The following is a 48,631-nucleotide window of genomic DNA, read 5'->3' on the forward strand; positions in this document are numbered from 1 at the left end:
CCCCGCGGCGGCTTATGCCGCCCCCGGGCGGCCCCCTCCCCGCCCGGTTGGGGGCCCCACCCCCCCCCGTATCCCCCGGGGTCCCCACAACATGGGGGGGCGCCCCGCCGGGGGGCCGCGCCGCCTCCATGTCTTCGCCACCGGCCGCACGGCGCCGCCCGTCCGTCGCCACACGCAGCGGCCACATTCCAACACGGGCACAGGGGACGAACGGTGATCCCCAACGGTGCAGGCCAAAGACGCTTTGTGTTCCCGAAAGAGGCCGGATCGTGGTGGCGGTGGCATGCGGGCCAACGCTGCCAGATGCGCGAGCGTCCGTACGGCCCGCTGATCCCGCACCGGGCCACCGGCCGGACGGCGGGCGCGGCCATGAGGAGAGGCAGAAACCCGCTGTGGCTGGGGCGGTCGGCTCCACGACTTTAGCCAGCCACTTTGGCGCGAGCCTCGAAGATCATGGCCCCAACGTCGTGCTTTACCGGGCAGGTCAACAGACTGCCCGACGCGCCGGAAGCTTACGGGGCCATGATCACTCGCGCCAAAGCAGCTCCCGGCCAAAGTCGCTACACCGACCGTGACGAAATGTCCTGCTTTGATGGGGTGCAAGGGATGGCACTTCATGGCACATCCTGAACAACATATCCGGTTTGTGGCCAAACACTACGGGGCGTCACCGGCCCGTACGTCACACTCAACTCACTGACAGCACATGGCCGTGTCAGACAAGTCGCGCGGCCGCGCGTAGGGGTTCATTCGAAGGGGTGGGGAATGGTGGCGTTTCGGGGCCCGCAATCCCCAGGCGGGGCGCACCCGCTGCAAGATGGGACCCGCGGCCCTCACGAACTGACATCGCGTGAAACCGTCTGCTGGTCCAACTCACGCTCTTCTAAGTGGAGTTGGGTCCCTCATGTGTCAGTTCCGTGCCACAGAATCGACTTGGCAGGCAAATCAAGGGCGCACCCGAACACTTTGGCGAGAGACGGGTGCGCCCCCTGGAGAGAAACAGGAGAAACACAGCGTGTCCGTCCTGATCCCTGACGCCTCGCTCCCAAACGGCAGCGATGGCGCTACTGACACTGTCCCACAAGCCACTGACGGCGCTCGATGGTTGGCGATCGCGGCCATCGCTAGTTGCGTGATCGACGGCGAACCACTCTCTGCAACGCTCGACTCGGCAAGTCAGTTGATCACTGTGATCATCGTGCTTCTCCTGGTTAAGGCCCGGCTGCCTCAGTACTGGTCCAGCGAGCTGCAGTACGGCAACCGACCCCGTCGGCTTCGTCCGCCTAGGGCCGGGGCGCAACCGAGCATGACCGCCGACGATCGATCCGCATAGAGCCGCAGATCAAAGGTTGCCCGTGCCCCAGCCGTGCCCGATCTGTCGGGGAAGCACGGGGAACAGCAGTCAGTCACGGGGACCAGACATGCTGAGAGCCTCTGACCAATGTCGCTGGTCAGAGGCTCTCAGCCACGGCGGTGGGTGTGGGATTTGAACCCACGGTGACGAGCGCCACGACGGTTTTCCTACTTCATTCAGGCAGCAATCCGATTCTCAGCCCGCTTGCCCTTGTTCCACTCGGAGAGGATGAGCTGGTAGCACGTGCTCACCCTCGACCCCGTTCCGCTGTGCTGCGTGCCGCCCGCGGACGCAAGCGCAGTGATGTTGGCGCGCCACCGGAACGCAGGGTCTTTCTTGCCGATCTTCTCGGCAAGAGCATCGTCGTCCACGTGGTCACCATGCCGCCCCAGGAACATGCCGATGCCACCGAGCAGCATTCCGTCCCAGGTGTCCTTCGTACGCCCCCAAGCAGTCTCAGCAACCTTGAGCGTGCGCTCCAGGATCTCGGGCCCGTACTGATCGGTGATGCGGAGCACACCCGCAACCGCCCCCACAGTGTTCGTCCCGGAGGAGCCCATGGACAGGTTGCGCGCCACCAGTGCCGACTCGGTGTCAACGAAGAGGGGCAGACCGGCAGTCAGACCAATCCTGTACTCGTCAAGAGGCCTCGGCTTGCTCGACTCACGGTTCTTGATCAGGAACAGCACGGCCTCTTCCATCTGATCGAGGTCATGGTGCACTTCGGCCACCAGAGTGGGAATGCCAGAGAGCTTGGCGGCGTGCCAACGGTGCATGCCGTCGACGATGTAACGATCTCCGTTCGCGCGCTGCGAGACCACGATGGTGCCGAGCGCCTCGGGAACCATGTTCTTCGCGATACCCATAGCGCGCGGTTCGTTCAGCGTGCGCTGGGCCTTGTCGTCGATCTTGAGCTCTTCGATAGGGATGCTGACCCCGTGGACGACCTGGTGCTGCGGGAGCTGGTACGGGTACTTCTTGGGCATACCGCTGCCCTCTCTACGCCGCTCTTAGGAGGTTGGCTATCTGCCAGTGAGGGGATGCGACGTACCGTCAAGATTACTCGGCCAGACGGGTGATGTACCACGATTTGCCCTTTGACTACTGCTCAGGTAGGAGCGGAACTCCCCGCCTAGGACTACCGGCGCGACAAAGAGCCATGCGTGCCCTTTGCGTCCCCGGTCCAGCAGTATCGGACGGGCAACGACGGGGAGCTGCAGAACATGGCAAGGTGACCAACGTGATGACGCGGGACGAACTGTTGAACGCCCTTGCAGGGCTGCGTCTGGCACGGATCGGAACGGTCCGCGCTCCGCACAAGCCTTTGCTGGTGCTGTGGCTGCTGGGACGATTCGCCACGGTAGGAAGCACCGCGGTGGCCTATGACGAAGCCGAAGGGCCCGTCAGCCGCCTGATCAACGACTTCGCTCCGCCGATGAGCAATCCGTCGCAGGCTAAGCAGCGCGCCGCGATGCCCTTCGTCCATCTGGAACGCACCCTGTGGGACCTACACGACACAGCAGGCCGGCCGATACGTGTAAGCGATCCAGACCGAGGCGCGTGGCTGCAAACCCAGGGCGCCCACGGCAGCATGCGCCCCGAGTGGAGAGACTGCTCGCCGACCCCGGCACCGTGGCGGCGGTTGCCAGACTCCTGCTCCAGCAGCACTTCACCCCCGCGCTGGAAGCACCCATCTGCGACGCCGCCGGCCTCGACGTGACCGCCTGGGATGCACAGGCGGTGTCCATTCCGGGGCCCAGACAGCGGCGGGCACGGCGAAGCGGTTTTGTCGAGGACGTCCTGCACGCCTACGCCTATGCCTGTGCCTTTTGCGGGTTCGATGGCGCTATCGGCCGCAACCCGGTAGGCCTTGAGGCCGCCCACGTGCGCTGGCACAGCCAGGACGGCCCGGACGAGGTCAACAACGCCCTGGCACTGTGCTCTCTGCACCACACACTCTTCGACCTCGGCGTACTGGGCCTCGGGCCGGACCTACAGATCCAGGTTTCCCACCGGTACGTAGCTCGAAGCACGACCGGGCAAGCCGTCGACGCCCTCAACGGGCAACGTGTTGCGACACCTCGACCTGGCCACTCGGCCGTCGATACGCAGTACGTCCAGTGGCACCAACGGCAGGTCTTCAAGCACCCCGCAGCGCACGCTGCATGACGCACACCAAAAAAGCAACCCTAAATCATCGATTCATCGTCTAGAGCGCGGGAGAGTGTGGACGAGTCGGTGACAGCCACTCGCGCCCTGGTTTTCGCTGATTTCAATTTACGCTGCCATAGCAACTTTGATCGGTACGGATGCCACAGGGCCAGGTAGACCATGACAGTTGCTTCGTTCAGCGCATTGAGGTGCACGGTCCTCACCCCTCCTCCGCATTCAGGATCGGGATACTGCTCCCAGCTACGGCGGCTTTCCCTGTAGATAGCACCTCTTGTTTTCACGTACCAGCTAGCAATCTCCTGAGGAACACCCGCGATCAATGCTGCTGCTTCGAAGGCGTGCTGAGCCGAGCGGAGCTGCCCCCATTCTTCTTGCCTACCTTCAGACCACACGGCTTCTTCCAAGGCCGCCATGGCGCTTCGGGCAGCTGCACGGGCTTGGCGACGTTCGGGGCCAGCGCCCACGTACTGGGCGACGACGCCGCCTATGCTGCCGGCACCGAGAAGTTGCAGTACTCCCACAAGGTCAGCCATCCGACAAACGTAACAGTGAGCCACATCTTGAGTAATCACTTTGGCTAAATCCTCGGCGATCTACTCTTCGAGGAAGGTTTGGACACCCGGATCACCTAGAGTCGACACCCCGCAGCAGACAGCAGATCGGCCATGTCTGCACCGTTAAGACGTTCAGATGGCCCCAGACTCAACTTCTTTCTCCGCAAGGCCGGCAGTGACTGCCTCTGGGGATCCCGCCCAACCGTCCTCCGTAGGCCACACTGACGCAATCCCTTGGTGAGTGAGCAGTCGCACGTACAAATCACCGATCGCTTCGCTAAAAAGTGCCATACGACGGGGCTGCTCATCGGCCTCGTATAGAAGAAACGCGTACGTGGCAAGCTGACCGATCGCTTCTCGCACAGCATGGCTTACATTGCCACGGCGAACTACCTTCGCTTCAATTAGCCACTCCTCGCCGCCTTTTCTGGCCACAATGTCGCGCGGGTACCTGTTCGTTCCAGCGTCAAAGCCAGCCCGTTTGAAGAAGTCACCGTAGCGTCGGACCAACGTCTCATGCTTCCGGCTCTTTTTGATCATACGGCCGGTTATTCTTTGCACGTACTCACTGTCACTCTTCGGCGCAAAGTGCAACAGCGGATCCATCCGCTCACCAGTCGACTCCTGCTTGATGGTTGTAATCACATCTCGGGTGGTACTCCGCAGCTCCTCTCGCAGAACCAATGCGTCTTGATAGAGCGCGATTATCCGCCGAAGGTCCGCCTTCAATACTTCCTCTCCCGGCAAAGACGCAATCTCGTAGACGCGCGCGAGGATGTTGCCTGCCTCATAGGCGCGCGGCAGACCGGGCCTACCGCCGAGATCAATCGCGTCCACCAGCCCGACAGCCTTTTCGCTGGAGAACGCGTTGCGAATCGCCGCGGCTTCGCTTCGGAGGAGCTCTTGCGCCTTACGTGTACCAAATGCCTTTTGCAGCTCTGTGACACCCTGGTTCAGGCTGAGTGAGACCGTTTTCATGTCCTCGGCGAAGAGGTAGACGACGTACATGCCACGTGTTGCTGTGTCCGTCTCATCTGGGTCGAAGAAGGACACCCACGGGACGAACGCGCCCGCGCCGTTCCCTGCGCTGCCCTTGATGAGGTAAGCCGCTGGGATGTGTGGCTCGAAGACAGGCAATGCCCCCCTCAGCAGCTTCGCTGCCGGCGACCCGGTACCGTCTGCCCGGTTGTACGTGGACCCGACCTCATGCAAGTAGCCTCGTAGCGCCATGGGTTGATGCTACGGCGGCCCACCGGCAGTCAGTCAGGCGCAGTCGGGCTCGCCCACGTGGGACCTCGACGGGAAGTCGTAGTTGTCTTCCCTCTGCGGCACAGGTCGCGCAGAGCGCCTTCGGTCCGAGGCGCACCCTCTTCGCAGCGAAAAGGGGGCACGAGCGCAGGTAGGTAGCCGTTGGTGGGTGCGGCGCCTTCACAGACTGTCCGTGCGCTCAAAGCCCCCGAGCAAGCCGGGAATACTGATCTGATTCAGGTGGAAGTTGGGGCGAACTCGGTCCCGATGCACGGAACCGACCCCCTGTGCTGCTAAACATGCAACCGTGCACTCAGCTCTCTCCCCTTCGCAGCTTCAACTTCTGCAACACCTCATGCTCGCCGAGGTTCCACACCCCGATACGGATCCCGCGGCGGTGGCGGTCCGAGACCTCGAAGAAGCGAGCATCACGGACGACGTGCAAACTCTCAGCTGGATGGGACTGCTGGAGGTCAGGGGTGAACATCTGGCTATCACGCCGCACGGGAGGGCAGTGCACTTCGAAGCCGAGTGTGCCGTGCTCTCGGCGCGTCTGGCCGAGGTGAGTGTCTTCGCCGACGACCTCCAGCGACGCACACCCTCACTCGGTGCAGAACTGCACGCGCTCCGCCAGCTCGCCGACGGGGCATGGAGCCTGACGGAAGCGGTGGCGTACGTGGAGCGCTGGGCGCACTGATCAGGCCCTACGCCTCCTCGTCGGCCTCGATGGGGAGTTCGATTCGGCGGTGGGGTTTGCGGGCCTTGTCGGGGACCGGCAGGATGCCGACCATCTCAAGGTCGACTGCAGTAATCGTGGGAGCGGCGAGGACGCGGCCCAGCAGGTCCTGCTGTGCGGGGGCGAGGTCAACAAGTCGACGCAGCACGGAGAGTAGTTCGATCAGGTCCCGCGACCAGTCGGCCGGCCAGGACTCGACATGCAGTTCGTCCAAGGGGCTGGTCTTGCGGCTATTGGGGTTGGCTTTTCGGTAGCCGAACCACTTCTTGATGATCTGCATGCCGCCGACGTCGTAGTTCCATACATCGGCGGGGACGGGGCTAACGTGCCCGCCGCCCAGGTGCAGGGTGCCTGTCATCTCGGCGTACCGGATCTCGGCGGGTACTTCCGCCCCTATGTGCTGGTCGTAACGGATACGGCGCTCATCGCCTGACGGGAAGAGGATGTCTCCGGCCGGTCGGCCGTCTTCCGGATCGGCATAGCGCTCCCCGTACGTTGAGGCCCACAAGAGCTGCCTGCCCAGCTGTACCGCCTCGTGCCACAGGGCGGGATCGCGGGTGAGCGGCAGCCGCACGCCCGGGGTTAGGAGTTCCTCGGTGAACCGCTTGGTGAATCCGGCGTGGCCGGCGACAGCCGCCGCGTACGCGGCCAGATCGTGCACCGTGATGTGGTCAAGGCCGAGTTCGGCGGCGAGGTACGCGAGGAGACGAGGGTGCACGTTGGGGGTGCCGTCCGGGTGGAGGATCGGCATGATCTTGCCACCGCGGCCGTTGAAATGATGGGTGTCGGGGAGCAAGGAGGTGGCGACGACCGCCGGCCCGGTCTCAATCTCGTGCGAGGACTGCTGGTTCAGGAAGAGTTGATCCGGCTGCATGGCTTCCCACAACTCAGGTCGGGGGCGGTCGACGACACGGCTGTCGGAGATCAACCACTGCCGGTCGAAGCTGCGCATGGCAATGGGTACCAGGTCAGGCGTCAGGTCTGTTTCGTCCGCGAGTGGCCGGAGGTGCTCAGGCTGTCCGTACAACGGAGCCCTGCTAGCGTGCAGCGAACGGTCTCCTGTCTCCTTGAGCAGTTCCGCCTTCTTGACCGGGTCGTCCTCATGGATCAGCCGCGCCCATCGCTTCTCAAGCACCTGCTTGCTAGGGCCGTTCACCCAGGAGCGGTTGGCCTTGATGCCCGGGTTTCCCCAACGGAAAAGATCGTCGAGAGCGGGGTAGTCCTCCCACCCCGTCTCGGTGGTCGGGCGGAAGGGGCGGGTGGCATCCGAGTGCGTGTCCTGCCAGCCGTCCTCGTCCAGTCGGATCTCTTTGAGCTGACGGTACTTGGCGCCTCGCTTGCCGTGCACGGCGCGGTAGTGGATACGGGCGGGCCGCTCAGGGTCGGTGTCTTTGCTGCGGACGAAGATGCAGATGGCCAGTGGCTGGGCGACACCCGGGAAGATCCGGCTGGCCACATCCGGACGATGCCCTTCCGGAGACAGGTCAATAATCCAGCCCTCGTCACAGGTGCGCCGCAGATAGTCCCGCATGCCACGCCCGCCGGGCCCGGTGGTGAAGCCAGAGGGCGTGATGAAGCAGACGACTCCCTGCTGGTCCTGCGGATGCGCGTCGAAGACCTTCCACGTCGCCCAGCGCCAGAAGTAGACGTAGAGGTTCTTCAGCACGTGCTCATAGCGGCCGTTGCCAGGCCACTTGAAAGCCTCGATGGGAGCCACGCCCTGTGCGGGTGTGCCCTTCTCGACCCAGCCGCCGCGGCCCTTGGCCTTGTCGTCGTAGGGCGGGTTGCCAATCGCGACGGTGACCGGCGTGCTGGCCTTCACCCGGTTCGCCCGCTTACGGGACTCTGAGATCACCCCGTACGTGGAGGCGAGGGTTTCCTCGGCCAGATACGGGTCGTCCAACGTATCGGTGACGAACAGCTTCATTCCATCCGGCGGTGCAACCGCTTGATGGCGCTTGAGCAGATCCGAGGTCCGCAGCTCGGCGACAGCGAAGGGTCCCATCTGCAGCTCGAAACCGATCAAGCGATTCGCTAGATCGCCTATCGCATCTGGCGTTGCTCCGGGGCCGATGTTCTCCGCCGCCCAGGCGGCGACATGCTCGATGACCGCGTGAAGGTACGTGCCCGTCCCCATTGCCGGATCGACGATGCGCACGCTCTCGTCCGCATATCCGTCCGAGCGGCCCAAGCGGGTACGCAGCACGTCCTCGGTGAGGCGCACCATCTCCTCGACCACCTCACGCGGGGTGTAATACGAGCCGCTCTTCTGCCGCAGCTTCTCGTCGTACACCTCCAGGAACGACTCGTACAGGTGCAGATATGCATCCCGCCGGCCCTTACGAATCGCCGCCCAGTCAACTGCGTCGATCACCTGAATGAGCAGATCGAGGCTGACCTCGAAGCTCACCGTGATGTTGTCAGTGAGGAGCTGAAGGGCCTTGCCCATCAAGGCATGTCCGGCATCCAGCCGCCGACCGACCTCATGCAGCCCCACCCCCTTCAAGGAGATGTCCTCGGTGCGCGCCAGCAACAGCGCAAAAGTCACTGCCTGGGCGTAGCCGTCGGCGAAGGTGGCATCATCGGCCGTCGGAAAGAGCAGCTTTCGCCAGTCGTTCTTCAGTCCTGTGAACCGCAGCTCCTCAGGCCGCGCCCCTTCCGCCGCATACCGCCCCTCGAACTCCAGTTGCTCCAGGACCGCCGCGCGCAGCAGGCGGCACAGCGGCGCAGTGCGCCGGACCAGAGCGGAGGCTTGGCGGATTGGCTCGGGAACCCAGTGCAAGAAGGTCCGCAGGAGACTGTTGAACGCTGCAGGCTCGCGGGCGGTTAACGACCGTCCTGCACTGGCCAAATCGCCCTCGAAAACGACCGGAGTGCCAACCTGCTCCCCGGTGCGGAAGAGCCGCCATTCCGTGCCGTTGGTGTAGAGCACGTTCGGCAGGTCGCGCAGTCGCTCCCACTGCTTCTTGTTACGCCCCGTGAACTTCTCCGGATCGACAGGATGACCGGGACGCTTGACTTCGATGTAGCCGACGATGTCGCCGTGTACCTCGACCGCATAGTCGGGGCGCACACCCACATCACGCAGAGGTGTTTCGGAGTGCCACAGAACGCCGTCCATGGCATCGTGACTGCCCACGGTCTCTAGGAGCTTCTGCATCGGCGGACGGATGGACGCCTCGGGGTCGCCTGGTCCGTTCACCATGTCCTTGCACGACGCGCCGAAGGTCGATATGGCCTCCGAGAGCCAGCCGAACTGCTCCTGCGTCACTGCCACCCCCACGCACTACCGATCACGACTTGAGAGTATGTCAGGTCCGCAAGAAGATCCAGACGAAGTCCCAGCGTAGCTTGCATAGTTGAGGGGCGAGCTTGGAGTATGGCTCGGTCGACGCTCCGCGCAGGCGTAGAGGATCAGACGAGGTCGCGCCAGAACGGAACCTCAGCTCTCGTCGACGCGGCCCCGTGCCTCGTCGAGCTCATGGTGCATGTAGTCCACTAGATTCAGCCCGTAGTAGATGATGCCGATCTGCCATACCGAGAGCACTGGACACCCGAAGCTTCTGCAGCCAGTGCAAGGGCTCAGCCCGCGGTCCACAGACTGCCCGACGCGCCGGAAGCTTACGGGGCCGTGATCACTCGCGCCAAAGCAGCCACGGCCGCCTCGTCGTTGCCCACCAGGAGCCGTTCAAGCAGTTCCCGCTCCATGCCGTCACCCCCCACCTGGATCCTGCTGTGCAGCAGCCGGATACAGCAACCACAGCAACCGACCCTGCCCCGTAGCGTCCCTTTGAAATCCCCCCGGCCGGGCCGGCCTCACGGAGAGATCCTCGAACGACCACACTCGACCCGTTAGGGGCCGTGGACCACTCGTGGACCGATACGCGGTACTCAGCCGATTGCAGGGCGCTGAGCAGGAAAGATACTGCGAGGTGCAAGGCCCTCCGGAGCCGTGTGCGCAGGTTCGAATCCTGCCGGGGGCACTCGCCAGTCAGCCAGCAAAAATCAAGCTCTGACCAGCGCGAATGCCGACTTGAAAGAGCGGGAGTCAGTCTCACTGACTCCCGCTCTTTCTCGTTGTCTCTTACTGTCCGCGCACCATCTGCGATACACGCGACACACCTTCGACACGCTCACCCGTAGGGCACCCCTGACGACATCGGGCGGCTATGCGGAAGGATGTGGACAAGGTGGAGCACGGCGGCGGCAGCCCTCGGTGACCGGGCGGTGGGTCAGCGCCTCGGCGGCGGCTTGATCAGATAGATCCGGCGGGCCAGATCCAGCGCGGTCAGCAGCACGTTGGCGCCGTTCCAGGTGTACCGGCGCTGCTGCTGCCACACGGAGCCGAAGGTGCCGCTCGGGTCGGCAGCGTGCGCGTTCACGACGATCGTGGACCGATCGCTCCAGTCATGGAGCTCTTGTTCGTGGGCGCCTACCGTCCAGGTCTGCCCGCCCCGGATGTGCTGGGCGATCAGCCCGGGAATCACCTGGAACCGCGACCCTTCGGCCAGGGCCACGGCCAGCCTCTCGACACCGTCCTGCAGTCCGTGGTTGCTCGTGCCGGGGTCGTGGTCGAACAGTAGGCGTACGGCATCCCTCAGGAGGCCCCGGCCGACTTGGATGCTGGGGAGGTCGCGATAGGTCACGGGGAAGGGGAAGCGCGACCTTCGGACTTGCGGGTACACGTTTCCCGGGATCATGTCGCGCCCGCCCTCGGTGAACGTGTAGACGGTCTCGCGGTTCCCATTACGCACGTAGAAGCCCAGCAGATACATGTCGGACCGGCGGAAGAGCCCTCGGACCATGCCGCCGTCGACGACGTCACGCTCGGCGAACCGTCCGATGTTGATCGACTGGAAGACGTTGGGGTCGGGGTTCCGGATCAGATGGCCGGCCCCCGGCTGCCGGGCGGCCTCGTCCCCCAGCATCGCGCTGCGGATGTTCTGAACCGTGTGCGTGTAGAGGTTGGCGAACTCCTCGTCGCTTCCCACCGCCCTCAGCTGAGGCTGGCGCTGTGTCTGCGGCCGGGCCTCCAGCCCGTTCTGGGCGACCGCGCTTCCCGCGCCGAGGGTGCCCGCCAGCACGGAAACCACGACCGTCGCACTGATCAGCCGCCGCCGTAGCGGTCGGTCTTCGGCTCCTCGCGTCATCTCTTCTCGGCCGTCCACGTCAGACCCAGAATTCGAACTCGGCCTGCAGATGGCCCTTGGTGACCCGGCCTCCGTCGCTCCAGTAGCGAGCCTTGAACTCCGCGCCGTGCTGCAGGCTTACGTCGATCAGCGTCGAGCCGTACGCGGCGCAGTGGGCATTGCCGCAGGCCCAGTCCCACGCGACGCGCTTGCCGTCGCGATTCACGATCTCGATCCAGTCCCAGCCGTCGTACGCATCGCGCCCCGAGGGCGCCATCCACGTGACGTTGATCCCCTGGATGTGGGACTGGTACCACGAGCCCCGGAACTGCGCGGGCGTCACCTCGTTGATCAAATAGTCGGTGTTGAGCTTCTCCTGCGCCCTCTCGGCGGCCCTGGGGACCTTGTTCTGGTGCGTCGGCGGCTGCCAGTGCTCACGCGCCGAGTCGGCCGCCGGAGCCGCCTGCACAGCGGCCTGCGTCGACTTGCCCGAAGCCTGCGAGGCCGCGGTGGATGTCCCCAGCGCCACCACGGACACACCCGCGAGCACCCCGGCTACGACCGCGCCCCGCCGCCGAGGCATGTTCACCCCGGCGGATAAGGAAGAAATCCTGCCCTTGCCTCGTGTACGGAACAACATGCGTACCCCAACCTGCCGTTGATCGGTGATCGATGAACCAGAAACATTAGGGAGCGGCGTTCAACGTTCCTTTGACGACCGCTAAACGCGAACCTTCACGGATGTACGCAAGGCATGACGATGACGTCGCCGATCTTCTCCTCAACGTCCCCCAGGTATTAAGCACGTCTTCACACCTGCAGTTCTCGTGATCCCCAGGTCTGGTCATCAGCCCTACGGATGTCCCGTAGCAGTCAAATGAGACGTAACCACGGCTAGATGGTGGGAGGTTGCCCAAGCGCGCCACTCCGTGCCGCCCCCCCGCCTTCGAGCGCTTCCGTTGGGCGCATTCGTGGAGACGTGCGTCACCCCACGAGGTGGCGGCTCCCGTAGCAGGCCAGTAAGGCGAGTTGACGAGATCCTGGCTGAGCGTGAAGAAGTCATCGTTGCCTGTCTGGAGCCGCGGATACACGAAGACCTGCCACTCTGCCGCTGTGGTGTAGCGCATGTTGGGGTCTGGCGTTCCACGGCTCTTGGGCAGGATGCGGGGATAGGTCACGCCGAAGTCGCCGAAATCAGGTTGTTCCCCTCGCCACTTCTCGACGACCTCCCGCCAGAACCTCGCATCTCCCCGTGCTACAGGTGTGGCGGTGCCTCGCGGGAAGCCTGTCAGGTTGACGGGGAATGCGCCGGCCGCCACACAGAGGTGCCTCCACGGCCACCGAGAGAGCTTGATCAAGGCTTCGGCGGTCCCTTCGGCCAGGGTTTCCCTCGTGCGACCCGAGCGCACCGGACCAGCGTCGATCAGCAAATCGATCTCTTCTGGACCTAGCTGGACTGCTCGGAGTAGATCGCTTGTCTGCTCTCTGTCTGGGGGCCGGCCGCTGAGGTCGAGGGCCGTAGAGATTCGCAGGCACGCTCCCTGCCGGTGTGCCGCAGCTGCGCCCGCCACCTCGGCCAGCACGTCATCGGTATCGGTCCGCCTAAAGACCGGGCACATCGCGACGCCACGAAGCAATAGCGACTCTCCGACTCGCGCGACGGGGCCCCCGACGTCTCCCTCAAGCACTCGGACGGACGGCAGTGCGCCGCAGTCCACGGTGAGAACCATGCCGCTCGGCACATTTTCCATGGCGTGCCCGAAGAAGGTCTCCAGCAAGTCTCGCAGCTCGAAGTCTGGCACGATCTCCATCACTGGGCGGATCTGAGCCTGGACTTCCGGCGAGGCGTGTCCCAATGCGAGAAACTCGCCCGCCTTGCCCTTCAGGATTGGAACGTAGGCCACCAGCCACCCCCAAGTGCTCCCCACACTCAGCCAGCTGTCGAGCTAATCGCTCATGACAGAATGACCGGGCCAAGTGCAGGCAGGTAGAGCGCTGTTCGAGCCACACGGCTCAAAGTTGAGGGGCGAACGAAGGGGAGCGTCGCCCACTTAAATCAGCGCTGCACGGGAGTGTCCGACACACCTCCGACACAGTCCCACTCTCTGCTGCCGTCGGATCCACTTCGCGCGTCCCGCCTGTCCGGCTGCCCCGTTATGACGCTCACCTGCACAAACAGCCCGGACAGCTCAAAGTACCGGTGTCCAGGCTGTCCGGTCACAGACGGCTGTAGCACCCAAGAGGGGTGTTACAGCCCGTCGGCGAAGCCGACCTCTCAATGGGCGCAGGAGCCGGAGGCGACTCCGACTTCGCACTATCTGCGATACACGGGGGCACCGTAAGCCTCCCGGGATCAAGGAACCTGCTGGTCAGGGCACAATCGCAAGCCGAACTCTGATTGTGCTCCGGAGCCGTGTGTGGCTCGGAGCGGGCGTATGCCGGAGCCGTGGACGAGCTGTGGGCGGGATCTTGAGGCATCGACGCAGGTGAAGCCCGGAGGCGGATGAGGCCTCTGGCTCGGGGACGGCCAGGTACTACTACAACCAGCTACAACCAGCGCGGCAGTCGGTGAGTCTCATCTCGGGACGGGGTGGGGAGGCGTAGATGGATGAGCGCGAATCCGTGCCGAGCGGTGGCCGGGACAAGTACGGCTCTTCCGTCGGGTGGAGGGCACTTGCGGGGGTCGTGGCCATCGTGGTGTGGATGGCGTTCGGGCCGCTGGGACCCTTGTGGCTCTACGTTCTCGGCTGGGCGGTGGTGCTGGCTGCAACGGACGGTCTCTCCAGGCTGGTACGCCGCCAGGGCTGGGCCGTTCCTTCGCCGGGGCACCTCGTGGCTGGGCTGCTGCGGCTCGGACCGGAATCGTGGCTGGTGGCTCCCCGCTGGGCCAAAGTCCGATTGGCCGCCGCGGGTTTCCTGGTGTTCGCCACCATTGCCGGCGTCATGGGGTGGGAAGCCGGTGAGGAGTACCAGGTGCTGGCGAACCTCCGGGACCAGGGCCGCAGGACCGACGCGACCATCGTCGAGGTCACCAGCCGGTCGGAGGAAGGCTGGGCGACCTCCGTGAGCGTGCGCTTCAGCACACCAGCCGGCCCCGTGCGCGCGGATGTCGATGTCACTCCTGGCTCAGCAAACAATGCGAAGCCTGGAGCGCGCATACCCGTCGCATACAACCCGGCGCGCCCCACCGAGGTTCGCCACGTTGCGTACCTCGACGGACGCGACGCCGATGGAATTCTGCAGGGGGCGATCGTGATCGGGCTGCTCGCGGCGGGCTTTCTGGTGGGGACTGCCAGGGAGGTGCTCCGTACCAAGCGGCAAACGGAGTTGGGCGAGACGCCGGGCACCCACCACCCCAGGACCTGAATGGCCCGACGCCCCTCGTGATCACGCCTCATCGCTTCAGTCCGGTCCTGCCGACCCGGCTGGCCAACACTCAGTGATGCGACCCGGGAACGATGAGATTTCCTGGACAGAACGCCGGGGGGCCTCGAACACGGGCAGCCTGTTGATGCTTCTCGGTTCACGGGGGCTCGTCTCGCATCGTTGGCCCGGTGATCGGCTTGCTACGCCGATTCCAGGCGTCACATAGCCGAGTTCACGCGATACCAGTGAGGGGAGCACTGGGTTGCCAGGAGACGGGCAGGACGACGTCGACGCCGTCGCGGCGGGCCAGGGGCAGCAGTCGGCTCATCGTGGTGCCGAGGTCGTCGAGCAGGTAGGGCATCGGGCGCAGTGGGCGGTCCAGGCCGAGGAAGAAGTCGTCCCAGTGCACCAGGATGACCCGTCTGGCCCCGGTCGCGACCACGACCTCGTCCCAGTAGGTGTGGAGGAACTCGGCGGGCTGTTTGCCCAGCATGCCGACGCCCAGGTAGATGACGTCGGCGTGGTGACCGCGCAGCGCGCCGGGCCGGTAGTTGGCGCTGGCCTGCAGTAGCACACGGCCGTGGGGGTGGGTGATGAGCACGGAGTGGGCGGTGCCGGTCTTCCAGGCGCCGGCGCGGGCCGGCGGGACCAATGGCCGGTCGACGGTGCCTGGGTAGTGGTCGCCGGGGCTGTGCACGGAGTCCAGGAAGGTCAGCGTGAAGCTGCCGTAGGTGGCGGTGTCGCCGTCGCCGACCACCCGCAAGGACGACTCGGGGACCCCAAGGCCGCGCCCGATGTTGGCGGTGGACTCCGACCCGACCAGATCGGCTCCGGTCTCCAGCGCCCACACCGGTGCGTCGAGCGCGTGGTCGTAGTGGGAATGCGCGCACACCACGGCGGCGAGACTGTCCACCCGCAGCCGCTCGATGGCGGCACGGACCAGCGCACGGTCCGGGGCGATCTTGCCCATTCCCACGCGCAGCATCCCCGGGCGGGTGATGAACCCGTCGCTGAGCACAGAAGTCTGTCCGTCCGAGAGCAGCACTGAACTGGTGCCCAAGAAGTGAGCGATCAGCCCCTCGCGGTGCGTTGCAGTGCGCTGTTGGTAAGGCAGGTAGGGCCGCAGACTCGGGCGACCGATCGGCACCTTCATACGAGCATCCTCGGGCCCCAGAGGCAGGAGTGCCAGCTCAGGATCTCGTGTGCCCGGTCACTACGGTCCATTCGTCCTCTCAACTCGGCAAACCCGCTGAACTGCTTCGACCTCCGAAGCCGTGTGCGCAGGTTCGAAATCCCACTCCCCCGCGCTCGAGCGAACCCGTTTCCGAAGCTCGAAAGCGCGGCTCGTGCGTATGACAACGAACAGTGCCCTGGCGTACAACATGCTGGCGCCCCCTGCTGTCGCCGGGTCAGCGGCACAGCGCGCCCTCACCTCCTGGGAGAACGTGTGCTCCTGAGCGATGCGGATGGCCTCTTCGCTGCCTTGGCCGCCCTGAAACTGCCGCGCGGCGAGTACGTGGTGTGCGGGTCTGCCGCCCTGTACGTCCGGGGTCTACGTGCGCGCATGGGAGACCTGGACGTTCTTGCACGAGGCGAGGCTTGGGAGCGGGCCCTCGCGCTGGGCGCTCCGGAGTCGACGGTCTCGGGATACGGCCTGAGGGTTGTCCATCCGACGGCTTCCATCGAAATCATGGACCGCTGGACCCAAGGCTGGTCGACCGACCGGCTGATCGACGACGCCGATGTCATCGACGGCGTTCCCTTCATGCGGCTGGGAGACGTTCTGCGGTGGAAGATCGCGGCTGCCAGGCCGAAGGATCACGCCGATATCGCAGCGATCCGACATCTCAACCGCATCTGGACGGGTGAGGCAGCGCCGCTCTCACCTTCTTTCTCGGCTGTGCAGGGGCTTCGGCAGCCCGTCGCCGAGGAGGAGACGCCGGCGGAAGGGGCGGACGTGCGCAGTCTCCCAGGTGTCCGGCTGTCCGATTGAAGCCGCCGTCAGTCGTGAGTGGTGAGCCGTGACCCGTGAGCGGCAGTCCGCGCTGTCGGATCGTCACCACGGTGCCGGGACGGGCCGCATGGGGCCCGTGATGCAATGGGGCCCGACGGAGCAGATCTCGGTGTGGGGTGGGGCGTGTTGAATAACAGTGGGCCCGATACGGGGAGTTTCGAGCCGCTGGAGGAAGGCGATCCGCGGACCGTGGGCGGCTACCGGCTGGTGGCTCGGCTCGGGGCCGGCGGCATGGGGCGGGTCTATCTCTCGCACACCCCGGGCGGACGGGCCGTCGCGGTCAAGGTGATCCGGCCCGAACTGGCCGAGAACACCGAGTTCCGCAAGCGGTTCCAGGCCGAGGTGGCCGCGTCGAGCCGGGTCCACGGGCTCTACACCGCTCCGGTCGTGGACAGCGACACCGAGGGGGCCGTGCCGTGGTGCGCGACCGCGTACGTGCCGGGGCCCTCCCTCTCCGAGGCCGTTCGCGATCACGGGCCGCTGCCCGTCGACACCGTGCTGCGGCTGATCGCCGGTGTCGCGGAGGCACTTCAGGCCGTGCACCGCGAAGGCATCGTGCACCGGGACCTCAAGCCGTCGAACGTGCTGCTCGCCTCCGACGGCCCGCGCGTCATCGACTTCGGTGTGGCGCGCGCGGCTGACGCCACGTCACTTACCCAGAGCGGTACGGCCCTGGGCACGGTCGCCTACATGGCACCGGAGCAGGTGCTCGGCGCGGAGGCCGCCCCCGCTGCCGACGTGTTCGCGCTCGGGCAGACCGCCGTGTTCGCGGCGACGGGCGGTGCCGCGTTCGGGGACGGGGATCCGCACGCGGTGCTGTACCGGGTGGTGCACGCGGAGCCCGATCTCAGCCGTGTGCCGGCCGAGATTCAGGATCTGGTGGCCCGGTGTCTGCGCAAGCCCGCCGCCGAGCGGCCCACCGTCGAGGAGGTCATCCGCTCCGTCCAGGAGATCCAGGCGTACCGCGGTGACGAGGCGCGGTTCGCCTCCGGGGCGTGGCTGCCGGGCGAGTTGGCCGCGGGAATCGAGGCTCGGGCCGCGGACGCCGATCAGGCCCGGGGGCGGGTGGTGGATACGGGGAGTACGACGGCTCAGGCCGCTCCCCCCGCGGGCGCTTTCGGGGCATTCGGGGAAGTCGGCGGTCCCGGTGCTTCCCATGCGCCGGGTACTCCTGGCGCTTTTCCTTTCGCCGGTCCCGGCGCGTTCGGGCCGCCGGCCGCCTACGCCCCCACCCCGCCGTCCCACGCCGCGCTGCCCGGGCCCTTCGTCATGGCACCGGGGGCCGCGCCGGGTGCGTACGCTCCGGTCGGCGGTCCGCAGCCGCAGGTCCCGGCCGACGCGCAGACCGCTCCGGTGGCCGCGGGGGGCAAGGGTCGCAAGGGGCGAGTCTGGCTGTTGTCCGCGGCCGCCGTCGTACTCGTCGCCTGCGGGGCGGCCGTCACCCTGCTGTTCGTTCCGGGGGACGGTGACAAGGGCGGCGCGCAGGCTCGGGAAGTGGCCGCGTCGCACTCGGCCGCGACCGCCGAACCGTCGCCGTCGTCGTCCGGCTCGCCGTCCGCCAAGGCCTCGAAGAAGGCCAAGGCCACCAAGTCCGCTGTGCCGCCCAGCCCTTCGGGGCCCCCGACGCCCACGCGGACCGTGTCCTCCGCGCCGCCGAGCACCGCGCCGAGCAAGCCCGCGGCTCCGAAGGTGCCCCTCCCGGTGACGTACGCCGGGATCCGGATGACCAAGAGCCACGATCTGTACCTGGCGGACAGGCCGGTGCGGGCCAAGGCGGACACCGGTACCTCCGACGAGGACCTGACCTACGCCGTCTACTCCTCGGGCGCGCTCCTTGCCCCCGGCACCACCTCCGGCAGTTCTCTGGCGCTGCTGCCCGTGGGCCGGCAGGGGAGCCTGGACGCGTGCAAGGCGGCTACCGGCTACAAGAGCTACATCTGGATCAAGGACCTCACCGTCGGCCAGCAGATGTGCGTGATCAGCGGGACGGGGCACGTGGGGCTGGTGACGTTCCGGGGCTCGTCCGGGACGACGTACGCCGATCTGGACGTGAAGGTGTGGCGTAACGCGGCGTAGGGCGTGCCGTCGGTCGCATGCGTGCGGTTCACGAGCGTGATCTCGTTCCCCTGCCGGTAGTCATGCGCGCCGGGTCTGGGAGGCGTAGCGGTGGGGCGAGTGGTGCGACGTCGTGCCGGAGGTCCGTGCTGAGGTGCTGCGGTGGGTGCTCGTCGCCGCGCCTCCCCCTGCGCGGGGGAGGCTTGCTCGACTCCGGTTGCCGACGGCCGATTGCCGACGGCCGGTTGCCGGCAGCACGGCCGGGACGCCGATGCCTGGACCGTGCCGCGGCGCAGCTGATCCCCTCCGGTCGAGGACTAGCGCGCGCCGGGGCCCTGCAATGACTCCTCGTCGTCGTTCGCGGCGTACGGGTGGACGAAGTCCTCGTCGTCGTACGGGGTGAACCAGTCGCCCGCGCCGGTGGGGGCGATGTCCAGGTCGTCCTCGGTGAGGTCCCCTTCGATGCTGTCGGCGAAGGCCTCCAGGGCCGCGCTGACCTCCTCGGTCAGGAGGTCGTAGAGATCGGCCGTCACCTCGGCCTGGGTGAGGAGGAATCTCAGCAGGAGCTCTTCCGCGATGCAGGTCGGACGGGTGGGGTGCGGCTGGGTGAGGCGGGCGGTCAGGGTCACCGCCGTGACGGTGAGGCGGCGGGCGAACAGGACGGTGTACTCGTCGGCGAACTGCGGGGGCAGGTCGTCCAGGAGCATGAAGGTGGCGTCGCTCTCGGCCACGGTCGGACCGTCGTCCTCCAGGCTCGCGAGGTCGGTGAAGAGTTCGTCCACCAGGAGGTCGATGGCGAACACGACGGCGCCGGCCGCGACCTCCGCCGCCGCCCGGCCGACGGTGCGCTCCTCGGGGTCGTCGGAGTAGCCGAAGCAGTCGAGGGGGAAGGCCGCCAGCAGGGGTGCCAGGGCGCGGAGTCTGGAGCGCATGGCCTCGACCTCGGCCGGGTCGAGACGGCCCTGGAGCGGGGCGGGCTCGGCGGCCCGGTGGCGTCGGGCGCGTTCCGCCGGGTCGGAGGGCGGGGCGTCGGGGCCGTCGGCCGCGTCGAGGCTCTCCTGGAGGAGTTCGGAGTTCAGCTCGACCGCGCACCGGGTGATCTGCCAGTCGGCGAGCGGTTCGGTGCGTTCCAGGAGTTCTGCCACGACCTCACGGGCAGCGTCCTCCGCGAACTCCAGCGCCGGTGCGTCGACGAAGAGCTTCAGCAGGACGCCTCCGGGATGGGCGGCGATGACGTCGTCCATCAGCTCGATCTCCATGCCGTCGGGCCCCTCGACCGCCTCCAGCGAGTCGAACCCCTTCCTCAGCAGGAAGATGACGCCCTCGCGCTGGAGCGCGTCGAGTTCCGGATCGCCCTTGGGAGGGGCCATGGCCACGGTCACCATGTATGTCACCCCCTCATCGTGCCCGAGTCGTCCCACCTCGGGGGAGGGAATCAGGGGTCATCTTCAGCCGTCGGCCGTGCCTCTCTCTCGGCTGGTGACCTTCGTGGCGTCCGGGCGCCCCGGTTCCGCGGGGGTGGTGCCCGCCGTGCGCATACGGACGTACGCGTAGACGCAGCCCGCCAGGGCCAGGTCGGACAGCAGCATGAAGCCGATGGAGTAGGAGTTCTTGGCGCTGTAGACCGCGCCCATCACCAGGGGCGGGACGAAGCCGCCGAGGCCGCCCATCGCACCGACGATGCCGGTCACGCTGCCGACCTGGGGTTGCGGGGTGACCCGGGAGACCAGGGCGAAGACCGAGCCGCTGGCGGTGCCGAGGCCCGCGGCCGTGAGCAGGAGGCAGATCGTTGCCGTGGGCACGAGGGCCGGGTCGAAGGCCTGGACGACCGCCAGCACCGCGACCGTGCCGAGGGCCCAGGCCGTGACCACCGCGGGGTGGACGCGGTCCGCGAGCCAGCCGCCGATGGGGCGGAAGGCCACCGTGACCAGAGCGAATCCGGCGGCCCGGGTGCCCGCGTCGGTGGGGCTGAGGGCGTACCAGGTCCGCAGGTAGGTGGGGAGGTAGACGCCGAAGGCGACGATGCCGCCGAAGCCGATCGCGTAGAGCGCGGAGAGTTCCCAGGTGACGCGGAGCCGGCCGGCCTGGGCCAGGCGGGTGGTGAGGGGGGTGGCGGGGATCGTGCGCCCGGGGCGGTCGTTGACGAGGAAGGCCGCCAGGACGGCGTACACGGCGAGCGCGATCGCGATCAGCAGGAAGGGGAGGTGCTCGCCGCGGTGGTACAGGCGCGGGGTGAAGAAGCCGGACAGGGCCACGCCGCCCATGCCCATGCCGAAGATGCCCAGCGCCGCGCCGCGGTGGGCAGGCGGGAACCAGGAGTTGACCAGCGGGACCCCGATCGCGAACGTCGTACCGCCGAGGCCGAGGAAGAAGCCCACCACGATCAGCGCCGGGTACGACGTGCTCGCCGGGATCAGCAGCAGTACCGGGACGATCGTCAGGGCGCTGATCAGCGGGAACATCAGACGGGCGCCGTAGCGGTCGGTGAGCGCGCCGACCGGGACCCGGCCGAGGGAGCCGACCAGGACCGGGACCGCGACCAGCAGGGACTGGGCGGTGGCGGTCAGGTGCAGGCGGTCGTGGAAGTCGGCCGCGAGGGGAGCGATCAGGTTCCAGGCCCAGAAGGTGAGGGTGAAGCCGAGGGTGGCCATCACCAGGTTGCGCCAGGCGGCCGCGGACGGTCGGTCACCGGTCGTCATCGTCACGCTCCCAGCGGGTCGGTTCATCCCCCTGACCAGCAGCGTCTTTCATGGTCGGCGATCGGTCCGCGGGCCGCATCCGGACGGCGCGGTCAGGCCGAGCGCTTGCGGGACGCCGTCTTCCTGGCCGGGGTCTTCTTCGCGGTCGTCTTGGCCGTGGACGTCGTCTTCGTCGTCTTCGCCGTCTTGACCGTGGACTTGGACGTCGTCTTCGCCGCGCTCGTCTTCGCCGCGCTCGTCTTCCCGGCGCTCGTCTTCCCGGCGCTCGTCTTCGCGGCGCTCGTCTTCGCGGAAGTCGTCTTCGCCGTCGACTTCCTGGCCGGCGTCGTCTTCTGCGCGGCCGTCTTCTTCGCCGCCGTGGCCGTCGACTTCTTGCCGCCCGTCTCCTTCGGGGTGGCCCGGCCGCGGGCGAGGGGCCTGACCTCGGCCTCCTCCGCCGGGGCCGGTTCCTCGCCCCGGGACTCCCGGGCCGCGCGCACACTCTTCTCCAGGGCCGCCATCAGGTCGAGCACCTTGCCGCCGGCGGCGGGCTCGGGGATCTCGGGCGGGGTCTCACCGGCCGCCTTCGCCGCGATGACTTCCTCCAGCGCCTCGCGGTACTCGTCGTGCAGGTCCTCCAGCTCGACCTCGCCGAGGGTGTCCATCAGGGCGTCCGCGAGGTCCAGTTCCTTGTCGCGGACGGTGACGTCCACGTCCGGGGCCACGCCTTCGGGGGCGCGGACCTCGTCCGGCCAGAGCAGACCGTGCATGGCGATGGCGTCGCCGACCACGCGCAGCATGCCCAGGCGCTCGCGGCCGCGCAGCGCGTACTTGGCGATGGCGACCTTGTTGCTGCGTTTGAGGGCCTCGCGCAGGAGGGTGTACGGCTTGGCGGCGGGGGCTCCGCTCGCGGCGAGGTAGTAGGCGGCGTCCATCTGGAGCGGGTCGATCCGGTCGCCCGGCACGAAGGCGACGATCTCGATCGTGCGGGCGGTCGGGATCGGGAGGTGGGAGAGGTCCTCGTCGCTGATCGGGATGATCGTGCCGTCCGCGTCCTCGTACCCCTTGCCGATCTCGGCCTGGCCGACCTCGCGGTCCTCCAGTTCGCACACCTTGCGGTAGCGGATGCGGCCGTTGTCCTCGGTGTGGATCTGGCGGAAGGAGATCGAGTGGCTCTCGGTGGCGTTCACCAGCTTGATCGGGATGCTGACGAGACCGAAGGAGATGGCGCCGTTCCATATGGATCGCACGTGCAGCACCCTTCCTTCAGGTTTCTGGTATTACGTGGCTGTATGTCTGGAATGGTCATCCTATGACGCCTATCACCGACGTGGAGGGGCGACGGGTCGCGCTCAGCAACCTGGAGAAGGTGCTGTATCCGGAGACCGGCTTCACCAAGGGGGAGCTGGTGCACTACTACGCGACCAGCGCCGAGGTGCTGCTGCCGCATCTGCGTGACCGCGCGGTGTCCTTCCTGCGCTATCCGGACGGGCCGGACGGGCAGGTGTTCTTCACCAAGAACGTGCCGCCGGGTACGCCCGAGTGGGTCACGACCGCCGAGGTCCCGCGGTCGGAGGGGCCGGCCCGGATGGTGGTCGTACAGGACCTGCCGAGTCTGGTGTGGGCGGCGAACCTGGTGACCGAGTTCCACACGCACCAGTGGCTGGTCCAGTCGCCGGACGAGGCCGACCGGCTGGTGTTCGACCTGGATCCCGGGGCACCCGCGACGATCGTGCACTGCTGCGAGGTCGCGCTGTGGCTGCGGGAGCGGCTGGCCGCGGACGGGATCGAGGCGTACGCCAAGACGGCGGGGTCGAAGGGGTTGCATGTGCTGGCGGGTGTGCGCGGGGGCTCTTCCGAGCGGGCGAGCGAGTACGCGAAGGCGCTGGCGGTGGAGGCGGAGCGGGCCATGCCGCGGCTGGTGGTGCACCGGATGACGCGGAGTCTGCGGCCGGGGAAGGTGTTCGTCGACTGGAGTCAGAACGCGGGGCGCAAGACCACGGCGGCGCCGTACACGCTGCGGGCTCGGCGGGTTCCGTTGGTGTCGGCGCCGGTGACGTGGGAGGAGGTCGCGCAGTGTCGGGCGGCGGGGCAGATGGAGTTTGTGGCCGGGGACATGGCGCCGCGATTGCAGGACCATGGGGATCTGCTGGCGCCGCTGCTGGATTCCGGGCGGTCGGTGGTGCTGCCCTGAGGTGCCGGTCGGTGGTGCTGCCCTGAGGAGGGTTCTCGCCCCCGCCGCCCCTGCCCGTCCCGTCGAGGGGACTCCGTCCTCTGTGACCCCTGCTGGGGCTGCCGCCCCCAGGCCCCCGCTCCGGCCCTGGACGGACCTGGTCCTCAAACGCCGGACCGGCTGATCAGTGCGGGCTGACTCACAACTTCCCCCACGTCCCCCGGTCCCGTGCCATCGCGTGCAGTGCCTCCACGTCCGCCGGCTTCAGCACTCCGCCCAGGCTGGCCAGGGTCGGCAGGTCGGTGTGCCGGAGGATGCGGACGCCTCGGGGCGGGGTCGTGACGCGCAGGTCGGTGGGGTCGACCAGGGCCAGGACGGGGTGGACCTCGGCGGTGAGGGCGTAGGAGGCGCGGTCGGTGGTGGCGCGGAGGCGGCGGAGCAGGGGCTCGGGGTCGTGGCGGCCCAGGGTGACCATCGGGTCGGTCACCTGGACCCGCTGTTTACGGGCGTACAGGGCATGGACGACGTAGAGGCCGCCGGGGCCCATGAGGAGGTGGTGGATGCGGTCGCCGCCCGGGAGCGATATGGAGTGCAGGGTGTGCCAGCCCGCCCCTTCCAGCCGGTCCAGGGCGTCGCCGACGGTCTGCTCGGCGGTCAGGGCGCGCCGGCGCGGGTCCGGGCGGAGCCGGTGGGCGGGGCCGGGGTCCCGGTCGAGGGCGACGAGCAGGGCCTCGCCGGGGCGGTTGGGCGCGAGGTCGTCGTCCGGGTGCAGGGTCAGCCGGGCCAGTTCCGCGGGTGTGGGCACCGGGGGCGGGCCCACGGTCACCGGGCCGGTCAGGAAGGGCTTCAGAGCCTCCAGGACATCCGCCTCGCGGCCCTCGGCGATCAGGTTCACCCGGCCGGTCTCACGGTCGTACCAGGCGATGTTCCCTCCGCCCGGGCCGCAGACGTACAGCCGTTCATGGCCGTGCCGCCAGGTCGGCACCACGCGCAGTCCGCTCATGCGCCATCACCCCTCGACCATGGGAACAGGCGGGGTGCTCCCACGCAAGAAGCCGGTTACCTTGGAGAGCGGCCCTGCAAGGGGGAGTTGGGGAGGCGCCGTTGCGGACCCGCGGAGAGCAGCCCGTCGTACCGGCTCCGGAGAGCCCCTGGAACGAGATAGAGCCCGGCCTGTGGATGGGCGGGCACGAGTTCCTGGGCCGTTCCGGTCGGCTGGAGTCCGCCGTCGTGCGAGATCAGTTCGACGTGGTGCAGTCGCTCCTGAGGTTGCCGGGGTACGGCCCCGGGCCCGGGACCGAACATCATGTGTGGCCGATACCGGACGGACCGCTGGACGGCACGCAGCTCGCCGGAGTGATACGGCTCGCGCGGGCGGCGCACGAGGCGCTGGACACCGGACGCTCGGTGCTGGTCCGCTGCTACCACGGCTACAACCGCTCGGGCCTGGTCGTCGCGCACACCCTGGTCCGGCGGGGTCGCAGCACCGAGGAGGCGATCGAGCTGATCCGCGCCCGGCGCTCCCCGTGGGCGCTGCACAACGACCTGTTCGTGGAGTACCTGCGCGCGGGACTGGCCACCGCCCGGCTGCTGGAGGAACTGGCCGAGTAGCCTCTCCTCCAGCACCGCCCCGAGTGCACAAAAAGGACTTCCCTACGAATAAGGTGTACGGGGCCCACTCTCGTCCCGGAATCCTCAGGAGCCCCGTGTCAGCCCGTCGCATCGCGCGCACCGCTCTCACCGCGGCCGTCGTCGCCCTGCTGTCGGCGACGGCGGCGGCCTGTGGCGACCGGGGCGATCTGCAGGGCGCCGGGGCCACCCCGACCGCGGTGAGCCCGGCGAAGCTCTGGCCGGACCTCCGGCCGGCGTCCAGCCCGGCCTACCCCTACGACGAGGGGAGCACCGAGAACGTCAAGGGCGTCCAGGCGCCGGGCGACGACATCCGCAAGGTCGATCCGGTGGACGTCGTACGGGCCGAGATGGCCGCGCATCCGGACGACTACGGGTCGAAGGGGGCGTACCACGCGACCGTCGAGCGGATGAAGGAGTGCGACGCGGGCGGGGACCGGGCGCGGTGCCCGCTGCTCAAGGCGTACTACCGGGATCTCACCGGGGACGGCCGGGCCGACCTGACGCTGGGCTTCCGGCTGTACCCGACCAACCAGACGGCGGTGCGGGTCTACACGGTGGAGAAGCACAAGCTGGTGCAGGTGCTGGCCGACAACGACGCGATCATCGGCGTCGAGCTGGCCGGCCGGGCGGTGATCGTCCGCTCCCCGGCCGGGATCTCCGGGTACGAGTACCGCACCACCTGGGCCTGGGACCCGGACCAGCGGGCCATGGTGTTCTCCCGGGACGAGTTCCTGCGCACCGGCAAGGGCCGGCACAGCCACGCGCCCTCCCCGTCCGTCGGCACCACCCCGCCGGTGAGCGCGGGATGAGGCCCACGCTGCCCCGGTGGGCCGGGACGCTCGCCATGAAGTCGGCCGCGTTCATCGCGGTGATGTGCTGCGCTCTGGCCGCGCTGCTCGGCGTCCTGGTGCATGTGTCGGTGACCAACCAGACCGTCGGCCAGGCCCGCGACCTCGCGCTGTCCCGGCTGCAGGACGCCACCCAGGCGTACGAGGCAGGGGACACACTGCTGCCGGGTGCCGGGGTGAACCCCGAGGGGCTGCCCGCACGGCTGCGCACGCTCGCCGTGGCCGGGGAGCGCGGCACGATGGTCTCCTCGCACCAGGGACGGCCGACCATGTGGGCGGCGGGACCGGCGGGCGGCCACCGGGCGCTCGCGGTGGAGGTCGACTACTCGCAGCAGGCCCGTACGATCGCCGGGCTCGACCGGTCCATCCTGTGGTCGTCGGCGCTGGCGATCGGGGTGACGTTGCTGGTCGGCGCGTTCGCGGTGACCCGGGTGACGCGGCGGCTGCACGGCACCGCGCAGGTGGCCCGGCAGATCAGCGCGGGCGCTCTGGACGCCCGCGTGAACGACCCCCGGACCAAGGACCCGACGCGGCCCCAGGACGAGGTGGCCGCGGTGGCGGCCGCGCTGGACTCCATGGCCTCCTCGCTGCAGGGCAAGCTGCTGAGCGAGCAGCGGTTCACCGCGGACGTGGCCCATGAGCTGCGCACCCCGCTGACCGGGCTGCACGCGGCGGCCGAGCTGCTGCCGCCGGGCCGGCCGACCGAGTTGGTCCGGGACCGGGTGGCGGCGCTGCGCACGCTCACCGAGGACCTGCTGGAGATCTCCCGGCTGGACACCGGGCGGGAGAAGCTGGAGGTGGACACCGAGGAGCTGGGCGCGCTGGTCGGGCGGGTGGTGCGGGCCTCGGGGACGGACACCGAGGTGCGGATCGCGCAGGACGCCCGGGTGGAGACCGACCGGCGGCGCCTGGAGCGCGTGCTGGGGAATCTGGTGACCAACGCGCACAAGCACGGGGCGTCTCCGGTGGTGCTGACCGTGGACGGGCCCGTGGTGACCGTACGGGATCACGGGGGCGGGTATCCGGAGTACCTGGTGGCTCATGGGCCGCAGCGGTTCCGTACCGAGGGCGGGGCCAAGGGGCATGGGCTCGGGCTGACCATCGCGGTGGGGCAGGCGGAGGTCCTGGGGGCACGGTTGTTCTTCGGCAACGCGGTGGGCGGAGGCGCCGTGGCCACGCTGCACCTCCAGTAGCGCCCGACGACGGCTCGGGCGTTTCACCTCCCCGGTCCGCGCCACGCTGGTGCCGACAACCCGGGCAAACCACGCACAACACGCCCCGTTTGGGTAGGTTCCGGACATGACCCAGGCCGGAACAGCCGTGGCGGCGCCGAAGACACCCGCCCCCGCCGTACGCCTTCCCCGCCGCCGTGGCATCGAACTGGCCCTGATCGTGCTGGCCGTCCTGCTGTCCGTGTACGGCTACTGCGCCGTGGGCCTGGCGAGGACCGGTACCGTCCCGCCGGGTGCCGCCGGGTACGGCGCCGGACTCGGTGTGCTCGCCCTGCTCGCGCATCTCGCGGTCCGGATCCGGGCGCCGTACGCCGACCCCCTCCCGCTGCCCATCGGGGTGCTGCTCAACGGCCTCGGCCTGGTGCTGATCTACCGGCTGGACCTGGAGACACCGGGCGACCGGGCCGCCCCCGCCCAACTGGTGTGGTCCACGCTCGGGGTGGGCCTGTTCATCGTCGTCGTGCTGATGCTGCGCGACCACCGGGTGCTTCAGCGCTACTCGTACGTCTGCGTGGTCGCGGCCCTGGTGCTCCTCCTGCTGCCGATCCTCTTCCCGGCGGTCAACGGCGCCCGCATCTGGATCCGGATCGCCGGATTCTCCATCCAGCCGGGCGAGTTCGCGAAGGTGCTGCTCGCGGTGTTCTTCGCCGCCTACCTGGCCGCCAACCGCAACGCGCTCGCCTACACGGGCCGCCGGTTGTGGCGGCTGCAGTTCCCGACCGGGCGGGTGCTCGGGCCGATCGTGACGATCTGGCTGCTGAGCGTCGGGGTGCTGGTGCTGGAGCGCGACCTCGGGACCTCGCTGCTGTTCTTCGGGCTGTTCGTGGTCCTGCTGTACATCGCCACCGGTCGCACCGGCTGGATCGCGGTCGGTCTGGTGCTCGCCGTGCTCGGCGCCTTCGCCGTCGGCCACTTCGAGCCGCACGTGAACGGCCGGATCGAGGACTGGCTGCACCCCTTCGCCACCATCGAGGCCGGGCAGGGCCCCAACCAGCTGGCGCAGTCCCTGTTCGCCTTCGCGGCGGGCGGGGTCTTCGGCACCGGGCTCGGGTTCGGCCACTCCACCCTCATCGGCTTCGCCACCAAGTCGGACTTCATCCTGGCGACGGCGGGCGAGGAACTGGGCCTCGCGGGCCTCGCGGCGATCTTCCTGCTCTACGCCCTGCTCGTGGAGCGCGGCTACCGGGCGGGCCTCGCCCTGCGCGAGCCGTTCGGGCGGCTCCTCGCGGTGGGCCTCGCCTCGATCCTCGCGCTCCAGGTGTTCGTGATCGCGGGCGGGGTCACCGGTCTGATCCCGCTGACCGGCATGGCGATGCCGTTCCTCGCCCAGGGCGGCTCCTCGGTCGTCACCAACTGGGCGATCGTGGCCCTGCTGATCCGGGTGAGCGACTCGGCCCGCAGCCAGTACGACGGGCAGGAGGCCCCGTGACCGAGTACGGCAGCGGCCGGCCGATGGCCCGGTACATCCGGCACGCCTGGGCGTTCTGCGCCCTGCTGCTGGCGGCCCTGCTCGTCAACGCCGCCCGGGTGCAGGTGGTCCAGGCGGGGTCCTACGACGCCAATCCGGCCAACCGCCGCCCCACGATCGCCCGTTACCAGCAGCCGCGCGGCGACATCCTGGTAGGCGGCGAGCCGGTCACCGGCTCCAACGACACCGGCGAGCAGCTGCGCTACGAACGCGCCTACCGGGACGGGCCGTTGTACGCGCCGGTCACCGGCTTCGCCTCGCAGATGTACGGCAGCACGTTCCTGGAGGACACGGAGGACGGGGTGCTCTCCGGCACGGATCCGATGCTGTCGCCGTTCCCGCTGTGGAACGACGTGACGCGGAGGCCCAGTCCGGGCGGGGACGTCGTCACGACCATCGACCGGAAAGCGCAGCAGGCGGCGTACCAGGGGCTGCACGGTCGGCGGGGCGCGGTGGCCGCGATCGAGCCGGCCACCGGCCGCGTGCTGGCGCTGGTGTCGACCCCGTCGTACGACCCCGCCGAGCTGTCCGGCAACAGCGAGGCGACGGCCTCGGCGTGGGCGCGGCTCAACCACGATCCGGAGAAGCCGATGCTCAACCGGGCGGTGCGGCAGACCTATCCGCCGGGGTCGACGTTCAAGGTGGTCACCGCGGCGGCGGCGCTGGACGCGGGTGTGGTCACGGATCTGGACGCGTCCACCGACTCCCCCGACCCCTACCGGCTGCCCGGGACCAGGACCCGGCTGACCAACGAGGGCGACGGCTGTGCGGACGCCTCCCTGCGGGAGGCCTTCAAGTGGTCGTGCAACACGGTGTTCGCCAAGCTGGCCGTGGACGTAGGGGTGGCGGACATGTCGACCACGGCCCAGGCGTTCGGCTTCAACGACACCCGGCTGCGGGTCCCCTTCGAGGCCGCCCCCAGCACCTTCGACACCCATGTGGACAAGGCGCAGCTCGCGCTGTCCTCGATCGGGCAGTACAACACCCGGGCGACCCCGCTGCAGATGGCCATGGTCGCGGCGGCCGTCGCCAACGGCGGCCGGCTGCGGACGCCGTACCTGGTGGAGCGGACCACCCGCCACGGCGGCGAGACACTCACCGGCGGCGGGATGCAGCCCGACCGGCAGGTGATGCGCCCGTCCACCGCCGTGCAGCTGCGACAGCTGATGACCGACGTGGTCACCGACGGCACCGGGACCAACGCGGCCATTCACGGGGCCGTGGTCGGCGGCAAGACCGGTACCGCCCAGCACGGCGTCGGCAACTCCGGTGTGCCGTACGCCTGGTTCGTCTCCTGGGCGCAGGCCGACGACGACCTGGAGCCGAGGGTCGCGGTCGCGGTGGTGGTCGAGGACGCCTCGGCGGACCGGGGCGAGATCAGCGGCGGCGGGGACGCGGCACCGATCGCCCGGGAGGTGATGCGGGCGGTTCTCGGTCTGTGAGACGGGGGGTACCGCGGCCCGCGGTGGCCGACCTACCGTTCGGTCATGACGCATGCGCCGGTGGCCCACGAACTCGCCCAGGTCAACATCGCCCGCCTCAAGTTCCCTTTGGACTCCCCCGAGTTGAAGTACTTCGTCGACGCGCTCGACCCGGTGAACGCCGTGGCGGACGCCGCGGACGGATTCGTCTGGCGGCTGGAGAGCGACTCCGGCAACGCGACCGACATCCCCGTCCTCGGCGACGAGTGGCTGATCATCAACATGTCGGTGTGGCGGGACAGCAACGCGCTGACCGCGTTCATGTACCAGGGGCAGCACCGGGAGTTGCTGGCCCGGCGCCGGGAATGGTTCGAGCGTGTCTCCGAGGCGATGGCCACGCTGTGGTGGGTTCCCGCCGGCCACCGCCCGACCGTCGCCGAGGCGGAGGAACGACTGCTGCACCTGAGGGAGCACGGCCCGACGCCGTACTCCTTCACGCTGCGGACGTCGTTCCCCGCGCCGGAGGCGGAGGCAGAGGCGGAGGCGGTCAGCCGATCGGCTTGATCATCTCGTCGCGGACCTTGAGGGTGTTCCGGGCGGCGGCGGCGAGATCCACGTCGGCGGAGTCCTTGCGCTGCAGGTCGACCTCGCCGATCACGGCCGCCGTGTTGCCGTCCGCCCAGGAGCAGACCGGGTAGGTGATCGTCATCAGCGACTGCTTCTGGGTCAGTACCTCACAGCTGATGGTGACGGCGGAGCCGGACGGGGTGACGTCCTTCTCGGGTTCGACCACCGTCACGCCGTCGGCCTCGGTGGCCCCCTTGAGCATGTTGCTGCGGACGTCGTCCTCGTTCTTGAACCGGCCGTACATGCTCGACACCAGCAGCATGCCCTTGGAGTCGTCGCCGCCCGGGCTGTAGCGGCCGACCAGGGCGTGGACGTCCTTGGCGTCCCAGGCGCCGTCGGCCTCGTCCTCGACCTTCTGCCCCTCGCTGTCGGAGAGGTCGTCGGCGAGGACGTACTTCCCGTCCACCAGCGTGTGGGGCAGGGTGAGCTTGTTCTCGGCCGCGGGGAAGTCGGTCCCGAGCAACGCCCCGAACCCGCCGACGGCACCGAGCACGGACAGGCCGACGACTCCGCCCACGATCCCCAGCGCCAGACCGACCCCGCGCTTCTTCGGCGGCGGACCCATGGGCGGCGCGCCCCAGCCGGGGTACGGCTGGGGCGGGTAGGGCTGCGGAGGGTACGACTGCTGCTGGGGGTACGGGGAGCCGTACGGCCCCGGAGGCGGCGGAGCCTGCGGCGGCTGCTGCCCGTACGGGTACTGCGGCTGCTGGGGCTGGTACGGGTACTGGGGCTGCTGCGGGTACTGGGGCTGCTGCGGCGGCGGAGGCATGGACACGCCAGAACGCTACTGCACCCGGGGAGCGGGTCAGGCCTCGCCCGCCCCCGACTCGATCGCGTCCCGCACCTCGGCGACCCGCTCCTGCTCCTCCGCGGCGAAACGTTCCGCGTCCAACTGCTCGGCGATCTCCTCATCCTGGGCCATCAGCAGGTCCAGGTTGGAGTCGCCCATCTCGAACACGCCCATGTCGACATAGGCCTGCTGGAGCCGCTTGCCCCACAGGCCGATGTCCTTGACGCAGGGCACGATGCGGCTGAACAGGAGGCGGCGGAAGAGCTGCAGGAACTCGGAGTCCGCGCTGATCCGCTCGGCCTCGGCCCTGGCGATGCCGAAGTTCTCCAGCACCTCGATGCCGCGCAGCCGGTCGCGCATCAGATAGCAGCCCTCGATGACGAACTCCTCGCGCTCCCGCAACTCGGCGTCCGTGAGCTGCTTGTAGTAGTCGCGCAGAGCCATGCGCCCGAAGGCCACGTGCCGGGCCTCGTCCTGCATGATGTAGGCCAGGATCTGCTTGGGCAGAGGCTTGTCGGTCGTGTCCCGGATCATGCCGAAGGCGGCGAGGGCGAGCCCCTCGATGAGGACCTGCATCCCGAGGTAGGGCATGTCCCAGCGGCTGTCGCGGAGGGTGTCGCCCAGCAGCAACTGGAGGTTGTCGTTGATCGGGTAGACCATCCCGATCTTCTCGTGCAGGAAACGGGCGTAGATCTCGGCGTGCCGGGCCTCGTCCATCGTCTGGGTCGCCGAGTAGAACTTGGCATCCATGTCCGGCACCGACTCCACGATCCGCGCCGCGCAGATCATCGCGCCCTGCTCTCCGTGCAGGAACTGGCTGAACTGCCAGGACGCGTAGTGCTGCCGCAGCTCACCCTTGTCCCTGTCGGAGAGCTTGGCCCAGTACGGGGTGCCGTACAGCGACATCGACTCCTCGGGGGTGCCGAGCGGGTCGTACGGATCGACCTCCAGGTCCCAGTCGATCCGGGTCCGTCCGTCCCACTGCTTGTCCTTGCCCTTCTGGTACAGGGCGAGCAGGCGGTCCCGGCCCTCGTCGTACTCCCAGCTGAACCGGGCTGCGCCACTGGCGGGTACCTGCCAGAGGGGGTCTCCGGGGTTGTTCGTGTACAGGTCATGCGTCGGCATACCTCGCAGGCTCACACGTAGACGCCGAGTCAACAAGTCATGCGCAGGGGATTGACGGCCTTGCTGACAGGCAGTCTCATAAGAGGCGGACGACGTACCCCGGGTAACGAGGTGAAAGAGCCATGACGACCCTGACGGAAGCGGACGCGCTCGACGGGCTGCGCGACGCGCTCGGCCTGCTGAAGGACCGCGAACAGGTGGCCGAACGGCTGCTCGTCTCTTCCGCCAAGCACTCCTTCGACCCGGACAAGGAGCTGGACTGGGACGCGCCCTTCGAGGAGGGCAAGTGGTTCTGGCCGCCGGAACTGGTCTCGCTGTACGGCACGCCGATGTGGCAGCGGATGAGCGAGGAGCAGCGGATCCTGCTCTCCCAGCACGAGGCCGCGGCGCTGGCCTCGCTCGGCATCTGGTTCGAGCTGATCCTGATGCAGCTGCTCGTCCGGCACATCTACGACAAGGCGGCGACGAGCGCACACGTCCGGTACGCCCTCACCGAGATCGAGGACGAGTGCCGGCACTCGAAGATGTTCGCGCGGCTGATCGCGCGGGGCGACGCCCCCTGGTACCCGGTGAGCCGGGCGCACCAGAACCTCGGCCGCGTGTTCAAGACCATCTCCACGACCCCCGGTTCCTTCACGGCCACGCTGCTCGGCGAGGAGGTACTGGACTGGATGCAGCGGCTGACGTTCCCGGACGAGCGGGTGCAGCCGCTGGTCCGGGGGGTCACGCGGATCCACGTGGTCGAGGAGGCCCGGCACGTCCGCTACGCCCGCGAGGAGCTGCGCCGCCAGATGCTGACGGCCCCCAAGTGGTCCCAGGAGTTCACCCGGGTCACCTCCGGCGAGTTCGCCCGGGTCTTCTCGATCGCCTTCATCAATCCCGAGGTCTACACGAACGTCGGCCTGGACAAGCGGGAGGCGCTGGCCCAGGTGAAGGCGAGCGGGCACCGGCGGGAGGTCATGCAGACGGGCGCGAAGAGGCTGACGGACTTCCTGGACGACATCGGGGTGCTGCGGGGGGTCGGGCGGCGTCTGTGGAGGTCGTCCGGGTTGCTGGCCTGACGCGGGCTGCGGGTGGTCGTGGGTCGCTCGCGCAGTTCCCCGCGCCCCTTGAGGCTGGCTGCGCATCCCCACCCAAAGGGGCGCGGGGAACTGCGCGACAAGCCCCCGCGGACCCGCAGCCGCCCGCACCCCGAACCCCCGTGGCGATTAGGCTGCTGGCCATGACCCCGGCCGCCTCCCCCGCCTATCGCCGCCTCAGCGTCGAGGAGCGGCGCAGCCAGCTCCTCGCCGCCGCTCTCTCGCTCTTCGCGCACCGCGCCCCCGAGGACGTGTCGCTCGATGACGTGGCGGAGGCGGCCGGGGTCTCCCGTCCGCTCGTGTACCGGTACTTCCCCGGAGGGAAGCAGCAGCTGTACGAGGCCGCGCTCAGATCGGCCGCCGAGGAGCTGCAGCAGTGCTTCGACGAGCCGCTGCACGGCCCCCTGCTGCCCCGTCTGTCCCGGGCCCTCGACCGCTATCTGACCTTCGTGGACGAGCACGACACCGGCTTCAGCGCACTGCTCCAGGGCGGCAGCGTGGTGGAGACGTCCCGGACGACCGCCACAGTGGACGGGGTGCGCCGGGCCGCCGCCCAGCACATCTTCAGCCACCTCGGCGCCTCCGCCCCGGGCCCACGGCTGCGCATGACCGTCCGGATGTGGATCACGGCGGTGGAGGCGGCCTCCCTGATCTGGCTGGACGAGGGCAAGCAGCCCCCGGTCGAGGAGCTGCGCGACTGGCTGGTCGAGCAGTTCGTCGCCGTCCTCACGGTGACCGCGGGGCGCGATCCGCAGACGGCGGACCTCGTCGGCACGCTCGCCGAGGATGACTGAGACTGAGACCGTGAAGAGTCAGGACACCCCCTTCGAGGGCGGCCCCATGGACGGGCGCGTGCTGCCCGTCCTGCTGGGCATGACCGGCCACCCTCCGAAGACGTACCGCATTCCCGTCCCGGACCCGGCCGGCGGCCCGCCCACCGTGCTCGTGTACCTCCGCGTGCCGAGGGGGCACAGCAAGAAGCTCGGTCTGACGCAGGGATGGAAGTACCAGTACGCCCCCGAGGGGAAGCCGCCGAGCAAGGTCCGGTGGCCCTGGTCCAAGCCGGACGAGCGGCCGTCCGGCAAGCCGGGTGACCCCTCCGGGTGACAGGGTTGCTCCGAATCGCGTAGGCACGGCACACACATCTCCGTACATGTCTGATTATCGCCGTGCGGCGACAGACGGAAGGTCCGCCTGTTCCGCACCGGAGGTGATGACGTGTCAGGAGTGCTTCTGCGCCTGGCCTGTACGGCCGCGGTGGCGGCCCAGGCCGTCCTCGCGCCCGCGGCGGCGGTGGCCGCACCCGACCCGCAGCGGCCCGTCTCCGAGCTGCTGACGGACCTTCAGCAGCTGTACCGGCAGACCGAACAGGCCACCGAGACCTACAACACCACGGCGGAGAAGCTCAAGAAGCAGCAGGCCGAGGTGGACCGCCTCGACGGCGAACTGGCCCGGGCCCGGCTGGCCCTGCAGGGCAGCCGGACCGACGCCGGACGCCTCGCCCGGGAGCAGTACCAGAACCGCAGCGACCTCTCCCCCTACGTACGTCTGCTGCTCGCCCCGGACCCGCAGCACGCCCTCGACGAGGGCCATGTCATCGGACAACTGGCCCGCGAGCGCGCCGAGACGGTGGACCGGCTGGCCGACACCGAGGAGCAGAAGGACGCACTGGCCAAGGCGGCCCGCAAGGCCCTGGACACCCAGCAGACCCTCGCCGCGCGGCAGAAGAAGCAGCGCGACGACGTGACGACCAGGCTCGCCGACGTGGAACGGCTCCTGGCCTCCCTCACCCCGGACCAGCTGAGCGCGATCGCCCGGCTGGAACAGCAGGGGGTCACGAAAGCCCAGGACAAGCTCGTCACCTCGGGCGCCCTCGGCAGGGCCGCGGCCCCTTCCTCCGCCGAGGGCGAGCGGGCGGTCCGCTACGCCATGGACCAGATCGGGAAGCCGTACCAGTGGGGAGCGGCGGGCCCGAAGTCGTACGACTGCTCGGGCCTCACCTCCCAGGCCTGGGACCACGCGGGCACGCCCATCCCCCGCACCAGCCAGGAACAGTGGAACCGCCTGAAGCGAATCCCGCTGTCCGAGCTGCGCCCGGGCGACCTGGTGATCTACTTCCCGGAGGCGACGCACGTGGCGATGTACGTGGGGGGCGGAAAGGTCGTACAGGCACCGAGACCGGGCGAGAGGATCCGGGTCTCCCCGTTGGCGTCCAATCCCGTACTCGGTGCCGTACGCCCTGACGACTCCCGCGCTCAGGCCCCGGCCACCGAGGCCAGGTAGGCGGCTGTCTTCTCCGGCTCGTAGAAGAAGTTCTCGAAGTCGGCCGGATCGTTGAACGCGTTGGCGAATCGATCCGCCACCGGCTGCAGCTGCCCCGCCGCACCGATGAGGTTCAGGATGTGCTCCGGCGGCGGCGCCAGCATGGCGTTGGTCCACTTGGTGACGTGCTGGGCCGTGGTCCAGTACCGGTCGAACGTGGCGCGCATCCACTCCTCGTCGAACGGCTTGTCCTCCCGCTCCAGGATCGACGCGAGGTACGCGGCCGCGCACTTGGACGCGGAGTTCGAACCCTGTCCCGTGATCGGGTCGTTGGCGACGACCACGTCGGCCACGCCGAGGACCAGACCGCCGGAGGGCAGCCGACCGATGGGGTTGCGCACGGTCGGGGCGTACCGGCCGGCCAACGTGCCGCCGGCGTCGGTCAGTTCGGCCTTCGTGGCCCGCGCGTACTCCCACGGAGTGAACTTCTCCATGAGTTCCAGGGTCAGGGAGAGGTGCTCCGCCGGGTCCTTGACGCCGTTGAAGACGTCGAGCGGGCCGCCGGGTATGCCTTCCCAGAACAGGATGTCGGCGCGGCCCGAGGTGGTGAGCGTCGGCATGATGAACAGCTCGCCGACCCCGGGGACCAGGTTGCAGCGGACCGCGTCGAACTCCGGGTGCTCCGGGCGCGGGCCGAGGCCGTGGACGTACGAGACGGCCAGCGCGCGCTGCGGCTCGCCGTACGGGGAGCGCTCCGGGTCGCGGGCGAACATCGAGACCAGCTCGCCCTTGCCCGCCGCGACCAGGACGAGGTCGTAGGTGCGGGAGAAGTAGTCGAGGTCGCCGACGGCCGCGCCGTGGATGACCAGCTGGCCGCCGCGCTGGGCGAAGGTCTCCATCCAGCCGGCCATCTTCACCCGCTGGTCGACCGACTGGGCGTACCCGTCGAGCTTGCCCACCCAGTCGATCGCCCGCTGGGTCGGACCGGGGTCGTGCGAGCCGGGGGCCGCGACCGAGACGCCGAGTCCTTCGATCTTCGGGGCCTGGGACTCCCAGAAGTTCAGCTGGAGATCGCGCTCGTGCTGCAGTGCCGTGTCGAACATGCACTGCGTCGACATGACCCGGCCGGAGCGGATCTCGACCGCGGTCCGGTTCGACATCAGGGTGACCTCGTAGCCGTGCGACTGCAGACCGAGGGCGAGCTGGAGTCCGGACTGGCCGGCTCCGACGACGAGTATCTTCCGCATGCGGGTGTGTCTCCTACGGGGGCTGGGGACTACTCGGGGGTTTCGTCCAGCGCGTGGCCCACCAGGGCCAGGAGGGTCTCGATCACCGAGATCCGGCGTCGCGCGTCCATGATCATGACAGGGATGCGCGCGGGGACGGTCAGCGCCTCGCGTACGTCCTCCGGCTCGAACAGCTCGCTGTCGTCGAAGTGGTTGACCGCGACGACGTACGGCAGTCCGCAGCTCTCGAAGTAGTCCAGCGCGGGGAAACAGTCCTTCAGGCGGCGGGTGTCGGCCAGGACGACGGCGCCGATCGCGCCGCGCACCAGGTCGTCCCACATGAACCAGAACCGCTGCTGGCCCGGAGTGCCGAACAGGTAGAGCACCAGGTCGTCGTCGAGCGTGATGCGGCCGTAGTCCATGGCCACCGTGGTGGTCAGCTTGCCGGGCGTGGCGGAGAGGTCGTCGGTGCCCTCGCTCGCCTCGGTCATCAGCGCCTCGGTCTGCAGCGGGGTGATCTCCGAGACCGTCGTGACCAGCGTGGTCTTGCCGACGCCGAAGCCGCCCGCGATCACGATCTTCGTCGCGACGGGGGCTCGGTCCCGGTCCTTCTGCCAGGCCTTCAGATCCTCGTCGGGCTCGGCGAAACCTGCGACGAGGGGGGTGACGCCGGTGGCGTCAGAGACGGCGGAGTCCACTCAGCACCCTTTCCAGCAGAACGCGGTCCGGGCGGCCGGTGCCGTGACCCGTTCCGGTGCCGTACACACGGATCTTTCCCTGGTCCGCGAGATCGCTCAGCAGGACGCGGACCACGCCGAGCGGCATCCTCAGCAGCGCGGCGATCTCGGCCACCGAGCGCATACGGCGGCACAGTTCGACGATGGCCCGCATCTCCGGCATGACCCGGGTGGCCAGGGAGCCGTTCGTCAGTTCCTTGCGCTCCTCGGGAGCCTCGAGGGCGGCCACGAAGGTCTCCACGAGGAGGACGTGGCCGAAGCGGGTACGGCCGCCGGTGAGCGAGTACGGGCGGACACGGGCGGGTTTGCGGTCGCCGCCGCGGACCGGGAGCTGCTGCCTCTTGGCCGGGCCGCTCATCGGGTGCTCCCCGTCGGCTCGGCCTCCAGGGATTTCCTCAGCTCGCTGCGGAGTTCGGGGGTCAGGACGTGGCCGGCGCGGCCGACGAAGAGCGCCATGTGGTAGGCCACCACGCTCATGTCGCACTCGGCGGAGCCGTGCACGCCGAGCAGCGAGCCGTCGCTGATCGACATCACGAAGAGGCTGCCCTCGTCCATCGCGATCATCGTGTGCCGGACGCCGCCGAACTCCATGAGGCTGGCGGCGCCGATGGTGAGGCTGCCGATGCCGGAGACGATGGTCGCCAGGTCGGCGGAGGAGCCCCGGGGGCCCTTCGCCGCCTTCCTCCGGCGGGACTCGGCCGTGCGGGCGGGGTCGGAGGAGAGCAGGAGCAGGCCGTCCGAGGAGACGACTGCGACGGACTGGATGCCGGGTACTTCCTCGACCAGGTTGGTCAGCAGCCAGTGCAGGTTGCGGGCTTCACTGCTCAGGCCGTAGGTACTGGGCGCGGTCAACTGCTTGCCTCCTCGGCTGTGCCCCCCGTGGCGTGTTCGGTGTGTGCGGCGATCTCTGCCTCTACGTCCCTGTAGCCGGCCTGTGCTCCTTGGCGGAAGCCGCCGAGTCTGCGGCGGAGGGCTTCGGCGTCAACGGATGCGCTGCGCTGGCGGGGCGGGGCTGTGGGCGCGGTGATTCTGGGTGTGCGCTTGGGGAGGCCCTTGCTGGTGAGCGCCTCGGCTTCGCCTTCGCCGTCCTCGTTCCCACCCGCACCACCCGTGCGGCTTTCGTCGTCGAGTGCGGGTGGCCCCAGCGGGGCGTGCTCACCGTCGGCGACCGCGGGTGCGTCGTGGGCCGCGGGCGTGGCGTGGGCGACGAATGCGTGGGAGACGGCGCGTACGCCACCGGCCTCAGGTACGTCGTGGGCCGCGGGCGCGCCGGTGGCCTCCGGCGCGCGGGAGGCCGCGCGGGCGCCGCGGGCCTCAGGTACGGCGTGGGCCGTGGGTGCGTCGTGGGACTGGGGTACGCGGGGGACCGTGCGGGCGTCGCCGACCTCAGGTGCGTCGTGAGCCTCGGGCGAGCCGGTGGCCTCGGGTGCGTGGGAGGCCGTGCGGGTGTCGCGGGCCTCAGGTGCCTCGTGAGCCGCGGCGGCGTTGTGGGGCTCAGGTGCCTCGGTGGTGTGGGAGGCCGTGCCGGTCTCGTGGGGCTCAGGTGCCTCGTCAGCCGCGGGCGTGGCGTGGGGCTCAGGTGCGTGGGTAGCGGCACCGGCACCGCGGGACTCAGGTACGTCGTGAGCCTCGGGCGCGTCGTGGGGCTCAGGTGCGTGGGAAGCGGCACCGGCACCGCGGGACTCAGGTACGTCGTGAACCGCGGGCGCGCGGGAGGCGGCATGGGCGCCGCCGGCCTCAGGTGCCTCGTGAGCCGCGGGCGCGTTGTGGGGCTCAGGTGCCTCGGGGGTGTGGGAGGCCGTGCCGGTCTCGTGGGGCTCAGGTGCCTCGTCAGCCGCGGGCGTGGCGTGGGGCTCAGGTGCCTCGGTGGCCGCGGGGGCGTGGGAGGGCTCGGAAGTTGGCGGCGCGTCCGGGAGCAGGAGCTCCATCGTTGTTTCGGCGAAGGTCTCTGCCGGCTCCTTCGGGCGGGTCACCGATTCCTCGGTGGTCGGCTCGTCGGGCTCCGGCCTGGTGTGGGCCTCCAGGGCCTCCGCTTCGCGGGCGAGCTTCTCCGCCAGCGCCACCAGCGGGTCCGTGTCCTTGTCCGGGTCCTTGGTGCGGGCGTGCAGGACGTTGGAGTTGGCCTCGGCGTCGGCGCCGGGGAAGGAGACGGTCTGGGTGGTGTCCGAGAGTCCGGCCGAGGGCGGGACCGCCGCCGCGGGGGCCTCGGCGAGGAGGGACTGGGGCAGGACGACGACCGCCGCCACCCCGCCCTGCTTCTGCTCGCGCAGCTGGACGCGGACGCCGTGCCGGTGGGCGAGGCGGGCCACGACGTACAGGCCGAGACCGAGGCCGGCCTCGCCCTCCTGGTCGTACGGCGAGGCGGGGTCGAAGTCGGTGAGGCGGGCGTTGAGGCGGTCGAACCGGTCGCCCGCCAGGCCGATGCCCTCGTCCTGGACGGAGAGCATGACTTCGCCGGATTCGAGGAGCCAGCCGGAGACCTCGACGGGCAGGTCCGGCGGGGAGAACGAGGTGGCGTTCTCCATGAGTTCGGCGAGCAGGTGGGAGAGGTCGTCGGCCGCGAAGCCCGCCACGTGGGCGTGCGGCGGCAGGGCGGCGATGCGGACGCGCTCGTAGCGTTCGATCTCGCTGACCGCCGCCCGTACGACGTCCACCAGCGGGACCGGGCCGTGGTGCTGCTGGACGTGCTCGGTTCCGGCGAGGACCAGGAGGTTCTCGCTGTGGCGGCGCATCACCGTGGCGAAGTGGTCGAGCTTGAAGAGGGTGGCGAGCCGCTCGGGGTCCTGTTCGCGCTCCTCCAGGCCCTCGATGACCGCCAGCTGGCGCTCGACCAGCCCCAGGGTGCGCAGCGCGAGGTTGACGAACGTACCGCCGATGCTGCTGCGCAGCCGCTCCAGCTGGGCGGCCGACTCGTCGAGTTCGGCGCGCAGCTCCTCGCGGGCGTCGGCCATCTTCTGCCGCTGGCCCACCAGGTGCTTGCGGTCGGTCTCCAGGGTGGTGACCCGCTCGTGCGCGGCGGTGGTCTGCTCGTGCAGGGCGACCGCGTGCGCGTGCAGGGCGTTGACCGAGCGGACGACCTGGGCGAACTCGTCGTTGCGGCCGGTGAAGGCGATCGGTTCCTGGGTGACCGGGTCCTCGGCCCCGGCCAGGCGGGCCGAGCCGCGGCGCAGGACCGACAGCGGGCGGGTGAGGGTGCGGGCCATGCCGGTGGCGATGCCCACGGCGACCAGCATCAGGACACCGAGGACGGCGACGCGGATCTCCAGGGCGGAGACGTCGTCGTCCCGGAGCCCCGCGAGGTCCTTGGTGCGGTGGTCGTAGAGGGCCGACTCGGCGCCCCGCATCAGGTCGACACGGGCGGACAGGGCCGCGTCCAGCTTCTTGGCGCCGGTGGTCGACTCGCTGCCGGTGAACGTCGGCTGGTCGGTGAGGGCGGCCAGGTACTTCTCCGCCGAGTTGACCTCGGGGCCGGTGACCGTGGAGTCGTACGAGGCCACCGCCGCCTTGGGGGCCGTCTCGTGGAAGTCGGCGAGGGCCGCGTCGGCGCGCAGGCGGGCCTGCTGGGCGGCGGCGGTGAGCGCGTCGCGCTGCTTGCGGTCCGCCTCGTTCGTGGTGGTGGTCGTGGTGGGCAGACCGGTGGTGGGGTTGATCACCGTCTGGGTGGTGGACGGTATGTTCAGCGCGGCCAGCAGCAGGCCGCGGGCGGCCGCGGACTGCTGGACGGCGGAGTCCAGTTCGGCGAGGGAGTAGGCGCCGGAGCCGGCCCGCGGGGGCATCTGGTCGGCCAGGTCGTCGGCGAGCCGGTGCAGTTCGCTGATGGTGGCCGAGTACGCCTGGTGGGTCTGCAGCGCGTTCGTCTTGCCGGTGAGGGCGGCGCGCCGGACGGCCGCGATGGCGTCGAGGTCGGTGCGCAGCGCGGCCGGGGTGTCGGTCTCGGCGCGCAGGTCGTCGACCTGACGGTCGACGCGGGCGCTGCGCTGCTCGGAGGGCGCCTTGGCCTTGGGGCGGCCGGCGGCGATGTAGGCCGTGACCTCGTCGCGTTCGTCGGCGAGCGAGTGGGCGAGCGCGAGCGCGTCCTGCGTGCGGGCCGCCAGCGTCACCAGGTCCTGCGAGTCGCCGAGGTCCTGGGAGGCGGCGAGCAGCGCGGGCGCTCCCGCTCCCGCGATGGCCGCGGCCACCACGGCCACGGCGACGATCAGCCGGGTGCGCACATGAGTGGGGCGGCCGGTGCCCACGGGGGTCTGCTCGGCGACCCCCTCGGGGGCCGTCTGCTTGTTTGTGCGCCGAGGCCGCTTCATCTGCACCGGTGCTCGCATTCCTGAACTCGTCTACCCAAGGGCCCGGGTGGCGCCCCGTGATCTCGGTACCAAGTGGTGCGTACACCCCCGGTTCGTACGGTTCCCGACCCTCCCAGCGCCGGTGGGCAGTGGCCGTGCATCACCTGACCCGCCACCCGAAGGAGTGAACATCGGAGGGGAGTTGGCGGGCAAGTTCCTGTGGCGTGTGCAGAGCCCTTGTGCGGTGGGCCGGTTGGACGCGCGCGTCAGGCTTTGGCAGTATTCGCCACCACGCCTTCCCGGAGTGTGTCATTTACTCCCAAACCAGGCGCCCGACCTGTGGGACCGTGCCAATTCGGCGGTGCTTGCCAGCCTTTGGCGAAGCCTGTGAAGGGGTCGTGCAGACTGGCCGAATGCGCACTGATCTCGTCTCGGAAGCCGGCGACCCGACCCGACCCAACGAAGACTTCGCCGGAGTCGGACTACCCGCGTCCGGTCAGGGGGGTTGCGTGATCTTGCTGGACGGAGTGACGCCACCACGGGACGGGACGGGGTGTCTGCATTCGGTCCCCTGGTTCACGGCGCGGCTCGGCGGCGCACTGACCGAACTGACCGTTTCCGGGCGAGATCTGACGCTCCCGGAGATTCTCGCGAGGGGGATCGCCCGGACCGCGGAGGCCCACGCGCACACCTGTGAGCTTTCTCACCCGCGAACTCCCCAGGCGACGGTGGTCCTGACCCGCTGGTCCGACGAGACCGTGGAGTACCTGGTCCTGTCCGACTCCGTGCTGCTCCTGCAGTCCCCCGACGGCGCGGTCACCCCGGTCCTGGACGACCGGCTCGACCGGCTGCCCCGCTCCGCGCTGGCCACCGACGCCCTGATCGACGCGCATCTGCGCAACAAGGAGGGCGGCTTCTTCACGGCCGCCGCCGACCCCTCGGTCGCCTCCCGCGCGGTCACCGGCACCCTCCCCCGCCACGAGGTGCGGGCCCTGGCCGCCCTGACGGACGGCGCGACGCGCTGGAAGGAGAAGTTCCACGAGGGCGACTGGACGGCCCTGTTCGACCTCGTCGCCAAGGAGGGCACCCGCTCGCTGGTCGAGCGGGTGCGGGAGCTGGAGGCGGCGGACCGGGAGCAGCGGGCGTTCCTCGGCCGCAGCAAGACGCACGACGACGCGACGGCGGTGTACGTCGAGCTCTAGGGCCGGCCCCGGAGCGCCGGGCTACTTCTCCATGACGGTGTTCAACTGGTGCAGCAGGCGGGCCAGTTCGGCCACCTCGAGGCGGTCCCAGTGGGCCAGCTGGCTGACGTAGCGGGCGCGGCGGGCCTCGCGGACCTTGCCGACGCGGCCGCGGCCCTCGTCGGTCAGGGTCACCAGCCAGGCGCGGCCGTCGGCGGGGTCGGGCTCGCGGGCGATCAGGCCCAGTTCCTCCAGGGCGCGCAGCTGGCGGGACATGGTGGCCTTGCCGACGCCGATGTAGGCGGCGAGCTCGGTGGCGCGCTGGCCGCCGAGTTCGTCGAGGCGGATGAGCAGGCCGTACGCGGAGGACTCCAGGTCGGGGTGGACCTCGCGGGCCATCTCGCCCTGGTTGGCCCGGGCACGCCTGAGCAGCACGGTCAACTCGCGCTCCAGTGCCAGGAATTCCTGGTCTGCACCACTCGGCGTCACCTGGTCGGTGACCCGATGTCCGTCGCCGTTTCCGTCCTCGTGCACGTCAGCACCCCTGATCGGTTTCGCTGTCCTGAAAGTTTCTGTCAAACGCCGCCATTGCCGCAGCTCCGTAAGTATTTCGCAGGCGTAGACCAACGGCAGCCTCCGGACCCCCTTCCCACGCCGTCATCTACGTGCGTAGCTTCTTTAGCAGGCAATCAATGACATGCCCACGCCAGTGGATCAGCGGTCACCTCATGGTCCGCCCCCCCACCTCACTCCTCGGAGGCACGTCATGCGCGTGCACAGACCCGGTTCCCCCCACCCACGTCCGCTCGCCGTCCTCGTCACCGCCCTGCTCGCGGCGCTCTCCCTGGCCCTCCCCCTCACCACCGCCCGGGCTGCGAGCACACCCGGCCGCGGTTCGGCGTACATGGGCATGGGAGTCCTCGCCCACGACGGACAGAACGGCACCCCCTCCACCGGTGACGTCACCCAGACCGAGGGTGTCGACGTCTCCGGCCACCAGGGCAACGTCGCCTGGAGCACCCTCTGGAACAGCGGCGTCCGCTGGGCCTACACGAAGGCCACGGAGGGCACGTACTACACGAACCCCTACTTCGCGCAGCAGTACAACGGCTCGTACAACGTCGGCATGATCCGCGGCGCGTACCACTTCGCGACCCCGGACACCACGAGCGGCGCCACCCAGGCGAACTACTTCGTCGACCACGGCGGCGGCTGGTCCCGCGACGGCAGGACCCTGCCCGGCGCCCTCGACATCGAGTGGAACCCGTACGGCGCCGCCTGCTACGGCAAGTCCGCCAGTGCGATGGTCAGCTGGATCGCCGACTTCCTGAACACCTACAAGGCGCGTACGGGCCGGTACCCCGTGATCTACACGGCCACCAGCTGGTGGACCCAGTGCACCGGCAACTACGGCGGCTTCGCCGTGAACAACCCGCTGTGGATCGCCCGCTACGCCTCGGACCCGGGGACGCTGCCCGCGGGCTGGTCGTACTACACGATGTGGCAGTACACCTCCTCGGGCCCGACCGTCGGGGACCACGACAAGTTCAACGGAGCGCTCGACCGGGTCGTGGCGCTGGCCAACGGCTAGCCGCCGCTCAGCGCGGGTGCGGCGGTCGTCCCCCATCGGGCGGCCGCCGTGCGCTGCGTTGGTGCTCCGCGCCGGCCGGGATCATGCTGGTCAGGAGAGGAGCCTGCCGAGCAAGGGCGAGATGAGCGGCGATGGAGCGACAGTCGACGTACACGGCCACGGCCACCATCGATGAGCAGGGCATCCTGACCGGCTGGAGCGAAGGCGCCCAGCGGCTGCTCGGCCACGAGGCCTCGGAGGTCGTCGGACGGCCCGCGTCCGCGCTGCTCGCCGCGGAGGCCGGATCGGCCCGCCGGACCCTGGCCGGGCACGACCGGTGGAACGGCACCGTGCCCCTGCGGCACCGGGACGGCCGACGCCTGGAGCAGGGGCTCCTCGCCCACCGCCGGACGTCGGGCACCGGGGTCGTCGACTGGCTCGTGGTGACCGCCGTGGCGGACCGGCCCCAGCCGCCCCGGGGCGAACCACTGGAGGAGTGGACGTTCATCCAGTCCCCCTTCCCGCTGGCGATCTTCGACACCGAGCAGCGCCTGATGCGCGCCAACCGCCGCCTGGAACGCGCCCTGTCCCTGCCCGAGGCGGCGATGCGCGGGCTGCGCCTGACCCACATCTCACCCGGACCCGCGAGCGAGGAGACCGACCGGACGATGCGCCAGGTGCTGGAGACCGGCGAGCCCCAGGAGATGCGGACCGGTGTCGTCCCGGATCTGAGCCTGCCCACCGTCCTGACCCCGCTCAAGGACGGCACGGGCAGGGTCCGCGCCGTCTGCCTCGCGGCGCACCGGCGCGCCCCGGAGTCCGCCCGCCGGGGCGTCGAGGGCGAGACCGGCACACACACGGGTACGGCTTCCGACCTCGCGCGGGCCGCGCAGGAGCTGGCCGAGGCCACCGTCCCCCGGCTCGCCGACTTCATGGCCGTGGACCTGCTCGACGCCCCGCGTTCCCCGGCCGATTCCGCCGACGTGGGGCCGCTGGTCCTGCGCCGCGCCGCGCTGCACGTCGTCCCGGACGACGCCGTGGGCGCGTCCGGGGCCGGGGTGGGCCAGGCGATCGCGTACGAGCCGGGCTCGCCCCCGGCGGATTGCCTGGCCTCCGGCAACGCCGTCCTCTACGACACCTCGGACCCGTTGATCGCGGCATGGGCGGCCGTGGACCCGGCGGCCGCGTGGCTGCACGCGTACGGCACGCGCGCGCTGATGCTGGTGCCGGTGCTCACCGAGGGCAGCACCCTCGGGGTGGCCCTCTTCGGCCGCCACCGGCGCTTCGAGCCGTTCGGCCCGGAGGATCTGCGGATCGCCGAGGAACTCACGGCGCATGCGGCCACCGGCCTGCACAGCGCCCGCCGTCAGTCGCGTGCCCGCACGACCACCATGTCCCTGCAGCGCAGCCTGCTCCCGCACACGCTGCCCGAGCAGGCGGCCCTGGAGATCGCCACCCGTTATCTGCCCGCGGCCACCAAGGCCGGTGTGGGCGGCGACTGGTTCGACGTGATCCCGCTGTCCGGGGCGCGGGTCGCCCTGGTCGTCGGCGATGTCGTCGGCCACGGCATCCGCGCCTCCGCCACCATGGGCCGGCTGCGGACCGCGGTGCGCACCCTGGCCGATGTCGACCTGCCCGCCGACGAGCTGCTCACCCACCTCGACGACCTCGTCCTGCGGCTGGCCGCCGACGAGGGCAGCGCCGACCCGGCGGCCGAGACCGCCGGGGGCATCGGCACCACCTGTCTGTACGCGGTCTACGACCCGGTCTCACGCCACTGCACCCTCGCCCGGGCCGGCCATCCGCCGCCCGCCGTGGTCACCCCGGACGGCACCGTCCGCTTCATCGACGTGCCCCCCGGTCCGCCGCTGGGGCTCGGCGGGCTGCCCTTCGAGGCCTTCGAGACCGAACTTCCCGAGGGCAGCCTGCTCGCCCTGTACACCGACGGACTGCTCGAGGCCCGCGACCACGACATCGACGAGGCGCTGGACAAGCTGTTCGGCGCACTCGGCCGCCCGGCGTCGACGCTGGACGCGGTGTGCGACCGGGTGCTGACCGAGCTGCTGAGCCACCGCCCCGACGACGACATCGCCCTGCTCGTCGCCCGCACCCGGGCCCTGCACGCCGACCGGGTCGCCGCCTGGGAGCTGGACAGCGATCCCTCCGTGGTGGCCCGGGCCCGCAAGCACACGAGCGACCAGCTGAGCATCTGGGGGCTGGACGAGGCCGCCTTCACCACCGAGCTGATGGTCAGCGAACTGGTCACCAACGCCATCCGCTACGGCCGCCCGCCCATCCAGCTCCGGCTCATCCACCAGGACTCCACCCTGATCTGCGAGGTCTACGACTCCAGCGGCACCACCCCGCACATGCGGCGCGCCCGGATCTTCGACGAAGGCGGCCGGGGCCTGCTCCTGGTCGCCCAGCTCGCCAAGCGCTGGGGCACCCGCCACGACCGGGTCGGCAAGACCGTGTGGGCGGAGCAGTCGCTGACCCTGGGCTGACATGCGACTGCCCCGCCGGGGAGGGGCGGGGCAGTGAGCGGTCGGTTTTCCCTGTGTGCGGTTCTCCCTGTGTGCCTGTGTTCGGTCTTCTGCGCTCAGTTGACGACCACGTCCGGCGGGGCGGGCGCGTCCGGGGCGGTGGTGCCGCCGCTGTCATGACCGGGGTCCGGCGCACCAGGTCCGGAGTCGGCCGGGGGATCGGCCGGAGCGGGCGCATCCGGTGCGGGCGACTCCGGTGTGGAGGTACTGCCGGTGTCCCCGCCGGACGGGTCCGGCTTGTGGTCGTCGGGGCACGGCGGGCCGTCGCTGCCGTTGGTGCCGGTGCCGTTGCGGCCGTTCGTGCCCTTGCCGCCGCATGAGCCCCTGCCCCGGCCGCCGGTGCCGCCGGTACCGGTACCACCCGGAGCCGTGCAGACCGTGGCGTCGCCGCCGGTGCCGTTGCCGCCGTTGCCGCCCGTGGCGTTGCCGGCCTGGCAGGTGTCGTGGTCGCCGTGGTGCCCGTCCCCGTGATCGCCGTGCTTCTTGCCGTGGTCGTCCTTGTGGTGATCGTCGCTCTTCTTGTGGTCCTTGCTGCCCTGGTCGTCGTGCTTCGCCGAAGCGGTCACGCTCGACGGCGCGGGGGCGGCGAAGGCGGCGCCTGCGGGGATCAGGACTGCGCCGAGGGGAAACAGGAGGGAGGCGGCGGCCACGGCCAGGCTGCTCTTGCGGACGTTGCGGATCATGGGGGGGTGCCGTTTCTTGAGGGGGGTGGTCGGGATTGCGGGGGGGTAGGGGCTCGTGGCCGGTGATCGGGTGGCGCGGCCGCTGACCGCGCCACCCGAATCCGCCGTCGCTCACTCGCTGCTGTCAGCGACGTGGGCTTCAGTTGGCAGTGGCGTCACCTCCGTTGCCGCCGGTTGCGTCCCCGCCACCGTTGCTCGTGGCGTTACCGCCATTACCACCGGTCGCGTCCCCGCCACCGTTGCTCGTGGCGTTACCACCGTTACCACCGCTGGCATCGCCGGCACCGTTACTCGTGGCGTTACCACCGTTACCGCCGGTCGCATCACCCTTGCCATTACTCGTGGCGTTACCGCCATTACCACCGCTGGCATCGCCGGCACCGTTACTCGTGGCGTTACCACCGTTACCGCCGGTCGCATCACCCTTGCCATTACTCGTGGCGTTACCGCC

The 48,631-nt window shown here is 69.4% G+C and carries 38 protein-coding genes and 4 pseudogenes; 20 read left to right on the forward strand and 22 right to left on the reverse strand.

Annotated elements, in window-relative coordinates:
- Positions 1-1,530 precede the first annotated feature (1,530 nt).
- Entirely contained in the window at positions 1,531-2,340 is an 810-nt protein-coding gene (locus ACIRVH_RS37790) for a DUF6551 family protein (RefSeq protein ID WP_403963398.1), read from the reverse strand.
- A gap of 257 nt (positions 2,341-2,597) precedes the next feature.
- On the opposite strand from ACIRVH_RS37790, the pseudogene ACIRVH_RS37795 reads away from it, so the two are divergent.
- Positions 2,598-3,523: pseudogene (locus ACIRVH_RS37795) on the forward strand (phosphorothioated DNA-binding restriction endonuclease).
- Between the two features lie 20 nt (positions 3,524-3,543).
- On the opposite strand, the gene ACIRVH_RS37800 reads toward ACIRVH_RS37795, so the two are convergent.
- Entirely contained in the window at positions 3,544-4,059 is a 516-nt protein-coding gene (locus ACIRVH_RS37800; protein ID WP_403963401.1) for a hypothetical protein, read from the reverse strand.
- A 153-nt stretch (positions 4,060-4,212) separates the two neighbouring features.
- Complete coding sequence (locus ACIRVH_RS37805) at positions 4,213-5,310, reverse strand: MrcB family domain-containing protein (RefSeq protein WP_403963404.1); 1,098 nt, start codon at positions 5,308-5,310, stop codon at positions 4,213-4,215.
- Positions 5,311-5,635: 325 nt separating this feature from the next.
- On the opposite strand from ACIRVH_RS37805, the gene ACIRVH_RS37810 reads away from it, so the two are divergent.
- Complete coding sequence (locus tag ACIRVH_RS37810; protein ID WP_403963406.1) at positions 5,636-6,025, forward strand: hypothetical protein; 390 nt, start codon at positions 5,636-5,638, stop codon at positions 6,023-6,025.
- Positions 6,026-6,032: 7 nt separating this feature from the next.
- Here ACIRVH_RS37810 and ACIRVH_RS37815 read toward each other — a convergent pair whose 3' ends face one another.
- From ACIRVH_RS37815 to ACIRVH_RS37830, 4 genes are all read right to left on the reverse strand, one after another.
- Positions 6,033-9,335 carry a type ISP restriction/modification enzyme gene (locus tag ACIRVH_RS37815; protein WP_403963408.1) on the reverse strand — a complete coding sequence of 1,101 codons (3,303 nt, stop codon included), beginning with the start codon at positions 9,333-9,335 and terminating at the stop codon, positions 6,033-6,035.
- A 961-nt stretch (positions 9,336-10,296) separates the two neighbouring features.
- The gene (locus tag ACIRVH_RS37820) at positions 10,297-11,214 is read right to left on the reverse strand and encodes a ribosome-inactivating family protein (protein ID WP_403963411.1); all 918 of its coding nucleotides are present in this window, start codon (positions 11,212-11,214) and stop codon (positions 10,297-10,299) included.
- Between the two features lie 19 nt (positions 11,215-11,233).
- Positions 11,234-11,731 carry a hypothetical protein gene (locus ACIRVH_RS37825; RefSeq protein WP_403963413.1) on the reverse strand — a complete coding sequence of 166 codons (498 nt, stop codon included), beginning with the start codon at positions 11,729-11,731 and terminating at the stop codon, positions 11,234-11,236.
- Between the two features lie 148 nt (positions 11,732-11,879).
- Entirely contained in the window at positions 11,880-13,097 is a 1,218-nt protein-coding gene (locus ACIRVH_RS37830) for a hypothetical protein (RefSeq protein WP_403963416.1), read from the reverse strand.
- Between the two features lie 700 nt (positions 13,098-13,797).
- On the opposite strand from ACIRVH_RS37830, the gene ACIRVH_RS37835 reads away from it, so the two are divergent.
- Positions 13,798-14,559, forward strand: a complete 762-nt coding sequence (locus ACIRVH_RS37835) for a DUF3592 domain-containing protein (protein WP_403963419.1) — start codon at positions 13,798-13,800, stop codon at positions 14,557-14,559.
- A gap of 232 nt (positions 14,560-14,791) precedes the next feature.
- Here ACIRVH_RS37835 and ACIRVH_RS37840 read toward each other — a convergent pair whose 3' ends face one another.
- Positions 14,792-15,619 carry an MBL fold metallo-hydrolase gene (locus ACIRVH_RS37840; RefSeq protein ID WP_403963422.1) on the reverse strand — a complete coding sequence of 276 codons (828 nt, stop codon included), beginning with the start codon at positions 15,617-15,619 and terminating at the stop codon, positions 14,792-14,794.
- 387 nt (positions 15,620-16,006) lie between these two features.
- Here ACIRVH_RS37840 and ACIRVH_RS37845 point away from each other — a divergent pair, with 387 nt between their 5' ends.
- Both ACIRVH_RS37845 and ACIRVH_RS37850 read left to right on the forward strand, forming a co-directional pair.
- Positions 16,007-16,552: a hypothetical protein gene (locus ACIRVH_RS37845; RefSeq protein WP_403963425.1), complete on the forward strand. Its 546-nt coding sequence runs from the start codon at positions 16,007-16,009 to the stop codon at positions 16,550-16,552.
- 144 nt (positions 16,553-16,696) lie between these two features.
- Complete coding sequence (locus tag ACIRVH_RS37850; protein ID WP_403963428.1) at positions 16,697-18,649, forward strand: serine/threonine-protein kinase; 1,953 nt, start codon at positions 16,697-16,699, stop codon at positions 18,647-18,649.
- A gap of 296 nt (positions 18,650-18,945) precedes the next feature.
- Here ACIRVH_RS37850 and ACIRVH_RS37855 read toward each other — a convergent pair whose 3' ends face one another.
- Together ACIRVH_RS37855 and ACIRVH_RS37860 are read right to left on the reverse strand one after the other, a co-directional pair.
- Entirely contained in the window at positions 18,946-20,013 is a 1,068-nt protein-coding gene (locus ACIRVH_RS37855) for a hypothetical protein (protein ID WP_403963494.1), read from the reverse strand.
- A 63-nt stretch (positions 20,014-20,076) separates the two neighbouring features.
- Positions 20,077-21,327, reverse strand: a complete 1,251-nt coding sequence (locus ACIRVH_RS37860; protein ID WP_403963431.1) for a nitrate/nitrite transporter — start codon at positions 21,325-21,327, stop codon at positions 20,077-20,079.
- Positions 21,328-21,377: 50 nt separating this feature from the next.
- Between ACIRVH_RS37860 and ACIRVH_RS37865 the strand changes: the two are divergent.
- Positions 21,378-21,587: pseudogene (locus ACIRVH_RS37865) on the forward strand (hypothetical protein); the annotation flags it as partial.
- 267 nt (positions 21,588-21,854) lie between these two features.
- On the opposite strand, the pseudogene ACIRVH_RS37870 reads toward ACIRVH_RS37865, so the two are convergent.
- Positions 21,855-22,565: pseudogene (locus tag ACIRVH_RS37870) on the reverse strand (Ku protein); the annotation flags it as partial.
- 53 nt (positions 22,566-22,618) lie between these two features.
- Between ACIRVH_RS37870 and ligD the strand changes: the two are divergent.
- Positions 22,619-23,500 carry a non-homologous end-joining DNA ligase gene (gene ligD, locus ACIRVH_RS37875; RefSeq protein WP_403963434.1) on the forward strand — a complete coding sequence of 294 codons (882 nt, stop codon included), beginning with the start codon at positions 22,619-22,621 and terminating at the stop codon, positions 23,498-23,500.
- A gap of 178 nt (positions 23,501-23,678) precedes the next feature.
- On the opposite strand, the gene ACIRVH_RS37880 is transcribed toward ligD, so the two are convergent.
- The gene (locus tag ACIRVH_RS37880) at positions 23,679-24,482 is read right to left on the reverse strand and encodes a nuclease-related domain-containing protein (RefSeq protein WP_403963437.1); all 804 of its coding nucleotides are present in this window, start codon (positions 24,480-24,482) and stop codon (positions 23,679-23,681) included.
- A 101-nt stretch (positions 24,483-24,583) separates the two neighbouring features.
- Here ACIRVH_RS37880 and ACIRVH_RS37885 point away from each other — a divergent pair, with 101 nt between their 5' ends.
- The 6 genes from ACIRVH_RS37885 to ACIRVH_RS37910 all read left to right on the forward strand — a co-directional run bounded on the left by ACIRVH_RS37885 (position 24,584) and on the right by ACIRVH_RS37910 (position 30,644).
- Positions 24,584-25,090, forward strand: a complete 507-nt coding sequence (locus tag ACIRVH_RS37885) for a dual specificity protein phosphatase family protein (protein ID WP_403963440.1) — start codon at positions 24,584-24,586, stop codon at positions 25,088-25,090.
- Positions 25,091-25,185: 95 nt separating this feature from the next.
- On the forward strand, positions 25,186-25,920 hold the full coding sequence (locus tag ACIRVH_RS37890; RefSeq protein WP_403963443.1) for a hypothetical protein: 735 nt from the start codon (positions 25,186-25,188) through the stop codon (positions 25,918-25,920).
- Complete coding sequence (locus ACIRVH_RS37895; RefSeq protein ID WP_403963446.1) at positions 25,917-27,152, forward strand: ATP-binding protein; 1,236 nt, start codon at positions 25,917-25,919, stop codon at positions 27,150-27,152. The genes ACIRVH_RS37890 and ACIRVH_RS37895 overlap by 4 nt, the downstream gene beginning before the upstream one ends.
- A 106-nt stretch (positions 27,153-27,258) precedes the next feature.
- Positions 27,259-28,620, forward strand: a complete 1,362-nt coding sequence (locus ACIRVH_RS37900) for an FtsW/RodA/SpoVE family cell cycle protein (RefSeq protein ID WP_403963449.1) — start codon at positions 27,259-27,261, stop codon at positions 28,618-28,620.
- Positions 28,621-28,643: 23 nt separating this feature from the next.
- Positions 28,644-30,101: a penicillin-binding transpeptidase domain-containing protein gene (locus ACIRVH_RS37905; RefSeq protein ID WP_403963497.1), complete on the forward strand. Its 1,458-nt coding sequence runs from the start codon at positions 28,644-28,646 to the stop codon at positions 30,099-30,101.
- Positions 30,102-30,146: 45 nt separating this feature from the next.
- Complete coding sequence (locus ACIRVH_RS37910) at positions 30,147-30,644, forward strand: DUF3291 domain-containing protein (protein ID WP_403963451.1); 498 nt, start codon at positions 30,147-30,149, stop codon at positions 30,642-30,644.
- Here the strand turns inward: ACIRVH_RS37910 and ACIRVH_RS37915 are convergent.
- Complete coding sequence (locus ACIRVH_RS37915; protein WP_403963499.1) at positions 30,628-31,476, reverse strand: hypothetical protein; 849 nt, start codon at positions 31,474-31,476, stop codon at positions 30,628-30,630. The two genes, ACIRVH_RS37910 and ACIRVH_RS37915, sit on opposite strands and share 17 nt — an antisense overlap.
- 36 nt (positions 31,477-31,512) lie before the next feature.
- The gene (locus ACIRVH_RS37920; protein ID WP_403963453.1) at positions 31,513-32,622 is read right to left on the reverse strand and encodes a ferritin-like domain-containing protein; all 1,110 of its coding nucleotides are present in this window, start codon (positions 32,620-32,622) and stop codon (positions 31,513-31,515) included.
- Positions 32,623-32,744: 122 nt separating this feature from the next.
- On the opposite strand from ACIRVH_RS37920, the gene ACIRVH_RS37925 reads away from it, so the two are divergent.
- The 4 genes from ACIRVH_RS37925 (at position 32,745) to ACIRVH_RS37940 (ending at position 35,984) form a co-directional block, all read left to right on the forward strand.
- On the forward strand, positions 32,745-33,683 hold the full coding sequence (locus ACIRVH_RS37925; RefSeq protein WP_403963456.1) for a diiron oxygenase: 939 nt from the start codon (positions 32,745-32,747) through the stop codon (positions 33,681-33,683).
- Positions 33,684-33,844: 161 nt separating this feature from the next.
- The gene (locus ACIRVH_RS37930) at positions 33,845-34,495 is read left to right on the forward strand and encodes a TetR/AcrR family transcriptional regulator (RefSeq protein ID WP_403963459.1); all 651 of its coding nucleotides are present in this window, start codon (positions 33,845-33,847) and stop codon (positions 34,493-34,495) included.
- Positions 34,488-34,808: a hypothetical protein gene (locus ACIRVH_RS37935; protein ID WP_403963461.1), complete on the forward strand. Its 321-nt coding sequence runs from the start codon at positions 34,488-34,490 to the stop codon at positions 34,806-34,808. The genes ACIRVH_RS37930 and ACIRVH_RS37935 overlap by 8 nt, the downstream gene beginning before the upstream one ends.
- 111 nt (positions 34,809-34,919) lie before the next feature.
- Positions 34,920-35,984 carry an NlpC/P60 family protein gene (locus ACIRVH_RS37940; RefSeq protein WP_403963464.1) on the forward strand — a complete coding sequence of 355 codons (1,065 nt, stop codon included), beginning with the start codon at positions 34,920-34,922 and terminating at the stop codon, positions 35,982-35,984.
- Here the strand turns inward: ACIRVH_RS37940 and ACIRVH_RS37945 are convergent.
- Genes ACIRVH_RS37945 through ACIRVH_RS37965 form a run of 5 tightly spaced genes read right to left on the reverse strand, consistent with a single transcriptional unit; the run spans position 35,957 to position 42,230 of the window.
- A complete protein-coding gene (locus tag ACIRVH_RS37945) occupies positions 35,957-37,210 on the reverse strand; it encodes a styrene monooxygenase/indole monooxygenase family protein (protein WP_403963467.1) in 1,254 nt (417 codons plus the stop codon). The genes ACIRVH_RS37940 and ACIRVH_RS37945 overlap by 28 nt on opposite strands.
- 29 nt (positions 37,211-37,239) lie before the next feature.
- Positions 37,240-37,887 carry a GTP-binding protein gene (locus tag ACIRVH_RS37950; RefSeq protein WP_403963470.1) on the reverse strand — a complete coding sequence of 216 codons (648 nt, stop codon included), beginning with the start codon at positions 37,885-37,887 and terminating at the stop codon, positions 37,240-37,242.
- Complete coding sequence (locus ACIRVH_RS37955) at positions 37,868-38,284, reverse strand: DUF742 domain-containing protein (protein WP_403963472.1); 417 nt, start codon at positions 38,282-38,284, stop codon at positions 37,868-37,870. Before ACIRVH_RS37955 ends, ACIRVH_RS37950 begins: the two co-directional genes overlap by 20 nt.
- Positions 38,281-38,778 carry a roadblock/LC7 domain-containing protein gene (locus ACIRVH_RS37960; protein WP_403963474.1) on the reverse strand — a complete coding sequence of 166 codons (498 nt, stop codon included), beginning with the start codon at positions 38,776-38,778 and terminating at the stop codon, positions 38,281-38,283. The genes ACIRVH_RS37955 and ACIRVH_RS37960 overlap by 4 nt, the downstream gene beginning before the upstream one ends.
- Positions 38,775-42,230, reverse strand: coding sequence for a nitrate- and nitrite sensing domain-containing protein (locus ACIRVH_RS37965; RefSeq protein ID WP_403963502.1), 3,456 nt, complete (start codon positions 42,228-42,230; stop codon positions 38,775-38,777). Before ACIRVH_RS37965 ends, ACIRVH_RS37960 begins: the two co-directional genes overlap by 4 nt.
- 386 nt (positions 42,231-42,616) lie before the next feature.
- Here ACIRVH_RS37965 and ACIRVH_RS37970 point away from each other — a divergent pair, with 386 nt between their 5' ends.
- On the forward strand, positions 42,617-43,405 hold the full coding sequence (locus ACIRVH_RS37970; RefSeq protein WP_403963475.1) for a hypothetical protein: 789 nt from the start codon (positions 42,617-42,619) through the stop codon (positions 43,403-43,405).
- A gap of 21 nt (positions 43,406-43,426) precedes the next feature.
- Here the strand turns inward: ACIRVH_RS37970 and ACIRVH_RS37975 are convergent, their stop codons facing one another.
- On the reverse strand, positions 43,427-43,918 hold the full coding sequence (locus tag ACIRVH_RS37975; RefSeq protein ID WP_386581215.1) for a MarR family winged helix-turn-helix transcriptional regulator: 492 nt from the start codon (positions 43,916-43,918) through the stop codon (positions 43,427-43,429).
- A 232-nt stretch (positions 43,919-44,150) separates the two neighbouring features.
- Between ACIRVH_RS37975 and ACIRVH_RS37980 the strand changes: the two genes are divergently transcribed.
- Both ACIRVH_RS37980 and ACIRVH_RS37985 read left to right on the forward strand, forming a co-directional pair.
- Positions 44,151-44,975: a lysozyme gene (locus tag ACIRVH_RS37980; RefSeq protein WP_403963477.1), complete on the forward strand. Its 825-nt coding sequence runs from the start codon at positions 44,151-44,153 to the stop codon at positions 44,973-44,975.
- Between the two features lie 131 nt (positions 44,976-45,106).
- Complete coding sequence (locus ACIRVH_RS37985; protein WP_403963479.1) at positions 45,107-47,458, forward strand: SpoIIE family protein phosphatase; 2,352 nt, start codon at positions 45,107-45,109, stop codon at positions 47,456-47,458.
- 95 nt (positions 47,459-47,553) lie between these two features.
- On the opposite strand, the gene ACIRVH_RS37990 is transcribed toward ACIRVH_RS37985, so the two are convergent.
- Both ACIRVH_RS37990 and ACIRVH_RS37995 read right to left on the reverse strand, forming a co-directional pair.
- Complete coding sequence (locus tag ACIRVH_RS37990; protein WP_403963482.1) at positions 47,554-48,180, reverse strand: hypothetical protein; 627 nt, start codon at positions 48,178-48,180, stop codon at positions 47,554-47,556.
- 139 nt (positions 48,181-48,319) lie between these two features.
- Positions 48,320-48,631, reverse strand: a pseudogene (locus ACIRVH_RS37995) (hypothetical protein); the annotation flags it as partial.

The organism is Streptomyces sp. NPDC101165, from assembly GCF_044768135.1.
Lineage (GTDB): Bacteria > Actinomycetota > Actinomycetes > Streptomycetales > Streptomycetaceae > Streptomyces.

Coding starts and splice junctions, on each gene's coding strand:
- ACIRVH_RS37790 (WP_403963398.1), bottom strand. CDS start 2,340: ATGCCCAAGAAGTACCCGTACCAGCTCCCGCAGCACCAGGTCGTCCAC.
- ACIRVH_RS37800 (WP_403963401.1), bottom strand. CDS start 4,059: ATGGCTGACCTTGTGGGAGTACTGCAACTTCTCGGTGCCGGCAGCATA.
- ACIRVH_RS37805 (WP_403963404.1), bottom strand. CDS start 5,310: ATGGCGCTACGAGGCTACTTGCATGAGGTCGGGTCCACGTACAACCGG.
- ACIRVH_RS37820 (WP_403963411.1), bottom strand. CDS start 11,214: ATGACGCGAGGAGCCGAAGACCGACCGCTACGGCGGCGGCTGATCAGT.
- ACIRVH_RS37835 (WP_403963419.1), top strand. CDS start 13,798: ATGGATGAGCGCGAATCCGTGCCGAGCGGTGGCCGGGACAAGTACGGC.
- ACIRVH_RS37855 (WP_403963494.1), bottom strand. CDS start 20,013: ATGGTGACCGTGGCCATGGCCCCTCCCAAGGGCGATCCGGAACTCGAC.
- ACIRVH_RS37860 (WP_403963431.1), bottom strand. CDS start 21,327: ATGACGACCGGTGACCGACCGTCCGCGGCCGCCTGGCGCAACCTGGTG.
- ligD (WP_403963434.1), top strand. CDS start 22,619: ATGACGCCTATCACCGACGTGGAGGGGCGACGGGTCGCGCTCAGCAAC.
- ACIRVH_RS37880 (WP_403963437.1), bottom strand. CDS start 24,482: ATGAGCGGACTGCGCGTGGTGCCGACCTGGCGGCACGGCCATGAACGG.
- ACIRVH_RS37895 (WP_403963446.1), top strand. CDS start 25,917: ATGAGGCCCACGCTGCCCCGGTGGGCCGGGACGCTCGCCATGAAGTCG.
- ACIRVH_RS37900 (WP_403963449.1), top strand. CDS start 27,259: ATGACCCAGGCCGGAACAGCCGTGGCGGCGCCGAAGACACCCGCCCCC.
- ACIRVH_RS37905 (WP_403963497.1), top strand. CDS start 28,644: ATGGCCCGGTACATCCGGCACGCCTGGGCGTTCTGCGCCCTGCTGCTG.
- ACIRVH_RS37910 (WP_403963451.1), top strand. CDS start 30,147: ATGACGCATGCGCCGGTGGCCCACGAACTCGCCCAGGTCAACATCGCC.
- ACIRVH_RS37915 (WP_403963499.1), bottom strand. CDS start 31,476: ATGCCTCCGCCGCCGCAGCAGCCCCAGTACCCGCAGCAGCCCCAGTAC.
- ACIRVH_RS37920 (WP_403963453.1), bottom strand. CDS start 32,622: ATGCCGACGCATGACCTGTACACGAACAACCCCGGAGACCCCCTCTGG.
- ACIRVH_RS37925 (WP_403963456.1), top strand. CDS start 32,745: ATGACGACCCTGACGGAAGCGGACGCGCTCGACGGGCTGCGCGACGCG.
- ACIRVH_RS37930 (WP_403963459.1), top strand. CDS start 33,845: ATGACCCCGGCCGCCTCCCCCGCCTATCGCCGCCTCAGCGTCGAGGAG.
- ACIRVH_RS37935 (WP_403963461.1), top strand. CDS start 34,488: ATGACTGAGACTGAGACCGTGAAGAGTCAGGACACCCCCTTCGAGGGC.
- ACIRVH_RS37945 (WP_403963467.1), bottom strand. CDS start 37,210: ATGCGGAAGATACTCGTCGTCGGAGCCGGCCAGTCCGGACTCCAGCTC.
- ACIRVH_RS37955 (WP_403963472.1), bottom strand. CDS start 38,284: ATGAGCGGCCCGGCCAAGAGGCAGCAGCTCCCGGTCCGCGGCGGCGAC.
- ACIRVH_RS37970 (WP_403963475.1), top strand. CDS start 42,617: ATGCGCACTGATCTCGTCTCGGAAGCCGGCGACCCGACCCGACCCAAC.
- ACIRVH_RS37980 (WP_403963477.1), top strand. CDS start 44,151: ATGCGCGTGCACAGACCCGGTTCCCCCCACCCACGTCCGCTCGCCGTC.
- ACIRVH_RS37985 (WP_403963479.1), top strand. CDS start 45,107: ATGGAGCGACAGTCGACGTACACGGCCACGGCCACCATCGATGAGCAG.
- ACIRVH_RS37990 (WP_403963482.1), bottom strand. CDS start 48,180: ATGATCCGCAACGTCCGCAAGAGCAGCCTGGCCGTGGCCGCCGCCTCC.